We start from the raw sequence: 56,581 nt of genomic DNA on the forward strand, positions 1-56,581 counted from the left end.
ACCGGCCGCGGGAAAGAAGCTGCAGGGATGCGCGCGACGCGCCGCTCACATCCCGCCGAATTTCTCGTCGAGATAGTCCAGCAGCGGCCCCGCTGTCGGCTCTTCCCCGCCGCAGGCGCGCGCGATCACCTGCGCCGGGGCATACCGCCCGCCATGCCGCTGCACCTGCGTGCGCAACCACGCGGTCGCGCCGCCGGTCTCGCCGCGCGCAAGCTCCGCCTCCAGGTCCGGCACCGCCCCGCGCATCGCGCGGTAGAGGCACCCGGCATAAACATTGCCGAGGCTGTAGGTCGGAAAATAGCCGAACAGGCCCACCGACCAGTGCACATCCTGCAACACCCCGTTCGAGGCCCGATCCACCGCATAGCCGAAATCGGCGGCAAAGCGGTCGTTCCACGCGGCCTCGAGATCATCGGTGCCCAGATCGCCCGCGATCAACGCCTTTTCGAGGTCAAAGCGCAGCATGATATGAAGGTTGTACTGCACCTCGTCCGCCTCTGTGCGGATATAGCCGCGATGCACCCGGTTGACCGCGCGATAGAACGTCCCGGCATTGGCCACCCCGAAATCGCCGAACATCTCGCGCATCCGGTCATAGAGCCAGCCGGTATAGGCCCGGCTGCGCCCCAGCTGATTCTCATAAATCCGGCTCTGGCTTTCATGCACGCCCATCGACACGCCCTGCCCCAAGGGCGTCAGTCGATATTCCGGGTCGATCCCCTGCTCGTAACAGGCGTGACCGGTCTCGTGGATCGTCGAATAGAGGCAGTTGAACGGGTCATGCTCGCTCACCCGCGTGGTGATGCGCACATCGTCGCCCGAGCCGGACGAGAACGGATGCACCGCCATATCGAGCCGCCCGCGCGCGAAATCATAACCGAAATTGCGCGCCAGTTCGCGCGACAGGCGCAGTTGCGCCTGTTCGTCGAAATGCGCGTCCAGTGCGGGCCACTCCCGGTCGAGCGCGCGGGCACGCAGATCGACCAGCCGGGGCCGCATCTCGGCAAACATCTCGTCAAGCCGTGCCGCATTCATCTCCGGCTCGAAATCGTCGATCAGCGCATCATAGAGGTCGCGCCCCCGCGCCACCGCAGCCGCCTCCTCGCGCTTCAATCGCACCACCTCGGCCAGCACCGGCGCAAACACCGCGCAATCGTCGGCAGCGCGCGCCTCGGCCCATTGCCCCTGCGCCCGGCTCGTCAGCCGCGCCAGCGCCACCGCCAGGTCGCCCGGCACCAGCGTCGCGCGATCGTAATCGCGGCGGATATGGTGCAATTGCGCGCGCTCCACCTCATCCGTGGCCACGCTCTCCGCCTCGGCCAGCAAATCGCCGCGCCGCGCATCGGTACGCCGCGCATGCAACACCGCTTGCATCGCGCCACTCTCCTCGGCGCGCTGCTCGGCGGCGCCGCGCGGCATCATCGTCTCCTGATCCCAGCCGAGCCGCCCGGCGACCTGCGCCAGCGCCTGCGTTTCGCGCTCCAGCGCCATCAGATCGTCATATGCTGCCATCTCAGGTCCCCCTCAGCGACGTGGCACGCGGATACTGGCTCAGGAACCGTGCCCGCAGGATCAGCACCCATATCACCACCGCCACGAATTGGTGCGCGATAGCCAGTTGCCACGGCGCGATATAGAGCACCGTCATGATCCCCAGAACCATCTGCAAGGCCAGCACGCCGATCACTGCGGTGAATGCCCCCCGCGTCACCCCGTGCGCGCTGCGCCGTCCACGCAGCCAGACCACCACGCCAAAGGCCAACAACAGATAGCCGCTCACCCGGTGAATGAACTGAACGGTGCCGGGGTTTTCAAAGAAATTCCGCCACCACGGGCTCAGGTCCATCATGTCGGGCGGCAGGATACCCCCGGCCATCAGCGGCCAGTCGGTATAGGTGCGGCCTGCGTCGATCCCCGCCACCAGCGCACCCAGCAGGATTTGCAGAAAGGCGAAATGCATGAGGCCGGTGGAAAGACCGAATAGCCTGCCCTCGCGCCCGCGCCGGGCCTGCATCAGCTCGCGCTCCTCACGCCCCAGCGCCATCACGTACCACGCGATGAACCCGAGGATCACGAAGGCAAGGCCGAGATGCACGGCGAGCCGGTAGGACGCCACCGCGATCATCCCGTCGCCCAGGCCAGAGGACACCATCCACCAGCCAATCGCGCCCTGCGCGCCGCCCAGCGCACCGAGGCCAAGAAGCCGCCCGGTCCAGCCCTTGGGTATCTGCCGCGCCAGCAGGAAGCCAAAGAACCCCAGCGCCCAAACGAGGCCGATCACCCGGCCCAGTTGCCGGTGGCCCCACTCCCACCAGTAGATCGCCTTGAACTCGGCCAGGCTCATCCCCTTGTTGAGCAATTCGTATTGTGGAATCGCGCGATACTTGTCGAATTCCTGCTGCCAGACGGACTCGGACATCGGCGGCAGCGCGCCGGTCACCGGCTTCCACTCGGTGATCGACAGCCCGCTATCGGTGAGCCGGGTAAGCCCGCCGACGGCGATCATCACCACCACCAGCGCAAACAGCAGCATCAGCCACAGGCGAATCCCGCGCCGCGCGCCGCGCCGCCCGGCGTCGATGCCGCCCGCCTTCGGCTCGGCCTTGGGCTGATCCGCGCCCACCTCCTCGAAAATGCTGCGTTTCCCGGTCATGCCCCGCCCCTCGAATTGCCGATGCGGCAGAGATTAGGCCGCGCACCGCACGCCTTCAACCGCGCCCGCCCCAGCGGACCATCTGCCGCATGATCCCGTGCAGCATCCGCACATCGGCGCGCGTCAGCGGCATCCGGCTCCACATGTTTCGCAGGTTGCGCCGCATCCGCGCCGCCTTGTGCTCGGGAAAGAAGAACCCCGCCGTCTCCAGCCGTTCCTCGTAATGGTCGGCCAGACGCTCGATCTCGACCGCCTCGGCCCAGTCGGCACCGGCCATGTCCACGCGCTCGGCCACCACCTCGGCCGTGGCACGCCGCCACTCGTAGGCGCAGAGCAGTACGCATTGCGCAAGGTTCAGGCTGGGAAACTCGGGATTGACCGGCACGTTCACCAGCGCGTTGGCGCGCGCCACGTCGTCATTCTCCAGCCCCGCGCGCTCGGGACCGAACAGCATCGCCACCCGCTCTCCGGCAGCGATGCGGCGCGCAGCCTCCTGCATCGCGCGCTCGGGGCTCAGCACCGGCTTGGTCATCCCGCGCGCGCGCGCCGTCGTCGCCATCACGTACTGGCAATCGCCAATCGCACCCGCCACGTCGTCAAACAGCCCCGCCTCGTCCAGCAGCCGCCCCGCGCCGCTCGCCATCGCGCCTGCGGTGGGGTTGGGCCAGCCGTCGCGCGGCGCCACGAGGCGCATGCGGTCGAGGCCGAAATTCCACATCGCCCGCGCCGCGGCGCCGATATTCTCGCCCATCTGCGGGCGCACCAGCACGAAGGCAGGCTGAATTCTGTCGGTGTCGGGGATCGCCGGGCCGGTCATCGAGCGAGAGGATACGCCCCGCGCACCTATTCCGCAGCCTCTGACGGACCCGCGGACAGGTTCGGGTTGCCCTGACCGCCCTGCTCGCCAGAGCCGCCCTCGGTGCCGTTGCCGTTACCGTTGCCGTTTCCATTGCCATCATCACCGCCGGACTTGGCGGGCTTGCGGCTGCGCGGCTTGCGGGCGGGCTTGCGCGGTGCGTTACCGCCTTCACCCTTGTTTTCGCCCCGGTTTTCACCCTTGGCCTCGGGCGTCTCGACTAGGCCGCTGTCGCTCGACTCGGCGGGATCGATAATGTCGGGCTGCGGGCTGCGCGCCGGATCGCCGTTCTGACCCTCGCCCTGCCGGGCGTCGCGGTCGCGCGGGCCACCTTCACGCGGGCCACCCTCGCGCGGGCCACGGTCGCGGTCACGCTCGGTTTGGCGGTCGCGGTTCTGGCGCTCGTGCTCTTCGCGCCGCGCCTCCTGCTCGCGCTGCGCCTCGTTGAGCATGCGCTGGTAATGCTCGGCATGCTGCTGGAAATTCTCGAACGCCACCCGGTCGTTGCCGAGCTGCGCATCGCGGGCAAGCTGGGTGTACTTGTCGATGATCTGCTGCGGCGTGCCGCGCACCTTGCCCTCGGGGCCGGAGCTGTCAAAGACCCGGTTGACGACATTGCCGACGGACCGGTTGCGGTTCGACTTGTTCCGCGAACGTGACTTGGATGATCTCATATGCTTGCAGTCCAGCCTTGTGGTCTGAGTGCCGCTTGATCCGACCGGCGCGCCGCGCGCCTCACAATCCCGGATCGGACATGTCTTGGCTTGATATCGCCCGAGACACCCGAAGAGGGGTCCATCTGAGCGATACCCTGTCTAACCATGCCCGCCGGTGCCTTACAAGCGAAAACCACGGTATTTCGCATAGCATCCGCGTATTTTCCCGTGACTCACGCCGTTTCGGCGGGATGCCGCCCCGCCACCACCCGGTCGCGCCCGTCGAGATCGGGCAGGATTCGCACCTGCGCCAGCCCCGCGCGCGCAAACAGGTCGGCCACCTGCGCCCCCTGCGCCGCGCCGATCTCGACCAGCACACGCCCTCCGGGGGCGAGATGCGGCATCACGCCGCCCGCGATCGCACGATAGGCCCCCAGCCCATCGCCGCCATCGCTCAATGCGCCCTCGGGATCATGGAGCACCACCTCCGGCGCCAACCCCGCCATCTCGGCGGCGGCGATATAGGGCGGGTTCGACACCACGAGGTCGAACCGCCCGGCCACGCCTTCAAACCAATCGCTCTCCACCAGGTCGAGCCGCCCCGCCACCCCATACCGCGCCGCGTTCTCCGCCGCCACGGCCAGGGCGGCACCCGATATATCCGTGGCCACGCCCCGCGCGCCGGACCACTCGGCAAGAAGCGTCACCGCGATACATCCGCTCCCGGTGCCCAGATCAAGGAGTCGCGCTGGCACCGGTCCCGCCAGTGCCTCGGCGATCAGGCACTCGGTTTCGGGGCGCGGGTCGAGCACGTCCGCCGTCACCGCGAAATCCCGCCCCCAGAACACCCGCCGCCCTAGGATGCGCGCCACCGGCTCGTGCGCCACCCGCCGCGCCAGCATCGCGTCGAGCCGCGCCCGCGCGCCCGCGTCCAACTCATCCTCCAGGTGCAGCGTCAGCCGGTCGCGCGCCACCCCCGCGGCCTCGGCCACCAGCGCGCGCGCATCCCCCGCCGCGCCCTCGATCCCGGCCTCCGCCAGCGCCTTCTGCGCCATCGCCAGCGCCGCGCGCACGCTCATTCCACCTCGGCCAGCAGCCGCGCCTGCGCGTCCGAGATCAGCGCATCGGTCAGATCGTCCAGATCCCCCTGCATCACCTGGTCGAGCTTGTAGAGCGTCAGCCCGATCCGGTGATCGGTGACACGCCCCTGAGGGAAATTGTAGGTGCGGATGCGCTCGGACCGGTCGCCAGAGCCGACCTGCGCCGCCCGCTCCGCCGCGCGGTTGCCCTGCGCCTTCTGCCGTTCCATGTCAAAAAGCCGCGCGCGCAACACGTCCATCGCGATGTCGCGGTTGCGGTGCTGCGATTTCTGGCTGCTCGTGACCACCACGCCGGTGGGCAGGTGGGTGATCCGCACCGCCGAATCGGTGGTGTTGACATGCTGCCCGCCGGCGCCCGAAGACCGCATCGTGTCGATGCGCAGATCATTCGGGTCGATCGCCACGTCCACCGCCTCGGCCTCGGGCAGCACGGCGACCGTGGCTGCCGAGGTGTGGATGCGCCCGCCCGATTCCGTCTCGGGCACCCGCTGCACCCGGTGCACCCCGGATTCGAACTTGAGCCGCGCGAATACTCCCTCGCCCTTCACCCGCGCCACCAGCTCGCGCAGACCGCCCAATTCGCTCCACTGCTCCTCGATCACCTCGAAGGACCAGCCCCGCGCCTCGGCGTGGCGGGCGTACATGCGCATCAGATCGGCGGCAAAGAGCGCGGCCTCCTCGCCCCCCGTTCCGGGCCGGATTTCCAGGATCGCGGGCCGGGCATCGGCGGCGTCGCGCGGCAACAGCGCCAGCCGCAGCGCCTGCTCCATCTCCGGCAGCCGCGCCTCGATCCCGGCGATCTCGCCCTCGGCCAGCTCGCGCATCTCCGCGTCGTCGAGCATCCCGCGCGCCGCCTCGAGATCGTCCAGCGCCTGCCGGTACGTGCGGATTTCCTCCACCACGGGGCGCAACTCGGCATATTCGCGTCCCAGCCGCGCCAGATCGCCGCCGCCCTGCGCCATCTGCGCCTCGATATACTCGAAACGCTCCACGATCCGCTGCAATCTGTCCAAGGGCACCATGACCGCGATCCTCTGTCCCATCGTCCCGCCCCGGTCAAGAGCGCATCGCCGTTCCTCCCCACCGCGCCACCCCCCGCCCCGCGCTTCTTCTTGGCTCAAATACCCACTCCCCGGCCTCCCGCCCGTGCGACGCTCGGCCCCGCATCCGTGCCTTGGTGACCGGCGCAGGCCCGTGCTATACTCACTTCATGCGTTACCTCCTGCCCCTCATCCTCGCCGCCACACCGGCCCTTTCGGACGCCACCATCGGCGGCAAGACGGTGGAGTGCTACTGCACCGATGGCCAGGGCGAGCGGGTGGAAATGGGCGAGATGACCTGCCTGCGCGTGGATGGCCGGATGTTCATGGCGCGCTGTGCCATGTCGCTCAACGTGCCGATCTGGCGCAAGGTCAGCGACGGCTGCCTGTCATCGAGCCTCGGCCAGACTCCCGAGCCAGCCGTCGATGCGCCCGGCGTTCACACCCAGATCTGAGCGGCCAAAGCGCAACCGCCCGTAAATCTCCAGCATGTCCCCGTCCTGACGCACCGTCGTGTAATCGGGAAAGCCGAACACGCGCGAGCGCGTGACATAGGTCACCATGCCCTGCGCCACCGACCCCGCCAGCACCCGCGTGCGCGGCGTGTCGCGGATGATCGCATCCAGCGCGGCCAGGTCGCCCTCCGCGCGCCGCATCGCCCCGCCTTCGAGGTCGCGGTCGGTGATCGTCTCGGGCATCTGGTGCCAGCGCATCGGCTCGGACGGGGCCAGCCGGATAAAGGCCATCACGCCGATCACCGTGACCAGCAGCGCCAGCGCGACGAGCTTCAGCAGGGCATCAGCCACCGGCGCCAGGGGGATCAACGGTGTCGGCCAGCGCCTCGGCCCGGGCGGCGATCTCCGACAGCGTGTCCACCACCTCCTCGGGCACCACCGGCACCTCCACGCGCTCGGGTTCGGGCTTGGGGGTGGCGCGCAGGCTTTCCAGCTCGGCCTCCGCCGTGGCGAGCCGGTCCTGCAGCCCCGCGGTCTTGTCGGCCAGCATCAGCCCGGCCATCAACAGCATCCGCGCCTCGGGCACGCGGCCCACCTGTGCGCTCAGCACCGCGGCCTCCTCGTCAAGCAATTTCGCCGCGAAACGGAGATAGCTCTCCTCACCCTCCTGGCAGGCCACCTCGAAGGTCCGCCCGTCGATCTCGATGGTCACCTCGGGCATCACGCGTCCTCCGTCTGATCCGCTGCGCCGGGCGCGGCCCCGGCCACCGCACTGTCGATCTCGGCCAGCACGGCCGCGACCTCGTCGCGATCCGCGTCCCTTGCCACGCGCAGCGCGTCAAGCTCGGCCTGAAGTGAGGCGTTGATCGCGTCCGGGTCTGCCACACCCGCCGCGTGCGCCGTGCGCAGCGCCGCGTTGCTCTCACGCAGCTGCGCGTTGGCCGCGCGCAGCGATTGCAGGTCGGCATCGAGCCGCGTCATCGTCTCGGACTGCGCGCCCTGCCCGTCCTGCCCGTCCTGCGCGGCGGCGAGCGCCGCCTCCTTTTCCTCGAGCCGCTCATGCAGCACCCGGATACGCTCTTCCAGCTGCGCGGTCACGAGCCGCTCATCCTCCAGCTCCTGCCGAAGGGTGGCCAGCTCCGCGCCATCGGTCGCGTCATCGTCCTTTCGCACAGCCTCCGCCTCGGCGCGGGCCTCCACGCCCCGCTGGATGCGCTCCAGCGCCGCGGTGATCCGGGTCTGCAACTCCTCGATCTGGTTCATCTCCCCGATCCCTCGTTTCTTTCTGTCCTTGACCTCAACGAATCGCACGACTGGTAGGTGTCGATCAAGTCTAGACGCATCAGGGCGAAAATGCGCCCCCCAACGGCCACGCGCACCGCCGCCACGGGCCGCGCCGCGCTTGAATTCCCGGTGCGGGCTGGTATTGAGCGGTCAACCGCCACACCGCTCAAAGGACGCCCCCTTGGATATCGCAGCCCTGCGCGCAGCGCACCCCGACCATTGGACCAAAGCCGCGGCCATCCGCGCGCTGACCCTCGACGCCGTCGCCGCCGCCAAATCCGGCCATTCCGGCATGCCGATGGGCATGGCCGACGTGGCCACCGTGCTTTATGAAAAGCACCTCAAGTTCGATCCGCGCAATCCCGACTGGCCCGACCGCGACCGCTTCATCCTGTCGGCGGGGCACGGCTCGATGCTGCTCTATTCGCTGCTGCACCTGACCGGCTATGCCGACATGACGATCGGGGAAATCCGCAATTTCCGCCAATGGGGCGCGCGCACGGCGGGCCACCCGGAATACGGCCACGCCAGCGGCATCGAGACCACCACCGGCCCGCTCGGGCAGGGCATTTCCAACGCCGTCGGCTTCGCCATCGCCGAGGAATCCCTGCGCGCCCGCTTCGGGCCCAAGCTGATGGATCACCGCACCTACGTGATCGCCGGCGACGGCTGCCTGATGGAGGGCGTGAGCCAGGAGGCGATCACCCTCGCGGGGCGCCAGCGCCTGTCGCGACTCACCGTGCTGTGGGACAACAACAACATCACCATCGACGGCAGCGTGGACCTCGCCGATCGCACCGACCAGGTGGCGCGCTTCCGCGCCAGCGGCTGGGAAGTGATCGAGATCGACGGCCATGACCCCGACGCCATCGACGCCGCCCTTACCGCGGCCAAGGCATCCGATCTGCCCACGATGATCGCCTGCAAGACCCATATCGCGCTCGGCCACGCCGCGCAGGACACCTCCAAGGGCCACGGCGCACTCACCGACATGGACCAGCTCGCCGCGGCCAAGGCCGCCTATGGCTGGCCCCACGGCCCCTTCGAGATCCCGTCGGACGTCAAATCTGCCTGGGAAGAGATCGGCCGCCGCGGCGCGCCCGAGTTCGACGCCTGGGCCGCCCGGCTCGAATCCGCCTCGCCCACCCGGCAGGCCGAGATCACGCGCATCTTCGCCCGCGAGGTGCCCGCCAAGCTTACCTCCCGCATCCGCGCGCTGAAAAAGCAGATCAGCGAGGAAGCCCCCAAGGTGGCCACCCGCAAGTCGAGCGAGATGGTCCTCGAGGTGGTCAACCCGATCATGCCCGAGACCATCGGCGGCTCGGCCGACCTGTCCGGCTCGAACAACACCCGTTCGGGCGACATGACCGTGTTCGACACCGATAACCGCAAGGGCCGCTACATCCATTACGGCATCCGCGAGCACGGCATGGCCGCGGCGATGAACGGCATGGTGCTGCATGGCGGCATCCGCCCCTATGGCGGCACCTTCATGTGCTTTACCGATTACGCCCGCCCCGCCATGCGGCTGGCGGCGCTGATGAAGGTGCCGACCGTCTTCGTCATGACCCATGACAGCATCGGTCTGGGCGAGGACGGCCCCACCCACCAGCCGGTCGAGCATCTGGCGATTTCACGCGCCACGCCCAACACCCATGTCTTCCGCCCCTGCGACACGGTCGAGACCGCCGAGGCGTGGGAGCTGGCGCTGCAATCCAAGGACGCGCCCTCGGTGCTGTCGCTCACCCGCCAGGGCCTGCCGACGCTGCGCACCACGCACAAGACCAAGAACCTCAGCGCGCAGGGTGCCTACGTGCTGGCCGAGGCCGAGGGCAAGCGCCGCGCGATCATCCTCGCCACCGGCTCGGAGGTCGCAATCGCGATGCAGGCGCGCGATCTCCTGCAGGCCGAGGGCATCGGCACGCGGGTCGTCTCCATGCCCTGCTGGGAGCTATTCGAGGATCAGACCGAGGCTTACCGCCGCCGCGTCCTGCCCGCCGGGCCGGTGCGCGTCGCGGTCGAGGCCGGGGTCCGCTTCGGCTGGGATCGCTGGCTCTACGGCGAGCGCGGCCGCCGCGACAAGGGCGGCTTCGTCGGCATGCACGATTTCGGCGCCTCCGCACCCGCCGAGGTGCTCTACGAGCAGTTCGGCATCACCGCAGAGGCGGTGGCCACCGAGGTGAAATCGCTGCTCTGAGACGACACCGGGGGGGGGTGCGCCGACGCGCCCCCCACTGCTTCAGCCCCCGGTTGCGCATCGCAAGACACAGCAGGGCGGCACTTGGCCTTTAGCGAACCTTCACAGCTTGGTGCCAATGCGCGGAATCAAGGCGCGGAACGCGCCGCCGCGCAGCGCCCGACCGCCCCCTCGGGCGGGCGCTCTTGGTCGTTGCAAGTAGCTGTGATTGCAGAAGTATCTTGCACCATAAATCGCATAGCACAAACCGAACTGCGCCCACCCGGCGGTCGGGCGCTGCGCGGCTCCTCAACCGTTGTGCCCAACGACCGCTCAAGGCCATAACCTCCCTCTTGCATCCCCGCCCCGGCCACGGCACGCTTCCCCGCGACCCGCCAGCCCGGAGGCCCGCCCATGTCCCGCGATCCGCTCCTTCAGCCCTACACGCTGCGCCATCTCACGCTGAAGAACCGTATCATGACCACCAGCCACGAGCCCGCCTATGCCGAGGACGGGCTGCCCAAGGATCGCTACCGCGCCTACCATGTCGAACGCGCCAGGGGCGGCGTGGCACTGACGATGACCGCCGGATCGGCGGTGGTCAGCCGCGACAGCCCGCCCGCCTTCAACAACATCCTCGCATACCGCGATGAGGTGGTGCCGTGGCTGCGCAAGCTCGCCGATGAATGCCACGACTACGGCTGCGCGGTGATGATCCAACTGACCCACCTGGGCTGGCGCACCCGCTGGGACCGGGGCGACTGGCTGCCCTCGCTGGCGCCTTCGGCCCTGCGCGAACCCGCCCACCGCGCCTTTCCCAAGGTGATGGAGGATTGGGACATCGCGCGCATCATAACTGACTACGCCGATGCCGCCGAACGGATGCAGGACGCCGGGCTCGACGGGATCGAACTCGAAGCCTACGGCCACCTGATGGATGCCTTCTGGGCGCCGCGCCAGAACGCGCTCGACGCGCCCTGGAACGGCGATCTCGAGGCGCGGATGCGCTTCTCTCTCGACGTGCTGTCGGCCATCCGCGAGCGTGTCGGCCCGGATTTCATCGTCGGCGTGCGCTACACCGCCGACGATCTCGCCCCGCACGGCATCACGGCCCGTGACGGGCTCGCCATCGGCCACCGGCTAAAGGCGAGCGGCATGGTCGATTTTCTCAACGTGATCCGGGGCCGCGTCGATACCGACGCCAACCTCACCGACGTGATCCCGGTGCAGGGCATGAAATCAGCCCCGCATCTCGATTTCGCGGGCCGCGTGCGCGCCGAGATCGGCCTGCCCACCTTCCACGCCGCGCGCATCCCCGACGTGGCCACCGCGCGCCACGCGGTCGCCACCGGACAGCTCGACATGGTCGGCATGACCCGCGCCCACATGGCAGAGCCGCGCATCGTGGCCAAGATTGCCGAGGGGCGCGAGGACGATATCCGCCCCTGCGTCGGCGCCACCTATTGCCTCGATCGTATCTACCAGGGCGGCGAGGCGCTGTGCATCCACAACGCCGCCACGGGCCGTGAACTCGACCTGCCTCATGAAATCTTGCAAAGCGAGAGTCCCCGCCGCGTGGTGGTCGTGGGTGCGGGCCCCGGCGGGCTCGAGGCCGCGCGCGTCGCCGCCACACGCGGCCACCACGTCACCGTGTTCGAGGCCGCCGACCAGCCCGGCGGGCAGGTCCGGCTCGCCGCGCAATCACGCCGCCGGTCCGAGCTTATCGGCATCATCGACTGGCGCATGGCCCAATGCGCCGCGCGCGACGTGGACTTCCGCTTCAACGCGCTCGCCGAGGCCGAGGACATCACCGCGCTCGCCCCAGACGTCGTGATCGTCGCCACCGGCGGGCTGGCGCAGCAGGACATTCTCGAGGCGGGCAACGACCTGACGGTGACGGCGTGGGACATCCTCACCGGCGATGTGAGGCCGGGGCGCGAGGTTCTGCTGTTCGACGACGCGGGCGACCACGCGGCCCTTCAGGCAGCAGAGGTGATCGCGCAGGCGGGATCGACGGTCGAGGTGATGACCCCCGACCGCAGCTTCGCCCCAGAGGTGATGGGGATGAACCTGGTTCCTTACATGCGCAGCCTTCAGGACAAGCCCGTGACCATGACTGTCGCGCGCCGCCTCAAATCGGTCGCGCGCGCGGGCAACCGGCTGCGCGCCACCATCGGCACGGATTACTCCGATCACACCTTTGAGGCGGAATTCGACCAGGTGGTGGTCAATCACGGCACCCTGCCGCTCGACGACCTGTACCATGATCTCCGGCCCCTCTCGCGCAACGGCGGCGCGGTGGATCACGACGCGCTGATCGCCGGGCAGCCGCAAACCGTCGCCACCAATCCCGACGGCGCGTTTCAGCTCTTCCGCATTGGCGACGCGGTCAGCGCCCGCAACATCCACGCCGCCATCCACGACGCGCTGCGGCTGATGTGCGTGCAATAAGCGGCGGGGCGGGATTGGCCTGGAGCGAACGTTGCAGTGAGCCGCACCATCGCATGTCCGCGGGCAGGCGATCCAACGGTTTTTCAGAGCACTTTATCCCTCCATACCCGAAAAACATGCAATCGGCGCGCTAGCTTAGCCAAATCGCCTGTCCGGGGGGCGGACATGCGATGGCGCGGCGGCCTTCGGCCTTGATTCCGCGCCGGGACCAGATGGTCCAACGTCCGCTCAAGGCCAAAAGCCCCGCGCCTGCCGCCTTACACTCCGCCCGCGCCGGGTCCGGTTGGCCGGAACCACACGGCGAAGGTGCCGCCGAATTCGTCGTCCTCGACATGCACCACCTGCCGCGGGATGCCGATCTCCGCGCGGCGCGCGGCGTCACCCGGCTGCCAGGCCCGCGACGTCACGGCGCAATGCGCCTCCTGCCCACCATAATCGGCCATCGGCGGCACTTCCTTCATGAACCGCAGCCCCTGCAGGACGGTCTCGCCGCCCACGGCCACCGCGCCGGTATCGAGCACGCCCTTCGCCTTGTTGTTCGTCAGGATGGATTGCTGCCGGCTCTCGGCCCAAACCCCGCAGACCATCGTGCGCCCGTCCCGCTCGCGCAGGTCGATGGCCACGGTGATCCCGCCCCCGCTGTCATAGCTGCCGCCCGACAGCACCGGGTCGGCCCCCAGCCGGGCCACGGTCTGCGGCGCGGTCGCGGCAGTGCAGCCAGCCAGCAGGCCAGCCGCGGCGAACGTCATCGCGGATCGGATCATCGCAACCTCCTTGGTCGTCCCATTGTCTGCCCCGACATGGGGATCGCGCGCCGGAATGCCAATCCGGCCCTCACGCGGCGCCCGCGTATTCGGCGGTCTCCTCCAGCATCTCGGGATACCATTTTTCCAGCACCGGCATGAACGCCTCGCGGATGCGGCCCACCTGCGCGGGCGTCAGATCCTCGCGCCAGACCCCGGCCTGCCCACGCGCAAAGAACGACTGCATGTGCGGCGGGCGCTCGCGAAAGCCCGCCTCGCTCTCCTGCTTCTTCAGCGCATCGAAACTCGTCTCGCGCAGCGCGTAGGCAAGCTGCGCCTTGTCCACCTTGACGCGCAGGAATTTCTCCAGCAGGCGGGTCATCTCGCGCTCGCCCCGGCGCAGCATGTCCTCGTACCGGATGACATGACGCGGCAGGCCGGGCGCGGTCGTCCACGTCTGCACGTGATCGTCCCACCGTCCCAGCGCCTCGAAGATGCCGGTGTCGGTGCCGCTGCTCATGTCCGGGTCCATCATCCGGTCGATCGCGGTATCGAGATCGCAATCCTGGTGCCGCGCGAACGAGGGCGCGAGGTCGAACGGGTTGCGCATCATGTAGATCGCCGCCGCCGTCACCTCGGCAGGGATGACATCCTTGCCCAGGATGCGGATCGGCTGGCAATGGGTCTTGACGAAATGGTGGCTGGGCTTCGACGCCGCGATCATCCGAAGCGCGGTCGGCCGCACCGCCATCCAGTCCTCGTAGGTCTTGCCCCGATAGACGCGCCCCGCCGCCCGGTCAAAGAAATCCTGCCGTATGTCGCCGGTGGTGAACTGGCTGAGATGGTTGATGTCCGGCGCCTGCCCCTTGGGCATGAAGTAATGCGCCAGAAGCGACCGCATCCAGGTGTTGCCGGACTTGGGATAGCTCGCCAGCCAGATTATTCGCCGCAGATCGTTCATTCCAGGTACCCGAATTTAGTCATCACCTTGCGGTGCGCGTGCTTCATCTTCTTGACCAGCCGCGCGGGCAGGTCGGTCTTCCACTGGTCCTTCTGCCCCTTGGCAAAGAACCGCTCGCTCTGCTCGGATTTCTCGACGAAACCCTGCTTCTTCTCCTGCTCCGACAGCTCCTTGAAGCTGGAAAACAGGATCGCGCGGTCCAGTCGCTCGACATCGAGCGGCATCCCCAGATGCTGCACCAGCCGCGCGAAACAGGCGCGCGGCTCCGCCAGCATGTCCTCGTAGCGCAGCACCAGCACCGGATAGGCGGATTTGCCGGTCCAGCTTCGCACGTGATCGGACCAAGAGCCCATGAACTGCGTCACCGTCTCCTCGTCGGGCGGGTTGGCGTTGTCGGGGTGGCTGACCGTGCTGACCGCCTCTTCCGGCGTCATCCCGTAATGGCGCGCATAGGATAGCACCATGTCGAGCGGGTTGCGCAGGATATAGACCGCCGAGCGCGTGACGCTGTCGGGGATGAGCGGCACCCCGCGCGCGGTGACGCGGGCGTTATGCGTCTTGACGAGGTTGATATCGGCATTGTTCGCCACGATCCCGCGCAGCACCCGCGGGCGAAGCTGCAGGGTCTGGTCGATATTGGTCACGTCGAGCGGACCACCTGCCACCATCCGATAGGTCTTGGTGATCGAGTCGCCCATCGCCACAAGATGCGCGTTGTTGATCGGCACCGGCTCACGCGCGTTAGCGATGTAATTGGCCAGGAAAATCCGCGCCCACGTATTGCCCGACTTGGGGTAGGACGCCATCCAGACGATGCTTTTTTTCATGGTGCGGACCGTCCGTTTTCCGGGATGCGAAAATAACACCCGGACAAATAAAAGCGGCGGGGGGTAATGTCACCCCCCGCCGCCTTTTTTTCAGATCAACCGTATCAGAAGCTCAGGTTGATCGCGGTCGCCAGCAGGTTGCCGTCGATGCCCGGGTTTCCGGCCACGGCACCATTGTTGGTTTCCATGTAGGCGTAGTAGACGTCCCAGCTTACGCCGGCACCAAGGCTACGCGACGCACCAAGCAGGTAGGCCTCGTAGTCCGAGCTCGGGGCACCGCCACCGTTGCTCGTCTCACCCTGGTAGGTGCTCAGGCCAACGGTCCAGGGGCCTGCGATGTCGTAGGACGCGCCCACGCTCCAGCCTTCCTGGTCGCCAGCACCGCCGGCAAAGCCGTTGTCGTTCTCGGCATAGGTTGCACCGAAGGTGAAACCGCTGACGCCGATCGTGCCGCCGACACCCCAGGTGGTCGGATCCGACCGGCCGACGGTGTTCGTGTCACCCGTGCCCCAGCGGGCTGCGAGGCCAACGTCAACACCGTTGAACGACTGGCTGTACTTGGCGCCGATGTCGAAGATGTCGAACACGGGGCCAACCGCGTTGCGGTTCACACCGAAGTTGTTGGTGGTGTTGCCGGCGCTGGTCGCTGCGTAGGACGCACCAAGGGTCAGGCCGTTGAAGGACGGCGTGAAGTAGGTGATGCGCTGCACGTCGTTGTTGCCAGCGACCTCGGTCAGCGACGACAGGGCCGCCTGACGGAAGCCACCCGAACCGGTGACCGGGATGAAGGCCGACAGCGAACGCGAGTTGATCGCCATGGACGACACGCCGGGCGTGTAGACCGAGCCCATCAGCAGGTAGCCGGCCGAGTTCTCGGAGCCGAGGACGACCTTGCCGAGAGTATCGCTCTCGATGGTGACATAGGATTCGTCGATACCAACAGCGCCACCGCCGTTGTTCATGGCTTCCATCTGGACGCTGAAACCGAAGGTCATGCCGTTGTCGAGCGTGACGGACGGCGAGAAGATGATCTCCGAGTTGGTGTAGACGTCGACACCGTCGAAATCCGCACCGGTAACGCCGGTGCCGGAAACGTCAGTGATACCGACGTGGGTGTTGGCAAAACCGCCCCAATTCATGTTCCATTCCTGGGCCGAAGCCGGGGCAGCCATTGCGACGCCAAGTGCGATCGCGCTGGTGCTCAGAAGATGCTTTTTCAAGGGTGTCCCTCCTCATAAGCAGGTTTTCATTTCCGCCGCACCAGTCATTGACACGGCTTGGGCATTGGAATGCGCCAATCCCCCCCCGGGTGTCAACGAAGCCCCCCGGCCCCGCGCGCATCCCGCGGCAATTGTGGCTCAGATACCACACACCTTTCGGGCAGGGCGGCAGAGTCCGAGATATTATCAGGAAAATGTAGGTTCATCTTTGACCTTACGCGGGAAGCCGCGCATGGGCCGCCATCCGCGCGGCGGCCTCCATGAGTCGCGAGTCGTCCACCGTCAGCGCCACCCGCACCCACGATTCGAGCGTTTCGCCAAACGCCGCGCCGGGCATCACCGCGACGCCCCTCTCCGCCAGCAGATCGTCGGCCCAGGCCGCCCCGCTCATCCCCGTCGCCGACACATCGACCATCGCGAACATCCCCGCCTGCGGACGGTGCACCCGCAGCCCGCTGCCGGATTCGAGCGTGTTGGCCAGCGCCGCGGCGCGTGCGGCATAGCGCTGCCGCATTCCCGCCGCCACCTCCGATCCGCGCCGGATCGCCGCCTCTGTGGCATCGGCGATGAACGGCTGGTTGCCGAACAGCATCACCTCCGCCAGCGGCAACAGCGCCTCGATGAACGCCTGCGGGCCGATGCACCAGCCGCTGCGCAGCCCCGGCGCGGCGTGGCTTTTCGAAATCGACGACACCGCGATCACCCGGTCGGCCAGCGCCGGATCGGCGAGCGGCGAGACGAAACGCATCCCGTCGAACACCAGGTCCTCGTACACCTCGTCCACCACGATCCACAGGTCATGCGCCCGCGCCACCGCACCGATGGCCGCGATATCACCCTCGGTCAGCACCGCGCCGGTGGGGTTGTGCGGCGTGTTGAGCAGGATCGCCCGGCTGCGCGGGCCGACCCGCGCGGCCAGGTCGCCCGCGTCCATGCAAAAGCCCCGCGCGGAGTCCAGCGGCACCGGCACCATCCCGGCCCCGGTGGCGCGAATGACGCCCTCGTAGGTGGCATACATCGGGTCGCCCACCAGCACCTCGTCGCCCGCCTCCACCAGCGCCGCCATCACGGCGAATAGCGCGGTCTGCGTGCCGGGCAGGCAGATCACCTGTTCGGGGGTGAAATCGCGGCCCCGCCGCGCGGTGTAGAGCGCCGCCAGCGCCGCGCGCAGCCCCGCCTCGCCGCGCCCGTTGGAATAGGCCGTGCGCCCCGCCGCCAGCGCCGCTCCCGCATCGGCGATCAGCGCGGGCGGCGCGGCGATGTCGGGTTCGCCGATGGTCAGGCGGATGACGTCGCACCCCGCGCGCGCCATTTCGGCGGCGCGCTCGTGCACCCGCCACTTCGCCCCGCCCAGCCCGGCAAGCCGGTCCGTCACCGTCGAGAATTTCATTACCGCCTCCGCGACTGCGTCCTGTGCGCCGATCCATGCCGCGCACCTTGCCCCGCCGCAAGGCGAAAGCATGGTGTGAACCGTGCGGTTCGCCGCCCGAACCTGCAGGTTCGCCGCCGCGCCCGTCGCCGGATCGTGAGTGTGACGAGGCGCCATTGCGTGCTATCATGGTGTGGCAGAACGCCGCATCCGGCGTCGCGAAACAAGCGGGAGGACACCATGACCCGAACCATCGGAAACCCCCTGAGCTGGGCCGCCGAGGCCGCGTTCGGTGCCGGGCGCACCGCCGCCGAGGCGACCGAAGCCCTGCGCGGCCACGCCGACACCCCGCCCGAGGTGCGCCGCCTGACCAATGCCGACCTGCGCACCGCCCTGCGCCGCGGCATCGAGGATTTCGGCGCGCTGCGCAGCGACGTGATCTTTCTCATCCTGATCTACCCGATCATCGGCATCGCGCTCGCGCTCACCGCGTTTCACATGGCGCGCCTGCCGATGCTTTTCCCTTTGGCAGCAGGGTTTACGCTGCTCGGGCCGGTGGTCGCCACCGGTCTCTACGAGATGAGCCGCCAGCGCGAGGCGACCGGGCACGCGGGTTGGGGCGCGGCATTCTCGGTGATCCGCGCGCCGGTCATCGTGCCCGTCATCGTGCTGGGCGCGGTGCTGATGATACTGTTCCTCGCGTGGATGTTCGCCGCGAGCGTGATCTACAACGTCACCCTTGGCCCCGAGCCGCCGACCTCGGTCGCGGGCTTCCTCGGGGACGTGCTGACCACGGGGCCCGGCTGGGCAATGACCGTGCTGGGCGTGGGCGTGGGCGCGGTGTTCGCCGCGATGGTGCTGGCGCTCAGCCTCACCGCCTTTCCCATGCTGATCGACCGGCGCGCGGGCGTGACGGTGGCGGTGCTCACCTCGCTCAAGGTGGTGCGCGAAAACCCCCGCGTTTCAGCCACTTGGGGGCTGATCGTGGCTGTGGCGATGTTTCTCGGAACGCTGCCGCTGTTCCTTGGCCTGGTGATCGTCCTGCCGGTGCTGGGCCACGCCACCTGGCACCTCTACCGCGCGGCGGTGCCCGCCGAGGCGTGAGCCGACGCCCGCCTCACCCCGCCTCGGCGAGCCGGGCCACGTAGCGCGCCAGTGTGTCGATCTCCAGATTGACCATGTCGCCCACGGCCACGTCGCCCCATGTCGTCACCTGCCGCGTGTGGGGGATGAAGTTGATCCCGAAATCGCGGCCCTCGACCTCGTTGACGGTAAGCGAGGTGCCGTTGAGCGCCACCGACCCCTTGGGCGCGATGAACTGCGCCAGCCCCTCCGGCGCGCGCAGCGTGACGCGGGTGCTGTCGCCCTCCGCGGCCACCGACACCACCTCGGCCAGCCCGTCCACATGGCCCGAAACGATATGCCCGCCCAGCTCGTCACCCACCTTGAGCGACCTCTCGAGGTTGACGCGCCGCCCGTCCGTCCATGTCGAGAGGTTGGTGCGTGACTGCGTCTCGGCAGAGATATCGACATCGAACCAGTCGGGGCCGAGATCCACCACCGTCAGGCACACGCCGTCACAGGCGATGGAGGCGCCCATCTCGATGGTGCCGGTGTCATAGCCGGTCGCGATCCGCGCGCGCATGTCGCCGCGCTGCTCGACCGCGCGAACCTGGCCGATATCGGTGATGATGCCTGTGAACATGCGCGCCGTTCCCTTCGCTGGCCTGCCCCAACGGCCTAGCGCCCCGACCGGTCCAAGGCAAGCCAACCAGCGACACGCAGGCTTACTTTTGCCAGAATTTTCCGCTACGAGAACCCCGGAACGAGAGTGAGCGGGGACATGCAGGAATGCCAGGGCTGACCGGAATAGGGCGCTCTTTCCTCTTGCTGCAGGGGCCGCACGGGCCGTTCTTTTACCGGCTGGCTCAGATGCTGCGCCGGTCGGGGGCCGAGGTGCGGCGCGTGGGCTTCAACGCGGGCGATCGCGCCTTCTGGCCCGATGCCGGTCGCTACATCGCCTTTCGCGAGGCGCCTGACCGCTGGCCCGAAACCTTGCGCAGCCTGATCGAGGCGCATGGCGTGACCGATCTGGTGCTCTACGGCGACACGCGGCCCGTCCATGCCGAGGCGGTGGCCATCGCCCGCGCGGCAGGGATCACGGTGCATGTGTTCGAAGAGGGCTACATGCGCCCCTACTGGATCACCTACGAGCGCGGCGGCACGAACGGCCATTCGCGGCTGATGGATCTCGGTATCGACGAGATGCGCACGGCCCTCGCCGCCTCGGACATGGATACCGCCCTGCCGCCCGCAAGCTGGGGCGACATGCGCGAGCACATCTTCTATGGCGCGCTCTATCACGGCTGCGTACTGGCGCTGAACCGGGGCTATCGCCGGTTTCGTCCGCATCGCACGATCGGGGTGGGGGCTGAATTCGCGCTCTACCTGCGGCGCCTGCTGTTCATGCCCGCCCTCGCGCTGGAACGGCGCGTTGCGACACGGCGCATCCGCACCGGCGGCTTTCCCTATCACGTCGCGCTCTTGCAGCTCGAACACGACGCCTCGTTCCAGGCGCATTCGCCGTTCTCGTCGATGACCGAGTTTCTCGACGTTGTGATCAAGGGCTTTGCCGCGGGCGCACCGCCGCATCATCACCTCGTGGTCAAGGCGCACCCGCTCGAGGACGGTCGCGCCCCCATCCGCGCCACGCTGCGTCGGCTGGTGGATGAACATGGGCTCAGAGGCCGGGTGCATTTCCTGCGCGGCGGCAAGCTCGCGCCGCTTCTCGACGAGGCGCGCAGCGCCGTCACCGTCAACTCCACCGCCGGGCAGCAGGTGTTGTGGCGCGGCATTCCCCTGCGCACCTTCGGCGCGGCGGTCTATGCCAAGCCAGAATTCGTCTCGACCCTGCCACTGCCCGAGTTCTTTGCCCGGGCCGAGCGCCCCGACCGGCGCGCCTATGCCGATTACCGCCGCTACCTGCTGGAGACCAGCCAGCTTCCCGGCGGATTCTATTCGGCGCGCGGTCGGCGGCAGGTGCTGCGGCAAGTGGTGGACATGATGCTCGCACCCGACGATCCCTACGACGCGCTGAGCCTCGGCACCGCGGCACCAAGGCAACAGTTGCGCCTCGTTCCCTGAGGCAGCCCACAGGAAAAGCTGGATTTTTCAGGCCTCCTGCGATAGCGTTCCGTGAAAAATACCGAGGCAGAACAAGAACAGGTCGAGGAGACCGAGCAGTGACACCCCGACACTCCCGATGGGCGCGTCCCGTCGCCCTCTTGCTGGTGGCAAGCCTCGTAGCCGGGTGCGGCCTGCCACGACTGGGCCCCAACAAGCGCGAAATCTATGCCGGATCGGTGCAGCGTCAGGGCGACGCCTTCGTGGTGACGGTGAACGACCGCGTTACCCGCGCGACCGCCGTGCAGCCGGCGCTTGGCTTCACCGAGGATTTCCTCAATGCCGGGCTCCTCGGCTCGGACACGATCCGCGCTGGCGACAAACTCGGCCTCACCATCTGGGAAAATGTCGATGACGGGCTGATGACCGGGGCAACCGCAAACCAGACCGTCCTCGAAGAGGTGCAGGTCGATGGCCAGGGCTTCATCTTCGTGCCTTACGCCGGCCGCATCAGGGCGGCGGGCAACACGCCCGAGGGGGTGCGCCGCGCCATCACCGAGCGACTCGACCAGCAGACCCCCGATCCACAGGTCGAGGTGCGCCGCGTGGCCGGTGACGGCTCGACCGTATCGGTGAGCGGCGCGGTCGCCGGGCAGGGCGTCTACCCGATAGAGGCGCCGACGCGGCGGCTCTCGGCAATGATCGCGGCGGCGGGCGGCGTCGCCATCAAGCCCGAGGTCGCGCAGATCACCGTGATCCGCGGCGAGAAACGCGCCAAGGTCTGGTTCCAGGACCTGTTCAAGTATCCGCAATTCGACATCGCCCTGCGCGCCGGCGATCGCGTTCTTGTCGAGGCCGACACCCGCTCCTACACCGCGCTCGGGGCCACCGGCGCGCAGGCGCGCGTGACCTTCGAAACCCAGACGCTGAGCGCGCTCGAGGGGCTGGCACAGGTCGGCGGGTTGAGCGTGGCGTCCTCCGATCCCACCGGCGTATTCGTGCTGCGCAACGAACCGGCGGAGATCGCCAACCAGGTGCTGGGCCGCAACGATCTCGTGGGCGCGCAGCGCATGGTCTACGTGCTCGACCTCACGCAACCCAACGGCATGTTCATGGCCCGCGATTTCGCGATCCGCGACGACGATACGATCTACGTGACCGAGGCCCCCTTCGCGCAATGGAGCAAGGTCATCTCGGCGCTCACCGGCACGCTGGGCGCGGTCGGCTCGGTCTCGACCGCATCGAGCACGCTGCAAGGCGACGTATGACGCCAGAACAGGGCGACGCACCCGCCGGGGCCGATACGCCCCGGCGGGTTTTCCATTTCAACGGCGGGTTCCTGTGGCAGCGGCGGGTAAGGCGCATCCTGCACCTTGCCGGGTACAACCTGCGCCTCGGCTGGCCATCTGCCGGGGATCTCGTGGCGGTCTGGGGCAAGAGCCCGGTCGCCGCGCGCGGCGAGGCGGTGGCGGCGCGGACCGGTGCGGGGCTTCTGCGGGTCGAGGACGCATTCCTGCGCTCGGTCCTGCCGGGGCGCAGCGGCGCACCGCCGCTGGGGCTGCTGCTCGACCGGCAGGGCGTGCATTTCGATGCAAGCGTGCCCTCGGATATCGAGGAAACACTCGCGCGCCACCCGCTCGACGACACCCCGCTTCTGGACCGCGCGCGCGATGCCATGGCGCGGCTGCGCGCGGGCCACCTGACCAAGTATTCCGGCGTCGATCCCGCCCTGCCCTGCCCCGATCCGGGCTACGTTCTGGTGATCGACCAGACATATGGCGATGCCTCGGTCCGGCATGGCGGGGCGGATGCCAGCACCTTCCAAGAGATGCTGACCCTCGCGCAGGAAGAGCACCCCAACACGCCCATCCTGATCAAGACTCACCCCGAGACCGCCCAAGGCCACCGACGGGGCTATTTCTCGACGGCGGACGCCGTCGGACGGGTGCGCCTGATCACCGCGCCGCTCAGCCCCTGGCCGCTGCTCGAAGGGGCGCAGGCGGTCTATACCGTGTCGTCGCAGATGGGGTTCGAAGCGATCCTCGCGGGCCACCGCCCGCAGGTCTTCGGGCGGCCCTTCTACGCCGGGTGGGGCCTGACCGAGGACCGCCACGCCGCACCCTTCGCGCGGCGCACCCGCTCCCTCACCCGCGCACAGCTGTTCGCCGGCGCGATGATCCTCGCCCCCATTTGGTACGATCCCTGCCGCGACCGGCTCTGCGACCTGGAAACCGCGCTCGACCAGTTCGAGGCCGAAACCCGCGCCTGGCGCGACGATCACCGGGGCTGGACCGCGCATGGCATGCGGCTGTGGAAACGAGCACCGATCCAGCGCTTTTTCGGCAGCCAGCGGCGGGTGATCTTTGGGCGCGCGCGCAGCGACCGCCCGGCGATGGTATGGGCCTCGGCAAAGACGGACGCCCGCGAGGGCGCGCTGCACGTCGAGGACGGCTTCCTGCGCTCGCGCGGGCTCGGGGCCGATCTGGTGCCACCCCTGTCGCTGGTGCTCGACGATCTCGGCATCTACTACGATCCCACCCGCGAAAGCCGGCTTGAGCGGCTGATCGCTATGCGCGAGACGCTGCGCGCCGATCAGGCACAGCGCGCCCGCGCCCTCATCTCGACGCTGACGGATCACGGGCTGAGCAAGTACAACCTCGGCGCGCCCGCCCCCGCCCTGCCCGACGGCCATCGCATCCTCGTGCCGGGGCAGGTCGAGGATGACGCCTCGATCCGGCTCGGCGCGGGCGCGATTGCCACCAATCTCGACCTGCTGCGCCGCGCGCGTGCGGACAACCCCGACGCGGTGATCCTCTACAAGCCGCACCCCGACGTCGAGGCCGGGCTGCGCCCCGGTGCGGTGCCGCCCGGGGCGCTCGACGATCTCGCCGATCTGGTGGTCGCCGGCACCGATCCCGCCGCGCTGCTGACGCAGGTGGCCGAGGTCTGGACGATGACCTCGCTTCTGGGGTTCGAGGCACTGTTGCGCGGGGTGCGGGTGACCGCCACCGGCGTGCCCTTCTACTCGGGCTGGGGCCTCACCCGCGATCTCGGGCCGGTGCCCGCGCGGCGCCGCGCCCGGCCCGCGCTCGAGGGGCTGGTCCACGCCACACTGATCGACTACCCGCGCTACCGCGACCCGCTCACCGGCCTGCCCTGCCCGGTGGAGGTGGTGGCCGACCGGCTGACGCACGCAGAGGTGCCGCGCGCGGGGGCGGCGAACCGGCTGCTGGCCAAGGCGCAGGGCGCGCTGGCGGGCCACGCGTGGCTGTGGCGCTGAACCGGCGGGCCGGGCGCGGCGCCGTCGGCCCCAGGTTGCGCGGCTAGCCTTTGAGCGGGTAGCGGTCCGGCTCGGCGAACACGTCGATCACCCGCGTGCCTGCCTTGATCTTCGCGCCATGCTCGACGCCCGCGCCGATGGCATAGCTGTCGCCGGGTCCATAAACGCGCGTCTCGCCACCGATGGTGAACTCGATCTCGCCCTCCACCACCGTGCCCCATTGCGGGCCGTGGCTGTGCGGCGGCAGATCCATGTCCTGAAGAAAGGTAAAGAACACGCTTAGCCCGTGCTCCGAACGGACGGCGCGGCTCTGCACCACGTCCTCGGGAAAGGGCAGATCGAGGGACGGGAAATCCATGATGAAATCAGCAAAGGGCATCGGCATCTCCTCCTGGGGTCTCGCCCTTCGATCATGCGCCCCCGGCCCCGGCATGGCAACGCCTCAGGACAACGCGTCAGTGCAGCTTGCGGCGGATGCGCTGCACCATCCACCACACCGCGGCCACCACCGGCAGGGTGACGGCGGCGGTGATCATGCCCTTGCTTACCCCCATCACGCCGGCCACCGGATAGAGCAGGTAGCCCGCCAGCGACACCGCGTAATAGCTGATCGCCACCACGCTGAGCCCCTCGACCGTGCGTTGCAACCGCAGTTGCAGGTCGGCGCGGCGGTCCATGCTCTCCAGCAGGCTCTGGTTCTGCGCACTGCGTTCAACATCCACCCCGGTACGTAGCAGATCGCCCGCCCGCATCGCCCGGTCCGACATCGCCTTGAGCCGGTCCTTGGTCGCCGCCACGGTGCGCATCGCCGGATCGTATCGCCGCATCATGAACTCGTAGAAGGTCTGCCGCCCGTTGAACCGCTCTTCGCGCAGCGCCCCGATCCGCTGATGCACAATCTGCTCATAGGCCGCCGTCGCCCCGAACCGGAACGAGGATTGCGCCACCAGCGCCTCGAGCTCGGCCGACACCTCCAGCAGCCCGTCGAGCGTGTCCTCGGCGGGCTGGCTGCCGGCGGTCATGTCGCCCACCAGGCGGCTCAGGCGGCTGTCGGTCTCGCCCATCTGGCGGCTCATCTCGCGCACCCGGGCAAAGCCCAGCATCGACATTGTCTTGTAGGTCTCGATCTCGCACAGCCGCTGCACGATCCGCCCGATCCGCCGCTGCCCGGTCTCGGGGGCTACATGCAGCGAGAACCGCAAATGCCCCGCCGGGTCGATCCGGAAATCGCCGGCGATCACGCCGGCATCGTCGAGCACCCGCGCCACCGCCACGCTCTCCGGGACGAACCAGCGGTCGATATCCGTCCGCGCGCCCTCGCGGCTCTCCCACGGCACCACCCGGATCATCGCCGAGGTGATCCGCTGCCCCGGCGCCTCGGCCAGCCACTCGTCGGGGAACACGTCGAAATCCGCCGGGTCGAAGGGCCGCTCGCTCACCCCCTCGCTGAACACCGTGTAGGTCACCATCTCGGTATGGCTCTCCCACTTGAGCCGGTGCCGCCCGATCTCGCCGAAATAATGCGTCGCACCGGGCTGCGGGTGCTTGGCCCCGTACCGGTCGAGTAGTGACGTCAGATGCGCGAGATCGGCCGCGCGGTCGCGCTTGGCGGCGTCCTGCTCGCGCTTGACGGCGAGATAGATCGCCGTGCAGGGCGCGGCGAGGGTGGGAAAGGGCCGCGCGTGCAGCTCGTTGGTCAGCTCGTAGCGCAGCGGATGGTCGGCGATGGGGGGCATGGGCCGGTCTCCTGATCCTGTGCCGTTCCTTAGCGCGCCACGCATCCGCGCAAAAGAGGTTTTCCCTGAAAACCCAATGATTTAGCGGAACACAACCGTATACCGCACAGGCTTCGGGCTTCTTCTTGGTGAAAATACTCCAAAACCCGCGCCGCGCCAAAGGCGAATGCGTCATGCGCCGCGCACGCAAATCCGCAGGAAACGGGTCGTCAGCCCCGCTCCCTGTGGGGCACATCTGGCGTCATGAGCATTTCAGACACATCAGCACCGACCGCACCACCGTCACAGCGCCCCATGAGCGCGCTCGAATGGGGTATGCTTCTGGCACTTGCCACGGTCTGGGGCGGGTCCCTCTTCTTTAACGAGGTGGCGGTGCGCGATCTGCCGGTGCTGAGCGTCGTCGTGGGCCGCGTGGCCCTTGCCGCCCTCATCCTGATGGCAATTCTGCGACTGCGTGGCGAGCGCCTGCCGCGCAGGCGGCGCATCTGGATCGCCTTCGCCTGCATGGGACTGATGAACAACGCCTTGCCCTTTTCGCTGATCGTCTGGGGGCAGCAGCATATCGCCTCGGGCGTGGCCTCGATCCTGAATGCCGCGACGCCGCTCTTCACCGTGCTGCTGGCCCATGTCCTGACCCGCGACGAACGCATGACCGGCGGCAAGATCACCGGTGTGCTGATCGGCCTTGCGGGGGTGGCGGTGATGATCGGGGTGGGGGCACTGCGCGATCTGGGCGTGCACGTGGCCGCGCAACTCATGTGCCTGATGGCCGCCGTCTCCTACGCGCTGGCGGGGATATTCGGGCGGCGCTTTCGCGGCATGGGGGTCAGCCCGATGGCCACGGCGACCGGACAGGTCATCGCGTCGAGCCTGATCCTGCTGCCGCTCGCGCTGATCGTCGATCGCCCGTGGGGCCTTGCGCCCCCCGGCGTCGCAGCCATCGGCGCACTGATCGGGGTGGCCACCCTGTCGACCGCGCTGGCCTACACGCTCTACTTCCGCATCCTCGCGACGGCGGGGGCGACCAACCTGCTCCTGGTCACCTTCCTTGTCCCGGCCAGTGCCATCCTGCTGGGCACGCTCATCCTGGGTGAGGTGCTGCTCCTGCGGCACATGATGGGAATGGCGCTGATCGGTGCCGGACTTGCCGCAATCGACGGGCGGCCCTGGCGCATGCTCACGCGGGCCTTGCGCTGAGAGACCGCGCGCCATGAAAAGAGGCGCGACCCGCAGGCCGCGCCTCCGCTACCGCGGACCTGTAAAGATGCCTACTCGATCTTCGGCAGCAGGCTCGTCACGCTGGCCTTGGCATCGCCATAGAACATCCGCGTGTTCTCCTTGAAAAACAGCGGATTCTCGATGCCGGAATAGCCGGTGCCTTGCCCGCGCTTGGAGACGAACACCTGCTTGGCCTTCCACACCTCCAGCACCGGCATTCCGGCGATGGGGCTGTTGGGGTCGTCCTGCGCCGCCGGGTTGACGATATCGTTGGAGCCAATGACGATCGCCACATCCGTGTCGGGGAAGTCCTCGTTGATCTCGTCCATCTCCATGACGATGTCGTAGGGCACCTTCGCCTCGGCCAGCAGCACGTTCATGTGCCCTGGCAGGCGACCGGCCACCGGGTGGATGGCAAAGCGCACGGTCTTGCCCTTTGCCCGCAGCTTGGAGGTGAGGTCCGAAACTGCCCCCTGCGCCTGCGCCACCGCCATGCCATAGCCCGGCACGATGATCACGCTGTCGGCCTCGTTCAATGCCTGCGCCACGCCGTCGGCGTCGATGGCGACCTGTTCGCCCTCGATCTCGGCCGCAGGGCCCTGCGATCCGCCAAAGCCCCCGAGGATGACGCTGACAAACTGCCGGTTCATCGCCTTGCACATGATGTAGCTCAGGATCGCACCGGAAGAGCCGACCAGCGCGCCCACGACGATCAGCAGGTCATTGCCCAAGGAGAAGCCGATCGCCGCCGCCGCCCAGCCCGAATAGCTGTTGAGCATCGAGACGACCACCGGCATGTCGGCCCCGCCGATCCCCATGATCAGGTGATAGCCGATAAAGAACGCCAGGAGCGTCAGCAGCACCAGCGTCCACACGCCCGCGCCGCCGAGATACATCGCCGCGAACAGCAGCGACAGCGCCGCCGCACCGGCGTTGAGCACATGCCCGCCCGGCAGCTTCCTGGCCGCGCCGTCCACCTTGCCGGCGAGCTTGCCATAGGCAATCACCGAGCCGGTGAACGTGACCGCGCCGATCCAGATGCCGAGCATCAGCTCGACCTTGAGGATATTCACTTCCACCGCCGTCTTCTTGGCGAGGATGGCAGCAAAGCCGGTAAACTGCTTGGCGAATGCCGCGGCCTCCGCGCTGATCTCCTCGGGCCTGGGAAAGGCGAGCCCTTGGTCGGCAAACGCTTCCGCCACGCGCCCCAGCTCGAGATCGGCATTGAACCCCACGAACACCGCCGCAAGGCCCACGAGGCTGTGCATGATCGCCACCAGCTCGGGCATCTGCGTCATCTGAACCCGCGTGGCGAGCTGATACCCCACCGCCGCGCCACCGGCGATCAGCACCACCGACAAGAGCCACAGCCCCTGCCCCGGACCGGCCATCGTCGCCAGAACGGCGATGGTCATGCCCGCGATCCCGTACCAGATGGCGCGCTTGGCGCTTTCCTGTCCGCTCAACCCCCCAAGGCTGAGGATGAAGAGAACCGCCGCGACCGCATAGGCCGCTATCGTGAATCCGAAATCCATGATCCCCTCCGCCTTATGATTTCTGGAACATGGCGAGCATCCGCCGTGTCACGAGAAAGCCGCCGAAGATGTTGATCGCGGCCATGAACACCGCGAGCGCGGCGAGGATCGTGATGAAGATTGAGCTCGACCCGATCTGTATCAGCGCGCCGAGGATGATGATCGACGAAATCGCGTTCGTGACCGCCATCAGCGGCGTGTGCAGGCTGTGGCTGACATTCCAGATCACCTGGAAACCGACGAACACCGCCAGCAGGAACACGATGAAATGCTGCATGAAGCTCGCCGGCGCCACGAGCCCGACGCCAAGCACCAGCGCGCCCCCGATGGCCAGCAGCGTCACCTGCCTCTTGGTCTGCGCCTTGAACGCCGCGATCTCCTGCGCGCGTTTTTCTTCGGCGGTCAGTTCCTTTGGCTTTTCCTTCGCGGGCGCAGCGGCAATCGCGGCCACCTTGGGCGGTGGCGGCGGCCAGGTGATCTCGCCCTTGTGCGTCACGGTGGAGCCACGGATCACGTCATCCTCCATGTCATGCACGGCCTGCCCGTCCTTCTCGGGGGTCAGGTCGGTCATCATGTGGCGGATGTTGGTGGCATAGAGCGTGCTGGCCTGCGTCGCCATCCGGCTCGGGAAATCGGTATAACCGATGATGGTGACGCCGTTTTCCGTCACGATCTTGTCGTCGGCGACGGTGAGCTTGCAGTTGCCACCTTTCTCGGCGGCCAGATCGACGATCACCGAGCCACGCTTCATGGATTTCACCATGTCCTCGGTCCACAGCTCCGGCGCCTCGCGGTTGGGAATGAGCGCGGTGGTGATCACGATATCCACCTCCGGCGCCAACTCGCGGAACTTGGCAAGCTGCGCCTCGCGGAATTCCGGGCTCGACACCGAGGCATAGCCGCCCGAGGCCGATCCGTCCTGCTGTTCTTCCTCGAAATCGAGATAGACGAACTCGGCGCCCATCGATTCCACCTGCTCGGCCACTTCCGGCCGCACGTCGAACGCGTAGGTGATCGCGCCGAGGCTGGTGGCCGTGCCGATGGCGGCCAGCCCGGCGACGCCGGCGCCCACCACGAGCACCTTGGCCGGAGGCACCTTGCCCGCCGCCGTGATCTGCCCGGTGAAAAAGCGACCGAAATTATTGCCCGCCTCGATCACCGCGCGGTAGCCCGCGATATTGGCCATCGAGCTCAGCGCGTCCATCTTCTGCGCGCGGCTGATGCGCGGCACCATCTCCATCGCGATGACGGTGGCGCCCTTCTTGGCGGCGGTTTCCAGCCCGGCCTCGTTGCCGCCGGGGTTGAAGAACGAAATCAGGGTCTGCCCCTCGCGCAGCCGTTTCAGCTCGGTCTCGGTGGGCACGCGCACCTTGGCGACCACGTCGCTCGCCTTCCACAGCGCGGCGGCGGTCTTGATGATCTCGACCCCGGCCTCCTCGTAGGCCGCATCCGAGAAACCCGCGCGCTCGCCCGCGCCGGTCTCGATCGCGCAGTCATATCCCAGTTTCTGAAGCTGAAGCGCAGAGTCCGGCGTCATCGCGACGCGGTTCTCACCCTCCATCACCTCCTTTGGCGTTCCGATCTTCACGTTTCCTGTCCCCCTCTGGCAGATCCTGTCTGTCGATGGCCGCCGGTCATCCGGTGCCGGGTCGGTTTTCACGAAAGCGGTTATTTCACACTATTTTGCGACTTGCGATATCAAGTTTGCCGCAGGCGCTACAGCCAACGCCGGGTTTTTTCGCAATAGCGGGCGAAATCGGCCCGGAACGTGCGGCGCATCCGGTTCTCCTCGGGGATCACGAATCGTCGCTCGATCACCCAGACGAAAACCGGGATCAGCGGCAGCGCCAGCACCGCGTCCCAGCGCAGGATGAATCCTGCGAGGATCAGCGCGTCGCCCACGTAGATCGGGTTGCGTGATCGTTTGAATATGCCCGACTGTATCAGCCGCTCGGGTGTCTCGTGCGGCACGATGGTGGTCTTGTGCTTGCGGAACTCCATTGCCGCCAGCGCGATCAGCAGCACGCCGCCGCCCACCAGCACGCCGCCCGCGAAATCCACCCATCCGCCGCCGAGGCTCAGGCCCATCGGTGCCCACGTCGCCTGTGCCCACGCCAGCACGAGAAAGCCCACGAGCCAGACGGGGGGCATGTCGATCCATTTCAGCATTCGCGCGGTTCTCCGGGACAGGTGTCAATGGCACCATGCACGGGATGGCGGGGATGTCAAAAACCGCGTGACGCCCGGTGCCAGCGGGAGTGACGAGGGCGCTTTGGATCGCGGGCGCATCTGGCCTGTTGCCGCCATTCGCATTAGCCGCGCATTGACGGGCCGAGGCGCGGCGATCCCACGGTCGTTCTGCCGCACTTTATGGCAGCCAAATCCGAAAAAGGCCCAAGCGGCGCGCAGGTTGCAGCCTAATCGCCGGGCCGTCACGCCAAAGGCGTGCCGCCTGTATCGGCGCACCTCTGGTGCGACGGGGCGGCCCGGCGATGCGCGGCGGCGCGCGGGGCGCGCCTCCGCGCATGGTCACCAAGACCTCAACGATCACTACAGGCCATACCCGGCCCCCTCACCTTCCCCTTCCCCCCTCCCCGTGTGACCGCTACGCTGCCCGCAACCAAACCGGAGGCCCCATGACACTCGACGGCAAACACGCTCTCGTCACCGGCGGCGGCACAGGCATCGGCCTCGCCATCGCCCGCGCACTCGCCAATGCAGGGGCCGAGGTCACGATCACGGGCCGCCGCGCGGAGGTACTCGACGCCGTGGCCGGCCCGCGCCTCCATCCGCAGGTCATGGACGTGACGGACGAGGCGAGCGTCACCCAGGGCGTGGCCGCAGCGGTCGCGGCACGCGGCCCGGTGCAGGTCTGCATCCCCAACGCAGGCATCGCCGAGGGTCGCGCGCTCCACAAGACCGATACCGATTTCTGGCGGCGCATCATGGCCACCAATCTCGACGGGGCGTTCTGGACGATCCGCGAATGTCTGCACGACATGCGCCGCGCCGAGTGGGGCCGCGTCGTCGCCGTCTCCTCCATCGCCGGACTGCGGGGGCTCAAGGGCGCGTCGGCCTACACCGCGTCCAAGCACGGGCTGATCGGCCTCGTGCGCGCCCTTAGCGAGGATTACCTCGGCACGGCCCTCACCTTCAACGCGGTCTGCCCCGGCTATGTGGATACCGAGATCGTCAGCCGCAACGTGGCCTCGATCGCCGCGCGGGCGGGCGTGACCGAGGATGCCGCCCGCGCCACCATGATCGCCACCAATCGCCACAACCGCCTGATCGCCCCCGACGAGGTGGCGCAGGCCGTGCTATGGCTGTGCGGCCCGGGATCGAGCAGCGTCAACGGCCAGTGCATCGAGATCGCGGGCGGACAGGTCTAGGGGGCACGGGATGACCGATTTCGAGGCAACGCGCGCCATGTTCCACCTCCCCGAGGGGGTGATCTATCTCGACGGCAACTCGCTCGGCCCCCTGCCCCGCGCGGCCAGCGCCCGGATGGCACGGGCGATGCAGGACGAGTGGGGCGAGATGCTCATCACTGGCTGGAACCGCGCCGGATGGATGGCGCAACCGCGCGCCCTGGGCGACCGGATCGGGCGGCTGATCGGGGCGGAGGCGGGGTATGTGGTCCTCGGCGACACGCTGTCGATCAAGGTCTACCAGGCGCTCGCCGCCGCGCTCGACCTGCGCCCCGACCGTCGCGTGATCCTCTCCGACAGCGGCAATTTCCCTTCCGATCTCTACATGGCCGAGGGGCTGATCCGGGCGCTGGACCGCGGCCTTGAGCTGCGCGTCGTCGCCCCCGAAGAGGTGGCCGACGCCATCACCGAAGAGGTCGCCGTGACGCTGCTCACCGAGGTGGATTACCGCACCGGGCGGCTCCACGACATGGCCGACCTGACGGCGCGCGCCCACGCGGCAGGGGCGCTCACGGTCTGGGATCTGGCGCATAGCGCAGGCGCGCTGCCGGTGGACGTGGCAGGGACAGGCGCGGATTTCGCCGTCGGCTGCACCTACAAGTATCTAAACGGCGGCCCCGGCGCGCCCGCCTTCATCTACGTCGCCCCGCGCCATGCGGACACGGCCTTTCCGGCGCTCTCGGGCTGGCTGGGTCACGATGCGCCCTTTGACTTCGAGCCCGCCTACCGCCCGGGCGCGGGCATCGAGCGGATGCGCGTGGGCACGCCACCGGTGCTCGCCATGGCCGCGCTCGAAGCCGCGCTCGATGTCTGGGACAGGGTGGACATGGCGGATTTGCGCGCGCGCTCCATTGCGCTCAGCGAGATGTTCATCACCGGCGTCGAAGCCGCCTGCCCGATGCTCACGCTGGCCAGCCCGCGCGATCCGTCGCGGCGCGGCAGCCAGGTCTCGTTCCGATTCAAAGAGGGCTATGCCGCCATGCAGGCACTGATCGCGCGCGGCGTGATCGGCGATTTCCGCGCGCCCGACATCATGCGCTTCGGTTTCACGCCGCTCTATGTCGGCGAAGCGGAGGTGCGGGCAGCCACCCGCATCCTGACGGAGGTGATGCAGGGCCGCCTCTGGGACGATCCGGCCCATCGCAGACGCAACGCCGTGACCTGAGCGTCCGGCCCTCCGACTGACCCGAGATTCGACACAATACGCCCCAATTTGAACAGAATGTGCACCCATTGCGGCCGCACCGGCACTGTATCCGTTTTGGAAACAAGACGGGAAACAACGCAAATCCCGTCCAGCCAGTTGGCGCAGACCAGCGGCGATGAGGAAGGAACAGGCAGTGCCGACATACACGGTGAATATCTACAACAACGACCCGTTGTTCATCCTGTCCGGAACGGTCGGCAATACCGCGAGCTGGACCGGAGAGGCCAATCCGTCCGGCACCGCGACGATTACCGACAACGAGCCGGGCCTCGAAGGCCAGACCATCGACAGCAGCGGGTCGGGCGGCGAGAGCGCCACTGCAGACATCACGGTTGGCGGCGACACCTCGACTGGAGCGGGCATCTATGCCGAAGAAAGCTGGACCCTGCGCGATACGGTCACCGGCGATACGTTCAACGTCATAACGTTCCGAGTCACCAGCGGCAGCGCGACCGGCTATTATACCCTGTCAGAGACGCCGCTTGTCACCGGGCGCAGCTATGAGACGCTCGACCATGACACCGATCCCGATGTGACCGCGGGCAATCCGGCTTTCAGCATCGACGACTATGTGGAGGCCGGGTTCGAGGTCGACGGGACCACAGGCGATGACAATATCGACGCGAGCTACGTGGATGCCGACGGCGACTCCGTCGGCGGGGGCAATGACACTGTCCTGGCGGGGGCAGGCAATGACACCGTATTCGCGGGCGCAGGCGATGACACGGTGTCCGGCGGCACCGGCAACGATTCGATCCATGGCGGCGATGGCGATGACAGCCTTGTTGGCGCGGACGGCGATGACACGCTGATTGGCGGCGCGGGTGCGGATACGCTTAGTGGCGGTGCCGCGCTTGATATTGTCGATTATTCCGCCTCGGACGCGGCAGTGAATGTCGATCTCAGCACCGGCACCTATGGTGGCGGCGATGCGGAGGGCGATACCGGCTCTGGAATCGACGGAATCATCGGATCGGATTTCAACGACACGCTGACCGGCTTTGACGGCGTTTATGACGGCGGCAACACCACCAATTACATCGACGGCGGCGCGGGCAATGATTTCATCGACGGGCTTGACGGCGGCGATACGCTGATCGGCGGGGCGGATAATGACACCGTGCTTGGCGGTGGCGGCGACGACGAGCTCTACGGCGACGGCACCAGCGCCCGCTGGGCCTACGAGGTCTACACGCAGGATTTTTCCTCGGCCAACGGGCAGGCCTTCACCATCGAGAACGGCACGCTCGCAGGCTCTGGCACGCAGGACACGCTCGATATCGACGCGCTTGGTCAGGCGGCCACCGGGCAGGGCGATCCCAACGATTTCGGCGTCATCTTCACCTCGACGCTCTACGCGCCCGATGCGGGCACCTACCGGTTCACCACCACCTCCGACGACGGCTCAACCCTCCGCATCCTGGATTCGCAGGGCGACCCGCTCGACTTCACCAACCAGACCGGCAATGACGGCCCGTTCCTCGACAACGACTATCACCAGGCCCCCACCACGCGCTGGGGCGAGGTGACGCTGGAGGCGGGTCAGACCTACACGATCGAGGTGCGCGTCTGGGAGAACGCCGGGGGCGAGGTGTTGTCGGGCACGGTCACAGCACCGGGCGGCACCGAAACGAGCCTCGATGAAAGCCCGCTCATCCTCGGGGTCGAGACGACCGCGGGCGATGACAGCCTCGACGGTGGCGCGGGGGCCGACCTCCTGTTCGGCGGCGGCGGCGACGATACGCTCGTCGCGGGCGAAAACGACACGCTGGTGGGGGGCGACGGCGATGATCTGTTCATTCTCGGCAACCAGACGGAAACCGGCGACGGCACGATCTCGATCACCGGCGGCGAGGGCGGCGAGACGGGTGGCGACACGCTGCAACTGACCGCCGATGTCGGCCAGGACGACATCACCTTCACCAATACCGACGACGCGGCGGGCGGCCTGTCGGGCAATTTCACCCTGTCCGACGGCACGGCGGTCAGCTTCTCCGAGATCGAGAACATCATCTGCTTCACCCCGGGGGCCCGCATCCTCACCGAACAGGGCGAGCGCCCGGTCGAGGGCCTGCGCCCCGGCGACATGGTCATCACCCGCGATCACGGGGCGCAGCCGCTGCGCTGGGTCGGGCGACGCACGGTGCCGGGCACTGGCCGCTTCGCACCGGTCCACGTGGCCGCGCATGTGCTCGACGGGGCGTGCGCGCCGCTCACCGTGTCGCCACAGCACCGGTTCCTGTTCACCGGCTACAAGGCCGAGTTGCTCTTTGGCTGCGACGAGGTGCTGATCGCCGCCAAGCACCTGGTGGACGGACAGGCGGTGACGCAGACCGATCAGGCGGCGGTCACCTACATCCACCTGATGTTCGACCGCCACGAGGTGATCTATGCCGAGGGCGCCGCGACCGAGAGCTTTCATGTCGGCGATATCGGCCTCTCGGCCATCGCCGGGGGCGCGCGCGAAGAGCTCTTCGCGCTCTTTCCCGAATTACGCTCCCACCCAGAGAGCTATGGTCCCACCGCGCGCCCCTGCCTGCGCCGCCACGAGGCGCGGCTCTTGATGCCCGCCGCGTGACCGGGCGGCACGGATACCGACGCAATCCCGACAAGATGCCGACACGATATCCCTGCCCCGCCGTCGAATTGCCTCGACCGCGCCAAATGCAGGCCAAACGGAGGCATTAACCATCTGGAGTGAACCGGCGGTCTAGACTGCGCCGCCTCTCGGCGCGGCCGCGTTATCCGAGCTGGAAAGTGATGTCATGCCCATTGCAAGCGAGCTAAACGTCAACACCTCTGCCACCGCGATGGACATGGCCAACACCATGTTCGGTGACGGCGTCACCGTCGTCTCGGCAAGCTACAGCGGCGCCGGGGGGGCCTCGGGCACCTACTCGGGCGGCACCGGCACCCTGGGCGAGATCAGCCCCGGCGACGAGGGCGTGATCCTCTCGACCGGGCGCGTGACGGATTTCACCAACAGTCTCAGCCTACTGAACACCAACACCGCTCCCGACACCTCGACCGACTGGGGTAGCGATGGCGAAGACGACGGGGACGACGACGACGACGACGATGACCAGTACAGCGGCGGCGATGACCAGCTCGAAGCGATTTCGGGACAGCAGATATTCGACGCCGCCATCCTCGACGCCACCTTCGTGCCCGAGGGCGACACGCTGACCATGCAGCTCGTGTTCTCCTCCGAGGAATACCTGGAATACGTCAACTCGGGCTTCAACGACGCGGTGGGCGTCTGGGTCAACGGGGCCTATGTCCCGTTGGAGCTCGCACAAGGCGGCAGCACCGACATCACCATCGACACGATCAACGACACGTCCAACGCCAACCTCTACCGCGACAACGCCGGCGACCAGTTCAACACCGAGATGGACGGCACCACCGTGGTGCTGTCGCTGACCGCCCCGGTCAACCCGGGCGAGGAAAACGACATCCGCATCGCCATCGGCGATGGCGGCGACGGCGTGTATGATTCCAACCTGCTCATCATGGCCGACTCGGTTCAGACGATGAACATCGCCGAGCTTGACACGCTGGCGCAGGGCCCCAACACCACGCAGATCCACAACATTCTCGCCAACGACCAGGGCGACGGGCACACCATCACCCATATCGACAATACCGCCGTCAGTCCCGGCGATACCGTCACCCTCGCCACCGGCGAGCAGGTCACGCTCAACGCCGACGGCACCATCGCCATCACCACGGACGGCGATATCGGAACCAACACATTTACCTATTCCACGGTGGACGGGAACGGCACCCCCGCCACCGGCTTCGTCAGCATCGAAACCACGACCACGCCGCCCGATTTCATCGTCGAAGGCACCGGCGCGGGCGAGGTGATCGACACCGACTACACGGGCGATCCCGAGGGCGACATGATCGACGCCCTGGACCACTCCGACGCCTCCAACGACGATTCCGTTCAGGGCGGCGGCGGCGATGACACCATCCTGTCGGGCGCGGGCAACGATACCGTCGATGGCGGCGCGGGCGATGACGTGATCGACGGCGGGGCCGGGGCCGACACCCTCATCGGCGGCACGGGCAACGACAGCTTTCTCATCGCGCAGGGCGACAGCGCCGAGGGCGGCGAGGGCGACGACACCTTCACCCTCGCCGAGGTCGAGGGCGAGAGCGGGGCCATCGACATCACCGGCGGCGAGGGCGACGAGACCGACGGCGATACGCTGATCCTCACACCGGACGTGGGACAGGGCGACATCACCTTCACCAACGAAGACGATGACGCGGGCGGGCTGTCGGGCAATTTCACCCTGCCCGACGGCACGCTCGTGACGTTCTCCGAGATCGAGAACATCATCTGCTTCACCCCCGGCACGCGCATCCTCACCCCCCGCGGCGAGCGCCCGGTCGAGACGCTGCGACCGGGCGACATGGTCATCACCCGCGATCACGGGCCGCGGCCCGTGCGCTGGACCGGGCGGCGCACCGTGCCGGGACGCGGCGCGTTCGCACCCGTGCGCGTGGGTCCTGCGATCTTCGGCACCGGGACGGGCGGGTTACTGGTATCGCCGCAACACCGCCTGCTCGTCACCGGCTACCATGCCGAACTGCTGTTCGGCTGCGACGAGGTGCTGGTCGCCGCCAAGCATCTGTTGGGCGGCACCGATGCCTGCATCGCACCTTGCAAGGCAGTCACCTACATCCACCTGATGTTCGACCGCCACGAGGTGATCTATGCCGAGGGCTTCGCCACCGAGAGCTTCTTTGCCGGCGACGCGGCACTTTCGGCGGTGGACGTCGCCGCGCGCGAGGAACTGTTCGCGATCTTCCCGGAACTGCGCAGCACCGCGTCGCGCCACCGTGAAACCGCGCGCCCCTGCCTGCGCGCCCGCGAGGCGACCCTGCTGCGCGAACGCCTCGCGGACTGCGCCGCCTGACCGCGCGTCTGACGCTCAGGCCATCTGCCGCAGCGGCGTGCCCGCCTTCGCCGCCCAATCCCGCACCGCATCGCCGAAGGCGGTAAACAGCGGGCGGCTGACCGGGTCGTTGGCCGCATTCCACTCCGGGTGCCACTGCACCGACAGGGTAAAGCCCGGCGCACCGCGCACATAGAGCGCCTCGGGCGTGTCGTCATGCGCCCAGCCGTCGATCACGATATCGCGCCCGGCGGCGATCACACCCTGCCCGTGCAGCGTGTTGGTCATCACTTCCTCGGCCCCCATCAGCCGGTGAAACACGCCGCCGGGCTGAAACCGCACCTTGTGGCGCAGGGCGAACTGCTCTTCCATGGTGCCCTCGGGCGGCATGCGGTGATTGTCGCGCCCCGGCAGCTCGCGGATCTCGGGGTGCAGAGTGCCACCCATCGCGACGTTGACCTCCTGGAAACCGCGGCAAATGCCCAGGAACGGCTGCCCCCGCGCCACGCAGGCGCGCACCAGCGGCAGGCTGATCGCGTCGCGCGCGCGGTCGAACGCGCCATGCGCCTCGGTCGGTGTCTCGCCGTATTCCTCGGGATGGACGTTGGGCCGCCCGCCGGTCAGCAGGAACCCATCGCACACCTCCATCAGCTCGGCCACCGAGACGAAGCGCGGATCGCTCGGAATGATGAGCGGCACGCAATCGGCCACTTCCGCCACGGCGGCCGAGTTGATCGTGCCTCCGGCATGGGCCGGGTAGCGGTCGTTGATCTCGTAGCTGTTGCCGATGATGCCGACGACGGGGCGCGCCATGGTAGTCCTTCTTGGTGGCTCTGCTGCACGATATAAATCAAGGTATAGCGCGAAACGAAATAACGAAAGGGCACTCCGCGCACAGGTGCCCGTGCGATGACGCGGATTTGCGCAGGGTGGTTGACGGTTTGCTCATTTTTTCCCGCCATGATGCGCGCGTGGGTGGCGTGGCCGGACCCCCGCCATCCGCATCCCGGCGGGCCCCGGTCGCGTCGTCCACACCGCGCCCCGCTGCGCCGTCACCGCCCGCCCGCGCCGGGGGAACGCCCCGTTGCAGCCCCTCTCCGATCCGCCTAGGGTCGCGCCGACGCTTGCAGGAGAGACCGGATGAAGGACGCCGCACCCCAGCCCATCTATCTGAGGGATTACACGCCACCCGCCTATCTCGTGGACGCGGTGCACCTGACCTTTCACCTCGACCCGGAAAAAACCCGCGTTATCAGCAAGATAGCGTTTCACCCCAACCCTGACGCCGCATCGCGCACGTTCTTTCTGCATGGCGAGAACCTGCGCCTGATCGGCGCGCGCATCGACGGTACGACCATCTCGCCCGAGGTGACAGAAACAGGTCTCACCGCCGATGTCCCCGACGCGCCCTTCACCTTCGAGGCCGAGGTCGAAATCGACCCGGCGGCCAACACCGCGCTTGAGGGGCTGTATCTCTCGAACGGCATGTTCTGCACACAATGCGAGGCCGAGGGCTTTCGCAAGATCACCTACTACCCCGACCGCCCCGACGTGATGGGCGTCTTTACCGTGCGCATCGAGGGCGACATGCCGGTCATGCTGTCCAACGGCAACCCTGTGGCGCAAGGCGACGGCTGGGCGGAATGGCACGATCCGTGGCCGAAACCGGCCTATCTCTTCGCGCTGGTGGCGGGGGATCTCGTGGCGCATCCCGACCGCTTCACCACCCGCTCTGGCCGCGAGGTCGATCTCAACATCTGGGTGCGCCCCGGCGACGAGGACAAATGCGCCTTCGGCATGGAGGCGCTCAAGAAATCCATGACATGGGACGAGGAGGTCTATGGCCGCGAATACGATCTCGACCTGTTCAACATCGTCGCGGTGGACGATTTCAACATGGGCGCGATGGAGAACAAGGGGCTCAACATCTTCAACTCCTCCTGCGTGCTGGCCAGCCCCGAGACCGCCACGGATGCCAATTTCGAGCGGATCGAGGCAATCATCGCGCATGAGTATTTCCACAACTGGACGGGCAACCGCATCACCTGCCGCGACTGGTTTCAGCTTTGCCTCAAGGAGGGGCTGACCGTCTATCGCGACAGCCAGTTCACCGCCGACATGCGCTCGGCCCCGGTCAAGCGCATCTCCGACGTGATCGCGCTCCGCGCGCGCCAGTTCCGCGAGGATGCAGGCCCCCTCGCCCACCCCGTCCGACCCGAAAGCTTCATCGAGATCAACAACTTCTACACCGCGACCGTCTATGAGAAGGGGGCAGAGCTCATCGGTATGCTCAAGCGGCTTGTGGGCGACGAAGACTATTACAAGGCCCTCGATCTCTACTTCACCCGCCATGACGGTCAGGCCTGCACCATCGAGGATTGGCTTCAGGTGTTCGAGGATGCGACCGGCCGCGATCTCGCACAGTTCAAGCGCTGGTATGCGCAGGCGGGCACGCCGCGCCTGCGCGTCACCGACAGCTTCGAGAACGGCACCTATACCCTTCATTTTGAACAGGAAACACCGCCCACGCCGGGCCAGCCCGACAAATCCCCCCGCGTCATTCCCATCGCCGTCGGCCTGCTCGGCCCCAATGGCGACGAGGTGGTCCCCACCCGCGTCCTCGAGATGACCGAGGCGCAGCAGAGCTTTTCCTTCGACGGGCTCGCGGCCCGGCCCGTGCCCTCGATCCTGCGCGATTTCTCGGCCCCCGTGATCGTCGAGCGCGAGACCACCAATGCCGAACGCGCCTTCCTGCTCGCCCACGACACCGACCCCTTCAACAAGTGGGAGGCCGGGCGCGCACTGGCGCGCGAGACGCTGCTGGCCATGATCCGCGACGGCGCGGCCCCCGACCCGGCCTATCTCGACGCGGTGCACACCATGCTGCGCGACGAGGCGCTCGACCCGGCCTTCCGCGCCCTCGCCCTCGGCCTGCCGGGCGAGGACGAACTGGCGCAGGCTCTGTCCGAGGCGGGCGAGACGCCCGACCCGCAGGCCATCTGGGAGGCGCGCGAGGCGCTCGACATCACCCGCGCCGACGCCATGCAGGGCACGCTCGACGCGCTCTACACGGCCCATCAGGTCAGCGCCCCCTACCGCCCCGACCCCGATCAGGCCGGCGCGCGGGCGCTGGCCAACGCCGTGCTCGGCCTCATCACGCGGCGCGATGGGGGCGCGCGGGCGCTGGTGCAATACGACGCCGCGGACAACATGACCCAGCAACTCGCGGCGCTCGGCTGCCTGCTGCGCGCGGGCAAGGGCACAGAGGTGTCGGACGCCTTCTACCGGCAATGGCGGCACGACCGGCTGGTGCTCGACAAGTGGTTCGGGATGCAGATCCTCACCGCCGGTCCTGCCGAGGCCGCCGAGACCGCGGCGCGCCTCACCGAACATCCCGATTTCACCATCCGCAACCCCAACCGCTTTCGCGCGGTGCTGGGCGCGCTGGCCGGATTTCCCGCCGGGTTCCACCATGTTTCGGGGCGCGGCTACCGGCTGATGGCGGATATGCTCATCGCGCTTGACCCGCTCAATCCCCAGACAACGGCGCGCATGTGCGCGGCCTTTGAGACATGGCGGCGCTACGACGCGGAACGGCAGGACATGATTCTCGCGCAGATCGACCGCATCCTCGCCGCACCGGGGCTCAGCCGCGACACCGCCGAGATGCTGGGCCGCATACGCGAGGCCTGACCGGGCCCGGCGCGGGCCGCGTCGGCAATTCCCCGCCTTCACCCAAGGCGTGCCCAGATTTGGCCGAAAAGGCCCGGCAGGCTGTGCCCTATCCAGCTCGCCGGAGACGCCATGACATTCGACCCGATCGCCCCGTCTGAAAGCCCCCGGCGCACCGAGCGGCGCAAACCGGCACGGGCGCCCGTGTTCGCGCGGCTACTGCGGCGGCTCGGCCTCGCACGGCCGCGCGCCGATATCGACAGCCTCGCGCGGCGCATCCTGCTGCCCACGCTCCCAATCAGCGACGAGGAACACGCCCGCATTCACTTTCACGACGCGGGCCAGCGCCTTGCCCGCCAGGAGGACTGGGCGCGGCTTGCCGAGCGAATCGCAGAAGCGGACGCCGCGCGATTGCACACGCCGGGCGGCGAGGCGGCGGCGGGGCTGCTGGCCGAAGGCGCGCGCGCCGATGCGGTGGCCGCCGCCGGGGACGCGGTTCACGACGCGCGCACGCCCGACCCCGCCGGGCTCGACGCGCTCGAACAGGTCCGTGCCGATCATCCCGACAGCTATCCCATCGCACTCGTGATCGCGCTCACGCATATGGATATCGGCCGGGCGTGGCGCATGTGCACCGCGAAAGGCATCGCCAAGCCGGACCGAGAGGCACATTTCCTCGACCACTTCCGGCGCGCCGAGGACCTGCTCGGCCCCTTCGACGCCGAGACCCACGACGCCCCCTCGCTGGCGGCGGCGCAATGCGCCCTGCTCGCCGCGCGCCCGGCGCCCCGGCGACGGGTGGCAGACGATTATGCCCGGCTCATCGCGCTCGACCCGGGCAGCGCGCGGCACCTGCGCGCGCTTGGCGAGGCGCTGCTGCCCTCGCGCTTCGGCACCTTCGCCGAGCTTGAGCTGGAGGCAAGGCGCATGGCCGCGCAGACCGGCGCGCACCACGGGGCGGGGGCCTATACCTGGGTCTGGTTCGACGCGCTCGCCATCGAGCCCGACGGTCTCGGCACCGTCGACGCGGAGTTCTTCGTCGACGGGCTGCACGCCATCGCCGTGCAGGCCCCCGACCAGCACATCATCAACGAGATCGCCGCCTTCTGCGGCCTCACGATGGCCCCGCGCACCGGCACAGCGCGACTGCCCGCCGCGCAGGAGAAGGCGCGCGCCACGATCCATGCCTGCCTCGACTGGCTGGTCGCGCAGCACTTGCACGAGCTGCACCCGCTGATCTGGTCGCAGGCGTTGATCGGGCCGGGTCCCACCCCGTCGCTGCCACCGCGCCGCGCACTGGTGACCAGGGGGCGGCAGGCGGCACTGCGGGTGATCGCCGAGCGCTTTGCCGACGAGATCGCCGATGGTTGCGCGCTCGGCTTCTCGAGCGCGGGAATGTATCGGCTTCCCGCGCTCTGAACTGGCCGACCTTGCATCTTGTGGTTGATCGCGGCCTCGCGGTCCTGTTCGTGCACACATCCCGATGACGGAGGCTGACAAGCGCGTGAAGCCCGGGGTTGGCGCATTGTTTGCGCCATCTGGCGTGCCAATCTTGGACACGTGGGGAAAAGAAACCATTCGGAGGCCGCGCGCGATGCAATTTTCTCGAAAGATGATCCTTTTCGCCGCCCTGGGCTTCGCCCTGCCGGCCCATGCCGCCGATCCCGAACGCGGCGAGCGCCTGTTCCGGGCGTGCACCGCCTGTCATTCCGTCATCGACGAGACCGGCTCGGCGCTCGTGCGCGGCGGGCGCACCGGGCCCAATCTCTACGGCGTGATCGGGCGCCATGCGGGTAGCGTGCCGGGCTTTCACTATTCTCCCTCCATGACCGAGGCCGGGCAGCGCGGGCTGCGCTGGAACGAAGCCGATTTCGTGGTCTACGTGCACGACGCGACCGCCTTCCTGCGCGGCTATCTCGACGACCCCGAGGCGCGCGGCAAGATGGCCTACAAGCTGCGCGACGCGGACAAGGCGCGCGATGTCTGGGCCTATCTGGAACGCATCGCCGCCCCGTGAGCGCCCGCAGCCTGCCAAGCGCCGCCCACGTCCCCCGGGGCCACGCCGTCGCCACCGGACACCGCGTCCCGGGTATCCCCGGGCTGCGGTCCGGTATCGGCGTCTGGGCATATCCTGACCTTCCGATCCGCCCCGGCGGCGCGGGCGGTCCCGTCGCACTGGCCGCCGTCCACATCCCCGGCGTCTTGCAACCCTGGCGGCATCTGCCCACTGCCCGAGGGCGCCTCGTCCTGCGCGATGTGGAGCCTGTGACAGCCGCGCCCGGCAGCCTTTGCCGCGTATAGTGCGCGGTCGGCGTCATCCATGATTTCGCCGGGCGCGCGGCCCGGGTCATCACGGCTGAGCGTCGCGCCGATGCTGGCCGAGATACGACAGGTCAGCGTGCCGTCGCTCACCGGCTCCTCCAGCGCCGCGACGAGCCGCCGGGCGACGGTCTCGACCGCGCCGGTGGTGTCGATACCGGGCAGCAACAGCACGAACTCGTCGCCGCCCACGCGCGCGATCACGTCCCGGGCGCGCACTACCGACAGCATCCGCCGCGCCGCCACGCGCAGCACGAGGTCGCCCGCCGCATGGCCGTGGGTATCGTTGACCTGCTTGAAGAAATCGAGATCGAGATGCAGCAGCGCGAACGTTCCGCCCTCCTGGACCGCCTGTGCCAGCAGCGCATCGAAGGCGCGCCGGTTGCGCAATCCCGTGAGCGTGTCGGTCAGCGCCTCTTCCTGCGCCGCGCGCCGCGCCCCTTCGAGGCGGCGGTTGAGCCTGCGCGATTCCTCCATCGCCACGGTCTTGGCCTCGAGCAGGTAAAGCATCTCGGTCGCCAGATCGGTCACCGCGAAATCCGCGCCGCTGAGGCCGAAATCGCGCACCGCATCGACCACCGAGATGCCAAAGGCGAGGTTGACCACCATCGCGCCCCCGGCTCCGCCCGCATCCTCGGGCGCCAGCAGGCAAAGCTGCCCCTTGAGCGCATAGCGCGGGCGCGACCGCAGCCGCAGGCGCAGCCGCGCCCCGTCAAGCGCGCGCAGCGCGGCGACGCCCTGCACGGCCCTTGGCCGGGTCAGCTCGAACAACTCGAGAAACCGCCGGCCGATCATCGGCTCGGGCGCCACGATCTTGGTCAGCGTCGGCCCGCCGCCGATGACGTGCCCGGTTGGGCCGATGACCACGTGCATGGGACAGAACCGGTCGAGCATCGCCACCTGCGCCAAGGCTTGCATCTGCGCAGCCGCGCCGCTCATGGCGCGGCCCGTCCGCTGGCGAGGTCAAAGTCCCGCCCGTCGGCAAAGGCCACGTCGAGCAGGTGCACCTCGATGATCTCACGCGTGGCGTCGCAGCCGCGGTAATCGAGCAGCACCAGCGCCCCGTAATCGTCGGCCATCGCGCGCAGCATGCCCAGCAGAACCGGCCCGAATCGCAGCCCCGCGCCATCTGCGCGCGCCATCTCCACGCGAAACACCCCCGCGCCCTGCATGTAAAGGCTGATGGCGGGCAGGTCGAGCTCGGACATGGCGAGCCGCGCCCGGTCGGGCAGGTCCTCGAGCGATTCGAGGAACTCGGCGAAATCCACCCCGCCGAAGCGCAACAGCCGCCGGATCGCCTCGGACCGGGGCTGCGCCACGAGATAGGTGCCGAGATCCTCCAGCAGGTCGGCGGACGACCGTGAAAACCGTGCCGCGACCGCCTCGACCAGGCGCGCCGTCACCCCCGGATCGCACGGCATCAGCGGCTCGAACGCGGACTCGTTGATCCCGAGGCGCGCCATCACCTCTTCCCACACGGGAACGCCGTAGCTGTCCCTGACGAAACACGCGATCGCGCGGTTGATCAGCCCGTTCATGGCCCTCTCCTTGCCGGTGCGCGCAGTCTGGCAACCAGAGTTTAACATTCCCTGAACGCCCGCCGCTTGTCAGCGCACCGGGGGCCTGCTACCACCGCCGCCATCCGTTGGGGTGCCCTGCAGGGGGCTGAGAGGCCGCGCCAACCCATCGAACCTGACCCGGCTCGCACCGGCGGAGGGAACGGAGACGCGCGCAAGCGACCTGCCCTGTCCCCCGCCCAACCAAAGGACCGGCCATGCAAGCCGCCACGCCGCCCGCGCTCCTCATCGACGGCACCGCCACGATCGGCGGCGCGCCGCTCTTCGGCCCGCTCCGGCTCGAGGCGGCGGCGGGGCGGATCACCTGCCTTCTCGGCCCCTCCGGCATCGGCAAGACCACGCTCCTGCGGCTGGTGGCGGGGACCGACGAGGTGACGCGCTTCGACGGGACCATCACCGCCTCCGACGGCGCGCCGGTCACCGGGCGCGTGGCGCTCATGGCACAGGGGGCCGACCTGCTGCCCTGGCTCGACGTGACCGGCAATGTCACCCTCGGCGCGCGGCTGCGCGGCACGCGGGCCGATCCCGCCCGCACCCGCGACATCCTCGCCCGCACCGGGCTGTCAGAGCACGCGCACAAACGGCCCCACGCCCTCTCCGGCGGGCAGCGGCAGCGCGTGGCGCTCGCGCGCACGCTGATGGAGGACCGCCCCCTCGTGCTGCTCGACGAGCCGTTCTCGGCGCTCGACGCCGGCACCCGCGCGCAGATGCAGGAGCTGGGCGCGCAGCACCTTTCGGGGCGCACCGTGCTGATGGTCACCCATGATCCGGGCGAGGCCGCGCGCATGGGCCATGCCATCCACATCCTCGGGGCGGATGGGCTCGAGACCGTCGCGCCCCCCGCGGCCCCCGTGCCCCGGCCCGTGGACGATGCCGGGACGCTCGAAGTGCAGGGCCGCCTGCTCGCCCGGCTGCGCGCCACAGGGGCGGCGGCATGAGCCGGCTCATCCCCATCGCCGCCTCCACCGCGCTGGCGCTCGCGCTGTGGCAGGCGCTTGTCACGCTCACGGGCCTGCCGCCCTTCATCCTGCCGGGGCCGGGCCGCGTGGCCGAGGCGCTGTGGCACAGCCGCGCGCTGATCGCCGGGCACGCGGGTGTCACCATCGCCGAGGTGCTGATCGGGCTGGCACTGGGGGCGATACTGGGCGGGCTCTCGGCCATCGGCCTCGCCGCCTCGCCGCTGGCGCGCGGGCTGATCCGCCCGATGATGGTGTTCTCACAGGCGATCCCGGTCTTCGCCCTCGCCCCCATCCTGACGCTGTGGCTGGGCTACGGGCTGTGGTCCAAGATCGCCATGGCGCTGCTGATCATCTACTTCCCGGTCACCTCGTCGTTTTTCGACGCACTGATGCGCACCCCGCAGCCCTGGCTCGACCTCGGGCGCGTGATGGGGGGCTCGCCCGCGCGGCTGATGTGGCATATCCGCGTGCCCGCCGCCCTGCCCGGCTTTGCCTCGGGTCTGCGGCTGGCGGCGGTCTACGCCCCCATCGGCGCGATCATCGGCGAATGGGTGGGGGCCTCCAAGGGGCTTGGCTACCTCATGCTGCTGGCCAATGGCCGCGCGAAAATTGATCTGATGTTCGCCGCCCTCATCGTGCTGGCGGTGTTCACCCTTCTGCTGCACCGCGCCGTGGACGCGGCGTGCCGGAGGTGGCTGGATGGGACGGCGGCGGGGTGACCCCCGGCCCTGTGCGCATCATGGCGAAGCCATGAGGCCGAGGACGTCGAGGGCGGCCTAGGACCCATTTTGCCGGATGCTTCAACTTGCACCCACGGCAGCAATGCGTAGCAAGCTTAGAAACAATCGAACAAGCTGCTTCAGGCGGGAATTAGTAGATTCTTAAAACCTCAACAAATCAAGGTTGATCGGCCAGCAGATTGACTCTGGTCAAGTGTGATCACGACGGAAGCATGTATCCTGAATGTGCGCGGTTTCTTGCACCCCAAGGATGCTCGGAAAATGAAACACTTCAAAAAAATTGGTCTATCAGTCGGCGCTGTGTTTTGGGCAGTTTGCGTGAACGCCCAGCAGCTTGACCCGCATTTTGTATACGAACAGAACTGCGCAGCTTGTCACGCGCCGCATGCCGGAGAGTTTGTCGCTGAGAAGTTGGCCATAACTAATATCGGCCTTGTTGGAAAAATTTCGGGTCGCCTTGTCCGTGATTTTCTGGAGGCAGGTCACGGCAAGCTATCAGACGAAGAAATCGACGTTCTGATTGAGCAGTTCGAGTTTATTCACGATTCTGGCGCCCTGTTCAGAAACAAGTGCGTTATTTGCCATGACAATGCTGCCAAGTTTGCGCGCATCAAGTTGATTTTGCGTGACGATGTACTGACCGGTCGTTACTCGAATAGAGACGTCGCAGAGTTCCTACTGAATCACGGGCGACTTGATGAGTCTGAGGCTCAAAAGATGGTCGAGGTTCTTACGCGCCAGCTTTTGGTAAAGTAATCGAACTAGGAGCTTGCTTACGCATCGGTTCCGACGTTTTTGCGCTTTCTAATGATAGACCGCTACTCACAGCAGGACTTGCCCTCTTGGATCGGTGCGCGCGGAAAAGGTGCATAGAGTAAAGCGGCCCAAGTCTCCCGAAAAACCGTCAGGAGCCTCTCGCCGTCAGGGGCACGCCTTCCGGGGCGGTTGCCCCCTTTTTCACCGATCCGCACCGCGACAGGCAGACGCCCCGACCTGCCCCCGTTCTTCTTGGCCCAAATACCCATCCCCCGACCGGCCCCCACGCACCGCCGGAATACCGACGCAATACAGCCTCAGCTTTCACCCCCTCCTCAGAAATCCGTCGGTGCCCCGCCCTCGGCCTTGCGCCGCTCGACGAAGGCCGCCAGTTCCTCGCGGATACCCTCGTCGATCGGCGGCGCCTCGAAGTCCGCGATGATGTCCTGGAACACCTGGTGCGCGCGCGCGGTCGTCCACACGCCCCCCGCCGCCTCCCACGCCTCGTAATTGCGCCAGTCGCTCAGGAACGGCGCGTAGAACGCCGTGGTATAGCGGTCCTGCGTGTGCTGGATGCCAAAGAAGTGGCCCTGCCCGCCGACCTCGCGGATCGCGTCAATGGCGATCTCGTCCGGCCCCGTGGCGGTTAGCATCGGGTCCATATACCGCTGGATATGCTGCAAAATCTCGCAATCCATGACGAATTTCTCAGGGGACGCGATCAGCCCCCCCTCCAGCCATCCGGCCGCGTGATAGACCATGTTGGCCCCCGCCTGCACCGCCGACCACAGGCTGTTGGAGGTCTCCCATATCGCCTGCCCGTCGGGCACGTTGGCCGCGCAAACGCCCGAGGCCCGCATCGGCAGCTTGTAGAACCGCGCCAGTTGCCCGGTCATCTGCGTCGCGCGCATGTATTCCGGCGTCCCGAACGCGGGCGCGCCGGATTTCATGTCCACGTTGGAGGTGAACGTGCCAATCGCACAGGGCGCACCGGGCCGGATCACCTGCGCCAGAACCACCGCGCACAGCGCCTCCGCCAGCGATTGCGCCACCGCCCCCGCCATCGTCACCGGCGCCATCGCCCCGGCCAGGGTAAAGGGCGTCACCACCAGCCCCTGCCCGCGCCGCGCCAGCCGCATCCAGCCGTCGAGCATCGGGTAGTCGTGCTTCAACGGCGAGGTGGAGTTGATATTGGTATACATGCGCGGCGTGGCCTCGAATTCCTCGTGGCTGAGACCGCCCGCGATGCGCACCATCTCCATCACATCCTCGACCCGCTCTTTCCCGAGGCAATAGGCATGCGCCACCTTGTCGGTCAGCGTCAGCTTGTCATAAAGCACGTCGAGGTGCCGGACGCTCGCGTGGATGTCCTGCGGCTCCACCGGGTAGCCGCCGACGAAATGGATGCAGTTGAAATATTGGCTCAATTTCAACAGGTTCTGGCACATCTCGCGGGTGCCCGTCACCTTGCGCCCGATCTTCATGTCCCAGTAACTCGGCGGCGAGGAGACGTTGCCGAAGTTCAGGTGATTGCCACCGATGGTCAACCGCCGGTCGGGGTTTCGCGGCGTGATGGTCCAGCTCTCCGGCGCTTTCCCGATCATCTCCATCACGAAATCGCGGCCCATGCGGACGTTCTCGCCATTGATCTTGCAGCCACCCGAGGCGCGCAGGATCTTCACCGCCTCGGGGTTGAGAAACTCGATGCCGATCTCCTCGAGAATGCGCATCGCACCGTCGTGGATCGCCTTCACGCCCTCGGGTCCGAGCGGCTCGGTCGGCCGGTCGATGTTCAACGGCGGGTTCCACGGCATCTGCTCGATCACCGCGCCGCCGCGCCGCGCGGCATTGCCTGCGCGGCCGCCGCCGCGCTTCCTGCGTTTGAGATCCTCGGCCATCTTCGCGCTCTCCCGGTGCTCGTCTTCCATAACGAAACACCGCGCGCGCGCAGCCCACATGCCGCTTTGCGACGAAACCTGTCGTTTTCACTCTTTCAGGCGACGGCCATCCGTCGGCGGCCCGTGTGCCAGAGATAGACGGCGAGGCTCACCACCACCACCGCGCCCCCCGCCAGCATCATGGGCGTGGGCTCCTCCCCCACGCCCAGCCACACCCAGAGCGGGCCGAGCACCGTCTCCAGCAGCAGCAGAAGGCTCACGTTCGAGGCGTGGGTGTAGCGCGAGGCAAGCGAGAGCGAGAAGAACGACACCGGCAGGATCACCAGCCCGCAAACCGCGATCGCCCAGACCACACCGTCGGTCATCGCCACAGGCCCGGTGATCGCGGTGCCCGTCACGCCCGCGAGCGCCGCGCCCAGCCCGATCAACAGCGGGATCGGCAGGTCGGGGCGCGCCCGCAGAATCACGAAATTCAGCGCCAGCACCATCGCCACCCCGAGCCCCGCAATCGCCCCCAACAGCGCGTCGGAGGTCAGCGTCACCGCCCCCTCGCCGCCGAACACCGCCAGCGCGATGCCTCCCAGCACCACCACGATCGTCACCCATGTCGCGCGGCGCGTCGGCTCGCCGATGATGATCCGGGCGAACAACGCGGCAAAGACCGGCACCGTCGCCACCGCCAAGAGCATCACCGCAACCGGCGCGTGCGCGATGCCGAGGCTGAACAGCGTGGCGTTGACATACTGGCAGGCCACGATGGCAAGGCCGAAACCGGTCGCCACAAGCGCCAGGTCGCGGCCCCGGCGGCGCGACGTCAGCGCCCAGAGGGCCACCATCACCGCCCCCATCAATAGGCCGCGCCAGCCCACCATCTGATAGCCGCCCATGCCCGACAGCCGCATGAATAGCGCGTCGGGCGTGAGCACCAGCGCGCCGAAGGTGGCGAGAAACAGGCCAAACAGCGGGTGTCGCGTCATGCCAGAAGCCACTCCGGCAGGTGGCCGATATCTGGCAGCACCGCGTCGGCGAACGGGGCAAGGTCGGTCGCCACGGCCGTGCCGGTCAGCACGCCCACGCATACCATCCCCGCCGCGCGGCCCGCGATCAGGTCATGGGTGCTGTCGCCCACCATTACCACCCGGCCGGGCGCGACCGAGACTGCCCGCGCGAAGGCCAGGAGCGGCCCTGGCGCGGGCTTGGCCCCGTGACCGGAATCAAAGCCCGCGATGAAATCGAACCGCTCCAGCACCCCTACGGTGCCCAGATGCGCGCGCGCGCCGTACTCGGTATCGTTGGTCACCACGCCCAGCCGCAGCCCGCGGGCGCGCAACCCGTCGAGGTAAGGGGCCAGAGGCACGGCAGGGGCCAGCGGCGCCTCGGAGGCGCTCAGCATCAGGTGGATCTCGATCTCGTCCACGTCCCTGTCGTGCAGCGCCCCGGCCAGGCATTCGGCGGCCTCGCGGTTGGTACCTGCGATAATCGGGCTTGTCGGCAAGAACCGCGCCGCCGCCAGGTCGTAATGCGCGGCCTCGGCCAACCGCGCCATCGCCACTGCCTCGCCACCTGCAAGGTCGCGGATCACCTGCCCCGCCCACGTGCTCCACGTGGCGTGGAAATCGAAGAGCGTGCCGTCCTTGTCGAACAGGATTGCGTCGGCGCGGCTCATGTCCAGTTCATCTCCGCCCCGCCGGGCAGGGCCGCGCGCGCGCGCATCGGCACGTCATAACCCAAACCTTGCGCGTCACAGAACGCCGTGACCCATGCGTCGTCCATCGCCAGGAAATCGAGCACCGCGCCCAGGAACTCGGGATCGGCGGCACGCGCGCGCAAATCGTCCTCCGAGGCCCCCGTGGCCCCGAGGAAAACCGGCAACAGATCATCATGGCCCGCGAGCCAGCCCAAGGCCCCGAGCGCGACGGTCTCGGCGAAATCCTGCGTCATGTTCATTTGAGTTAATTCCCGGAAAGGTTTTCTTAACCACTCGGCGCGATAGTGGCCCAAAGGTAAACGCTCAGAGCGAAGGCGCAACCGCAATGTCGGGCACGGTTCTCATTGTTGACGATATGGCCACCAACAGGATCGTGTTGAAGGTCAAGCTCGCACCTACCCCCAACCGGGTCGTGCAGGCGGCCACCCCGCGCGAGGCGCTGCGCATCGCAGCAAAGGACGCGCCGGACCTGATCCTCGCCAATACCCACCTCGACGGGCAGAGTGCCGAGCCGTTCCTGCGCGCGCTGCGCCGCGTCGAAAGGCTGGCGCATGTGCCGGTGCTGATGGTTCAGGACACCGAATGCGCCGCCGAGCGGCAGGCCATGCTTCGCGCGGGCGCCGACGACATCCTCGCCAAGCCGGTCCCCGAGGCGCTGCTGCTCGCGAGGCTGCGTAACCTGTTGCGCAGCCACCACGCCGAAACCGAGATCGCCGCGCAGGCGGGCGATGCCACCGGGTTCGCCGAAGCGCGGGCCGAAATTGTCCTGCCCGGGCGCGTCGCCATCTGCGGCGCGGATCGCGCCGCGACCCGCGCGCTGCGCAGCCTGCTGGCCGATTGCACGCCGCATCGCCTGACCTGCGTAGCCCCCGAGAGCACCACCCCACCGGGACCGCAGGACATACTTCTCCTGCGCATCGCCAACGGTCAGGCCGAGGCCGGACTGCGCCTGCTGGCGGATCTCAAGGCCGCGCGCGACACCTGCCGGTGCCCCGTCCTCGTCCTGCTCGACCGCGCGGCGGCCCCGCTCGCCGTAACACTGCTCGACATGGGGGCCGACGACGTCCTGCTTGCCCCCGCCGACGGCGGGGAACTGGCGCTGCGCATCGCCCGCCAGATCGACCGCAAGCGCCGGATCGAGGTGCTGCGCGGCAAGCTGCGCTCCGGCATGGCCGCAGCGGTCCGCGATCCGCTCACCGGCGCCTACAATCGCCGCCATGCCTTGCCCTGGCTCGAACGCCAGCTCGTGCAGACCACGATCGGGCGCAAGAGCCTCGCGGTGATGCTGGCCGATCTCGATTTCTTCAAGCGGGTCAACGACCGCCACGGCCATGCCGCGGGCGACGCGGTGCTCTGCGCCGTGACCGAGCGGCTCGGCGCGCATCTACGCGAGGGTGATCTGCTGGCGCGCATCGGCGGCGAGGAATTCCTGATCGCGCTGCCGGACGTCACGCCCGGACTCGCCCGCCGCGTAGCCGAGCGCCTATGTGACGCGGTCCGTGCCACGCCCATTGCCGTACCGGGCCAGCCCGCGCCGATCCCGGTCACGCTCAGCATCGGCGTCACCCTCGTGCAAAGCGGTCCCGGCAATCCTGCTCCCGACATGCAGACCGTCCTGGAAGAGGCCGACCGCGCGCTCTACGCCGCCAAGGCGCAGGGCCGCAATCAGGCCAGCTTCTGCGCCCGCTCGGCGGCCTGACCGGGGCGCCTGCGAAATGCGCGCGGCGTCTCGCCCCACATTGCCACGAACGCGCGAGTAAAGGCGCTGCGGCTCTGAAACCCCACCGCGCGCGCCACCTGTTCCACCGGTGCGCGCCGCTCGGTCAGCATCTGCGCCGCCCGCGCCAGCCGCAGGTCGCGCAACAGCGTCATCGCCCCCTGCCCATAGGCCGCCCGGAACCGCGCGGCAAAGCGCGACCGGCTCATCCCCGCCACCCCCGCGAGACTGTCGAGCGTGTGGGGCGCGCCGGGCTCGTCGAGCATCGCGCGCAAGCCGCGCCACAGCCCCGGATCGGCCAGCGCCGCGAGCCAGGTGACTGCCGGATCGCCCGCCTCCAGCCGCACGCGCAGCATCTCGATCAGGCATTGCAGCAACAGCGCGCGCACCATCGCCCGCTGCCCGGGCCGGACGCTCCCCATTTCGGCCACCAGCGCCGCCATCGCCTGCGACGCCACCGGGCTCGCCGTCACATCGAGATCGAGCGGCGCGCGCAACAGGTCGATCAACCCGTGCGTGCCGCGCAGCCCCACCGAGATCGTGGAGCAAAGCACCACCATCACCCCCGCCCCCTCGCCGCGCGCGACATGCGCCTCGAGGTCGAGCCCCGCGGGGTGGCAGGCGGGCAGCCCCACCTGACCGCCGCCGCGATGGGCGAGCGAATGGGTGCGGCTCGCCGGCACCAGCACCAGCCGCCCGGGCGCCAGGTCGAGCGGCGCGCCACCCTGCACCGACAGCACGCCCCGCCCGCCCAGCACGTAGTGCAGCGTGGCGCGCGGGGTGCGGCCCAGCCCCATGCTGCACGCGCCCTCCAGCGCGCAGATGGCAAAGGGCTCGGCGCTGATCTCCAGCGCGTCGAGAATCCGGTCGTGGGGGTGCTCCGTCATGGGGCCGATCCTGCCGCAGCGGGACGAGAAAGGCACGAAAAATCGTCCATATGCCACCGATTCAGGACGCAAAGGCACATCACCTCCGGCAGACTACGTCATGTCAAAACCAAGGGAGAGACCCGATGTGCACCTGTCACGATCACGACCATGACCCGAAATTCACCCGCCGCGCCGCGCTCACCGGCACGGCCGCGCTGGCCGCTGCCGCCACCGGGCTCGCCGCCTCTGGCGCGCAGGCGCAGGAGGCCAACCCCTACGCACCGCCCGCCGAGCCGTTCCTGCCGCCCAGCGACATGGAACTCGACCTTTCGCGCGCCGCCCTCGTCGTCACAGACCCGCAGGTCGATTTCCTGTCGCCCGACGGTGTCGCCTGGGGCGCGGTGGGCAAGTCGGTCGAGATGAACAACACCGTCGACAACATCGAGCGGTTGTTCAAGGCGGCCAAGGGCGCGGATATCACCGTCGCCGTCTCGCCGCACTACTACTACCCCACCGATCACGGCTGGAAATTCGAGGGCGCGCTGGAAAAGCTCATGCACAAGATCAGCATGTTCGACCGCAAGAGCCCGCTTAGCCTCGACGGGTTCGAAGGCTCGGGCGCCGACTACATGCCGCAATACAAGCCCTATATCGAGGACGGCAAGACCATCCAGTGCTCGCCGCACAAGGTCTACGGACCGGAAACCAACGATCTCGCACTGCAACTGCGCAAGATGGGCGTGGACCAGGTGATCCTAGCGGGCATGTCGGCCAACCTGTGCACCGAGAGCCACATGCGCGAACTGCTCGAACAGGGCTTCGAGGTGGCCGTAGTCTCCGACGGCACGGCGGCGGCGATGCTGCCCGAAGGCGACGGCTATCTCGCCGCGCTGACCAACTTCCGCTTCATGGCCAACGCGCTGTGGACCACCGACGAGGTCGTGGCGATGCTCGGCTGAGCGCGCCACCGGCCCGCGCCCCCGGGGATGAGGCGGGGCCGCCCGCGCGGGATCACACCCCGCGCGGGCATTTCCTTTTTCAGCGAACCGGCCTATCCCTGCCTCTGACCAGATGGAGGCAAGGCGATGGCAGAAACCATGATCGGGGTGATCGGCGGCTCGGGGCTCTACGAGATCGACGGGCTGGGCGACGCCCGCTGGCAAGAGGTCGAAACCCCGTGGGGCACCCCTTCGGACGCGATCCTCACCGGCACGCTCGACGGGGTGGCGATGGCCTTCCTGCCCCGCCACGGACGGGGTCATGTCCACAGCCCCTCGACGGTGCCCTACCGTGCCAATATCGACGCGTTGAAGCGGCTCGGCGTCACCGACGTGATCTCGGTCTCGGCCTGCGGCTCGTTCCGCGAGGAGATGGCACCGGGCGATTTCGTCCTCCTCGACCAGTATATCGACCGCACCGTCGCGCGCGACGCCTCGTTTTTCGGCACGGGATGCGTCGGCCATGTGAGCCTCGCCCACCCCACCTGCCCACGCCTATCAGAGGCTTGCGAGACCGCCGCGCGCGACGCAGGCATCACCGTACACTCGGGCGGCACATACCTGGCAATGGAAGGCCCGCAATTCTCGACCATGGCGGAATCGAAGATGTATCGCGAGGCCTGGGGCGCGGACGTGATCGGCATGACCGGCATGCCCGAGGCGCGGCTCGCCCGCGAGGCCGAGCTTTGCTACGCCGCCGTCGCCATGATCACCGATTACGACAGCTGGCACCCCGATCACGGCACGGTCGACATCTCCGACATCATCGCCACGCTCGGGGCCAATGCCGACAAGGGCCGCGACCTTGTCCGCCGCTTGCCCGCGCTCTTGGGCGCGGACCGCACGCCCTGCCCCCACGGTTGCGACCGCGCGCTCGATTTCGCCATCCTCACCGCACCCGACAAACGCGATCCGGCCCTCGTCGCGCGGCTCGACGCAGTGGCGGGGCGGGTGCTCGACTGATCGCGGCCTGCTCAACTCTTCGCGCGCAGCGTGTCACATCACTGGACGCCTGCGCGCCCCGCCCCCACTACAGTCCCATGTCCCGGCTCATCGACAAGCTCACCGACCAGGCATGGCGCCACGACATGGGCCGCCGGTTCGAGGCGCTCGCGGACGAGATTTTCCAAGTGATCCGCT

The 56,581-nt window shown here is 68.0% G+C and carries 51 protein-coding genes and 1 riboswitch (2 of these 52 only partly in view); of the genes, 23 read left to right on the top strand and 28 right to left on the bottom strand.

What is annotated here, in order from left to right; genetic code table 11:
- Position 1, top strand: partial view of a sensor histidine kinase gene (locus tag AC13D8_RS10150; protein ID WP_482968727.1) — a 1-nt sliver only. It extends 1,961 nt beyond the left edge of the window; just 1 of its 1,962 coding nucleotides falls inside the window; its start codon lies off the left edge, out of view; the stop codon is cut by the window's left edge — 1 of its three bases falls inside, at position 1.
- 44 nt (positions 2-45) lie between these two features.
- On the opposite strand, the gene AC13D8_RS10155 is transcribed toward AC13D8_RS10150, so the two are convergent.
- From AC13D8_RS10155 to prfA, 6 genes are all read right to left on the bottom strand, one after another.
- Positions 46-1,512 carry a carboxypeptidase M32 gene (locus AC13D8_RS10155; RefSeq protein WP_482968728.1) on the bottom strand — a complete coding sequence of 489 codons (1,467 nt, stop codon included), beginning with the start codon at positions 1,510-1,512 and terminating at the stop codon, positions 46-48.
- Between the two features lies 1 nt (position 1,513).
- Entirely contained in the window at positions 1,514-2,653 is a 1,140-nt protein-coding gene (ctaA, locus tag AC13D8_RS10160; RefSeq protein ID WP_482968729.1) for a heme A synthase, read from the bottom strand.
- 55 nt (positions 2,654-2,708) lie between these two features.
- Entirely contained in the window at positions 2,709-3,470 is a 762-nt protein-coding gene (locus tag AC13D8_RS10165; RefSeq protein WP_482968730.1) for an RNA methyltransferase, read from the bottom strand.
- A gap of 26 nt (positions 3,471-3,496) precedes the next feature.
- The gene (locus AC13D8_RS10170) at positions 3,497-4,183 is read right to left on the bottom strand and encodes a DUF4167 domain-containing protein (RefSeq protein WP_482968731.1); all 687 of its coding nucleotides are present in this window, start codon (positions 4,181-4,183) and stop codon (positions 3,497-3,499) included.
- Positions 4,184-4,398: 215 nt separating this feature from the next.
- Positions 4,399-5,244 carry a peptide chain release factor N(5)-glutamine methyltransferase gene (gene prmC / locus AC13D8_RS10175; protein ID WP_482968732.1) on the bottom strand — a complete coding sequence of 282 codons (846 nt, stop codon included), beginning with the start codon at positions 5,242-5,244 and terminating at the stop codon, positions 4,399-4,401.
- Entirely contained in the window at positions 5,241-6,287 is a 1,047-nt protein-coding gene (gene prfA, locus AC13D8_RS10180) for a peptide chain release factor 1 (RefSeq protein ID WP_482968784.1), read from the bottom strand. The genes prmC and prfA overlap by 4 nt, the downstream gene beginning before the upstream one ends.
- A 188-nt stretch (positions 6,288-6,475) precedes the next feature.
- Here prfA and AC13D8_RS10185 point away from each other — a divergent pair, with 188 nt between their 5' ends.
- Entirely contained in the window at positions 6,476-6,760 is a 285-nt protein-coding gene (locus AC13D8_RS10185; protein WP_482968733.1) for a hypothetical protein, read from the top strand.
- Here AC13D8_RS10185 and AC13D8_RS10190 read toward each other — a convergent pair.
- Genes AC13D8_RS10190 through AC13D8_RS10200 form a run of 3 tightly spaced genes read right to left on the bottom strand, consistent with a single transcriptional unit; the run spans position 6,695 to position 8,023 of the window.
- On the bottom strand, positions 6,695-7,051 hold the full coding sequence (locus AC13D8_RS10190; protein ID WP_482968785.1) for a DUF1499 domain-containing protein: 357 nt from the start codon (positions 7,049-7,051) through the stop codon (positions 6,695-6,697). The two genes, AC13D8_RS10185 and AC13D8_RS10190, sit on opposite strands and share 66 nt — an antisense overlap.
- Positions 7,052-7,103: 52 nt before the next feature.
- On the bottom strand, positions 7,104-7,481 hold the full coding sequence (locus tag AC13D8_RS10195) for a cell division protein ZapA (protein WP_104018873.1): 378 nt from the start codon (positions 7,479-7,481) through the stop codon (positions 7,104-7,106).
- Positions 7,481-8,023, bottom strand: coding sequence for a hypothetical protein (locus AC13D8_RS10200; RefSeq protein WP_482968734.1), 543 nt, complete (start codon positions 8,021-8,023; stop codon positions 7,481-7,483). Before AC13D8_RS10200 ends, AC13D8_RS10195 begins: the two co-directional genes overlap by 1 nt.
- 202 nt (positions 8,024-8,225) lie before the next feature.
- On the opposite strand from AC13D8_RS10200, the gene tkt reads away from it, so the two are divergent.
- On the top strand, positions 8,226-10,241 hold the full coding sequence (tkt, locus tag AC13D8_RS10205) for a transketolase (RefSeq protein WP_482968735.1): 2,016 nt from the start codon (positions 8,226-8,228) through the stop codon (positions 10,239-10,241).
- Positions 10,242-10,634: 393 nt separating this feature from the next.
- Positions 10,635-12,671: an oxidoreductase gene (locus AC13D8_RS10210; protein ID WP_482968736.1), complete on the top strand. Its 2,037-nt coding sequence runs from the start codon at positions 10,635-10,637 to the stop codon at positions 12,669-12,671.
- Positions 12,672-12,928: 257 nt separating this feature from the next.
- Here AC13D8_RS10210 and AC13D8_RS10215 read toward each other — a convergent pair whose 3' ends face one another.
- From AC13D8_RS10215 to AC13D8_RS10235, 5 genes are all read right to left on the bottom strand, one after another.
- Positions 12,929-13,435: a hypothetical protein gene (locus AC13D8_RS10215; RefSeq protein ID WP_482968737.1), complete on the bottom strand. Its 507-nt coding sequence runs from the start codon at positions 13,433-13,435 to the stop codon at positions 12,929-12,931.
- Positions 13,436-13,505: 70 nt separating this feature from the next.
- The gene (locus AC13D8_RS10220) at positions 13,506-14,375 is read right to left on the bottom strand and encodes a sulfotransferase domain-containing protein (RefSeq protein WP_129432893.1); all 870 of its coding nucleotides are present in this window, start codon (positions 14,373-14,375) and stop codon (positions 13,506-13,508) included.
- Complete coding sequence (locus tag AC13D8_RS10225; protein ID WP_129432894.1) at positions 14,372-15,202, bottom strand: sulfotransferase domain-containing protein; 831 nt, start codon at positions 15,200-15,202, stop codon at positions 14,372-14,374. Before AC13D8_RS10225 ends, AC13D8_RS10220 begins: the two co-directional genes overlap by 4 nt.
- 104 nt (positions 15,203-15,306) lie before the next feature.
- The gene (locus AC13D8_RS10230; RefSeq protein ID WP_482968738.1) at positions 15,307-16,422 is read right to left on the bottom strand and encodes a porin; all 1,116 of its coding nucleotides are present in this window, start codon (positions 16,420-16,422) and stop codon (positions 15,307-15,309) included.
- A gap of 214 nt (positions 16,423-16,636) precedes the next feature.
- On the bottom strand, positions 16,637-17,812 hold the full coding sequence (locus AC13D8_RS10235) for a pyridoxal phosphate-dependent aminotransferase (RefSeq protein WP_482968739.1): 1,176 nt from the start codon (positions 17,810-17,812) through the stop codon (positions 16,637-16,639).
- 219 nt (positions 17,813-18,031) lie between these two features.
- Here AC13D8_RS10235 and AC13D8_RS10240 point away from each other — a divergent pair, with 219 nt between their 5' ends.
- Positions 18,032-18,895, top strand: a complete 864-nt coding sequence (locus AC13D8_RS10240) for a DUF2189 domain-containing protein (RefSeq protein WP_482968740.1) — start codon at positions 18,032-18,034, stop codon at positions 18,893-18,895.
- Between the two features lie 13 nt (positions 18,896-18,908).
- On the opposite strand, the gene AC13D8_RS10245 is transcribed toward AC13D8_RS10240, so the two are convergent.
- A complete protein-coding gene (locus tag AC13D8_RS10245; RefSeq protein WP_482968741.1) occupies positions 18,909-19,496 on the bottom strand; it encodes a riboflavin synthase in 588 nt (195 codons plus the stop codon).
- 146 nt (positions 19,497-19,642) lie between these two features.
- On the opposite strand from AC13D8_RS10245, the gene AC13D8_RS10250 reads away from it, so the two are divergent.
- From AC13D8_RS10250 to AC13D8_RS10260, 3 genes are all read left to right on the top strand, one after another.
- On the top strand, positions 19,643-20,935 hold the full coding sequence (locus AC13D8_RS10250; RefSeq protein WP_482968742.1) for a capsule biosynthesis protein: 1,293 nt from the start codon (positions 19,643-19,645) through the stop codon (positions 20,933-20,935).
- A 98-nt stretch (positions 20,936-21,033) separates the two neighbouring features.
- A complete protein-coding gene (locus AC13D8_RS10255) occupies positions 21,034-22,182 on the top strand; it encodes a polysaccharide biosynthesis/export family protein (RefSeq protein WP_482968743.1) in 1,149 nt (382 codons plus the stop codon).
- Positions 22,179-24,194, top strand: a complete 2,016-nt coding sequence (locus tag AC13D8_RS10260; protein WP_482968744.1) for a capsular polysaccharide biosynthesis protein — start codon at positions 22,179-22,181, stop codon at positions 24,192-24,194. The genes AC13D8_RS10255 and AC13D8_RS10260 overlap by 4 nt, the downstream gene beginning before the upstream one ends.
- Before the next feature lie 43 nt (positions 24,195-24,237).
- Here the strand turns inward: AC13D8_RS10260 and AC13D8_RS10265 are convergent, their stop codons facing one another.
- Complete coding sequence (locus tag AC13D8_RS10265; protein ID WP_482968745.1) at positions 24,238-24,573, bottom strand: cupin domain-containing protein; 336 nt, start codon at positions 24,571-24,573, stop codon at positions 24,238-24,240.
- A 76-nt stretch (positions 24,574-24,649) separates the two neighbouring features.
- Positions 24,650-25,930, bottom strand: coding sequence for a DUF3422 family protein (locus tag AC13D8_RS10270; RefSeq protein ID WP_482968746.1), 1,281 nt, complete (start codon positions 25,928-25,930; stop codon positions 24,650-24,652).
- A 294-nt stretch (positions 25,931-26,224) separates the two neighbouring features.
- On the opposite strand from AC13D8_RS10270, the gene AC13D8_RS10275 reads away from it, so the two are divergent.
- On the top strand, positions 26,225-27,127 hold the full coding sequence (locus AC13D8_RS10275) for a DMT family transporter (protein WP_482968747.1): 903 nt from the start codon (positions 26,225-26,227) through the stop codon (positions 27,125-27,127).
- A gap of 71 nt (positions 27,128-27,198) precedes the next feature.
- On the opposite strand, the gene AC13D8_RS10280 is transcribed toward AC13D8_RS10275, so the two are convergent.
- From AC13D8_RS10280 to AC13D8_RS10290, 3 genes are all read right to left on the bottom strand, one after another.
- The gene (locus tag AC13D8_RS10280; protein ID WP_104018859.1) at positions 27,199-28,683 is read right to left on the bottom strand and encodes an NAD(P)(+) transhydrogenase (Re/Si-specific) subunit beta; all 1,485 of its coding nucleotides are present in this window, start codon (positions 28,681-28,683) and stop codon (positions 27,199-27,201) included.
- 13 nt (positions 28,684-28,696) lie between these two features.
- Positions 28,697-30,271: a Re/Si-specific NAD(P)(+) transhydrogenase subunit alpha gene (locus tag AC13D8_RS10285; protein WP_482968748.1), complete on the bottom strand. Its 1,575-nt coding sequence runs from the start codon at positions 30,269-30,271 to the stop codon at positions 28,697-28,699.
- 128 nt (positions 30,272-30,399) lie between these two features.
- Positions 30,400-30,852, bottom strand: a complete 453-nt coding sequence (locus AC13D8_RS10290; protein WP_482968749.1) for a methyltransferase family protein — start codon at positions 30,850-30,852, stop codon at positions 30,400-30,402.
- Between the two features lie 467 nt (positions 30,853-31,319).
- On the opposite strand from AC13D8_RS10290, the gene AC13D8_RS10295 reads away from it, so the two are divergent.
- The 4 genes from AC13D8_RS10295 (at position 31,320) to AC13D8_RS10310 (ending at position 38,249) form a co-directional block, all read left to right on the top strand.
- Entirely contained in the window at positions 31,320-32,072 is a 753-nt protein-coding gene (locus AC13D8_RS10295) for an SDR family NAD(P)-dependent oxidoreductase (protein WP_482968750.1), read from the top strand.
- A gap of 10 nt (positions 32,073-32,082) precedes the next feature.
- Positions 32,083-33,276: a kynureninase gene (gene kynU / locus AC13D8_RS10300; RefSeq protein WP_482968751.1), complete on the top strand. Its 1,194-nt coding sequence runs from the start codon at positions 32,083-32,085 to the stop codon at positions 33,274-33,276.
- Between the two features lie 175 nt (positions 33,277-33,451).
- Entirely contained in the window at positions 33,452-35,896 is a 2,445-nt protein-coding gene (locus AC13D8_RS10305) for a Hint domain-containing protein (protein ID WP_482968752.1), read from the top strand.
- 187 nt (positions 35,897-36,083) lie between these two features.
- Complete coding sequence (locus AC13D8_RS10310; protein WP_482968753.1) at positions 36,084-38,249, top strand: Hint domain-containing protein; 2,166 nt, start codon at positions 36,084-36,086, stop codon at positions 38,247-38,249.
- A gap of 15 nt (positions 38,250-38,264) precedes the next feature.
- Here AC13D8_RS10310 and AC13D8_RS10315 read toward each other — a convergent pair whose 3' ends face one another.
- Positions 38,265-39,041, bottom strand: coding sequence for a gamma-glutamyl-gamma-aminobutyrate hydrolase family protein (locus tag AC13D8_RS10315; RefSeq protein WP_482968754.1), 777 nt, complete (start codon positions 39,039-39,041; stop codon positions 38,265-38,267).
- A gap of 327 nt (positions 39,042-39,368) precedes the next feature.
- Between AC13D8_RS10315 and pepN the strand changes: the two genes are divergently transcribed.
- From pepN to AC13D8_RS10330, 3 genes are all read left to right on the top strand, one after another.
- Positions 39,369-41,921: an aminopeptidase N gene (gene pepN / locus AC13D8_RS10320; RefSeq protein ID WP_482968755.1), complete on the top strand. Its 2,553-nt coding sequence runs from the start codon at positions 39,369-39,371 to the stop codon at positions 41,919-41,921.
- 111 nt (positions 41,922-42,032) lie between these two features.
- Complete coding sequence (locus AC13D8_RS10325; protein ID WP_482968756.1) at positions 42,033-43,319, top strand: hypothetical protein; 1,287 nt, start codon at positions 42,033-42,035, stop codon at positions 43,317-43,319.
- 193 nt (positions 43,320-43,512) lie between these two features.
- Positions 43,513-43,917 carry a c-type cytochrome gene (locus tag AC13D8_RS10330; protein ID WP_482968757.1) on the top strand — a complete coding sequence of 135 codons (405 nt, stop codon included), beginning with the start codon at positions 43,513-43,515 and terminating at the stop codon, positions 43,915-43,917.
- Here AC13D8_RS10330 and AC13D8_RS10335 read toward each other — a convergent pair.
- Complete coding sequence (locus AC13D8_RS10335) at positions 43,890-45,158, bottom strand: diguanylate cyclase domain-containing protein (protein WP_482968758.1); 1,269 nt, start codon at positions 45,156-45,158, stop codon at positions 43,890-43,892. The two genes, AC13D8_RS10330 and AC13D8_RS10335, sit on opposite strands and share 28 nt — an antisense overlap.
- Positions 45,155-45,757 (bottom strand): heme NO-binding domain-containing protein, encoded by a 603-nt coding sequence (locus AC13D8_RS10340; RefSeq protein ID WP_482968759.1) that lies wholly within the window; start codon positions 45,755-45,757, stop codon positions 45,155-45,157. The genes AC13D8_RS10335 and AC13D8_RS10340 overlap by 4 nt, the downstream gene beginning before the upstream one ends.
- Before the next feature lie 98 nt (positions 45,758-45,855).
- Positions 45,856-45,955: riboswitch (TPP riboswitch) on the top strand.
- Between the two features lie 38 nt (positions 45,956-45,993).
- Here AC13D8_RS10340 and AC13D8_RS10345 point away from each other — a divergent pair.
- The 3 genes from AC13D8_RS10345 to AC13D8_RS10355 all read left to right on the top strand — a co-directional run bounded on the left by AC13D8_RS10345 (position 45,994) and on the right by AC13D8_RS10355 (position 48,251).
- Complete coding sequence (locus AC13D8_RS10345; protein WP_104018848.1) at positions 45,994-46,734, top strand: ABC transporter ATP-binding protein; 741 nt, start codon at positions 45,994-45,996, stop codon at positions 46,732-46,734.
- A complete protein-coding gene (locus tag AC13D8_RS10350; RefSeq protein ID WP_129432915.1) occupies positions 46,731-47,474 on the top strand; it encodes an ABC transporter permease in 744 nt (247 codons plus the stop codon). The genes AC13D8_RS10345 and AC13D8_RS10350 overlap by 4 nt, the downstream gene beginning before the upstream one ends.
- A 282-nt stretch (positions 47,475-47,756) precedes the next feature.
- A complete protein-coding gene (locus AC13D8_RS10355; protein WP_482968760.1) occupies positions 47,757-48,251 on the top strand; it encodes a c-type cytochrome in 495 nt (164 codons plus the stop codon).
- 335 nt (positions 48,252-48,586) lie between these two features.
- On the opposite strand, the gene AC13D8_RS10360 is transcribed toward AC13D8_RS10355, so the two are convergent.
- The 4 genes from AC13D8_RS10360 to AC13D8_RS10375 all read right to left on the bottom strand — a co-directional run bounded on the left by AC13D8_RS10360 (position 48,587) and on the right by AC13D8_RS10375 (position 52,096).
- Positions 48,587-50,149, bottom strand: coding sequence for a trimethylamine methyltransferase family protein (locus AC13D8_RS10360; RefSeq protein WP_482968761.1), 1,563 nt, complete (start codon positions 50,147-50,149; stop codon positions 48,587-48,589).
- 95 nt (positions 50,150-50,244) lie between these two features.
- Positions 50,245-51,126: a DMT family transporter gene (locus AC13D8_RS10365; RefSeq protein WP_129432918.1), complete on the bottom strand. Its 882-nt coding sequence runs from the start codon at positions 51,124-51,126 to the stop codon at positions 50,245-50,247.
- Complete coding sequence (locus AC13D8_RS10370; protein ID WP_482968762.1) at positions 51,123-51,815, bottom strand: HAD family hydrolase; 693 nt, start codon at positions 51,813-51,815, stop codon at positions 51,123-51,125. The genes AC13D8_RS10365 and AC13D8_RS10370 overlap by 4 nt, the downstream gene beginning before the upstream one ends.
- Complete coding sequence (locus AC13D8_RS10375; RefSeq protein WP_129432920.1) at positions 51,812-52,096, bottom strand: DUF3572 domain-containing protein; 285 nt, start codon at positions 52,094-52,096, stop codon at positions 51,812-51,814. The genes AC13D8_RS10370 and AC13D8_RS10375 overlap by 4 nt, the downstream gene beginning before the upstream one ends.
- Positions 52,097-52,182: 86 nt before the next feature.
- Between AC13D8_RS10375 and AC13D8_RS10380 the strand changes: the two genes are divergently transcribed.
- Positions 52,183-53,556 (top strand): diguanylate cyclase domain-containing protein, encoded by a 1,374-nt coding sequence (locus AC13D8_RS10380; protein ID WP_482968763.1) that lies wholly within the window; start codon positions 52,183-52,185, stop codon positions 53,554-53,556.
- On the opposite strand, the gene AC13D8_RS10385 is transcribed toward AC13D8_RS10380, so the two are convergent.
- Positions 53,523-54,461, bottom strand: coding sequence for an AraC family transcriptional regulator (locus AC13D8_RS10385; protein WP_482968764.1), 939 nt, complete (start codon positions 54,459-54,461; stop codon positions 53,523-53,525). The genes AC13D8_RS10380 and AC13D8_RS10385 overlap by 34 nt on opposite strands.
- 125 nt (positions 54,462-54,586) lie before the next feature.
- Here AC13D8_RS10385 and AC13D8_RS10390 point away from each other — a divergent pair, with 125 nt between their 5' ends.
- The 3 genes from AC13D8_RS10390 to AC13D8_RS10400 all read left to right on the top strand — a co-directional run.
- Positions 54,587-55,402, top strand: coding sequence for a cysteine hydrolase family protein (locus AC13D8_RS10390; RefSeq protein ID WP_482968765.1), 816 nt, complete (start codon positions 54,587-54,589; stop codon positions 55,400-55,402).
- Positions 55,403-55,528: 126 nt separating this feature from the next.
- Complete coding sequence (locus tag AC13D8_RS10395) at positions 55,529-56,404, top strand: S-methyl-5'-thioadenosine phosphorylase (RefSeq protein WP_482968766.1); 876 nt, start codon at positions 55,529-55,531, stop codon at positions 56,402-56,404.
- Between the two features lie 77 nt (positions 56,405-56,481).
- Positions 56,482-56,581 carry the 5' portion of a hypothetical protein gene (locus AC13D8_RS10400; RefSeq protein ID WP_482968767.1) on the top strand. It continues 281 nt past the right edge of the window, so the window shows 100 of its 381 coding nt (coding positions 1-100); its start codon is at positions 56,482-56,484; its stop codon lies off the right edge, out of view.

The organism is Roseovarius sp. B-10 (assembly GCF_056859295.1).

Coding starts and splice junctions, on each gene's coding strand:
- AC13D8_RS10155 (WP_482968728.1), bottom strand. CDS start 1,512: ATGGCAGCATATGACGATCTGATGGCGCTGGAGCGCGAAACGCAGGCG.
- ctaA (WP_482968729.1), bottom strand. CDS start 2,653: ATGACCGGGAAACGCAGCATTTTCGAGGAGGTGGGCGCGGATCAGCCC.
- AC13D8_RS10165 (WP_482968730.1), bottom strand. CDS start 3,470: ATGACCGGCCCGGCGATCCCCGACACCGACAGAATTCAGCCTGCCTTC.
- AC13D8_RS10170 (WP_482968731.1), bottom strand. CDS start 4,183: ATGAGATCATCCAAGTCACGTTCGCGGAACAAGTCGAACCGCAACCGG.
- prmC (WP_482968732.1), bottom strand. CDS start 5,244: ATGAGCGTGCGCGCGGCGCTGGCGATGGCGCAGAAGGCGCTGGCGGAG.
- prfA (WP_482968784.1), bottom strand. CDS start 6,287: ATGGTGCCCTTGGACAGATTGCAGCGGATCGTGGAGCGTTTCGAGTAT.
- AC13D8_RS10185 (WP_482968733.1), top strand. CDS start 6,476: ATGCGTTACCTCCTGCCCCTCATCCTCGCCGCCACACCGGCCCTTTCG.
- AC13D8_RS10190 (WP_482968785.1), bottom strand. CDS start 7,051: ATGGCCTTTATCCGGCTGGCCCCGTCCGAGCCGATGCGCTGGCACCAG.
- AC13D8_RS10195 (WP_104018873.1), bottom strand. CDS start 7,481: ATGCCCGAGGTGACCATCGAGATCGACGGGCGGACCTTCGAGGTGGCC.
- AC13D8_RS10200 (WP_482968734.1), bottom strand. CDS start 8,023: ATGAACCAGATCGAGGAGTTGCAGACCCGGATCACCGCGGCGCTGGAG.
- AC13D8_RS10210 (WP_482968736.1), top strand. CDS start 10,635: ATGTCCCGCGATCCGCTCCTTCAGCCCTACACGCTGCGCCATCTCACG.
- AC13D8_RS10215 (WP_482968737.1), bottom strand. CDS start 13,435: ATGATCCGATCCGCGATGACGTTCGCCGCGGCTGGCCTGCTGGCTGGC.
- AC13D8_RS10220 (WP_129432893.1), bottom strand. CDS start 14,375: ATGAACGATCTGCGGCGAATAATCTGGCTGGCGAGCTATCCCAAGTCC.
- AC13D8_RS10225 (WP_129432894.1), bottom strand. CDS start 15,202: ATGAAAAAAAGCATCGTCTGGATGGCGTCCTACCCCAAGTCGGGCAAT.
- AC13D8_RS10235 (WP_482968739.1), bottom strand. CDS start 17,812: ATGAAATTCTCGACGGTGACGGACCGGCTTGCCGGGCTGGGCGGGGCG.
- AC13D8_RS10240 (WP_482968740.1), top strand. CDS start 18,032: ATGACCCGAACCATCGGAAACCCCCTGAGCTGGGCCGCCGAGGCCGCG.
- AC13D8_RS10245 (WP_482968741.1), bottom strand. CDS start 19,496: ATGTTCACAGGCATCATCACCGATATCGGCCAGGTTCGCGCGGTCGAG.
- AC13D8_RS10250 (WP_482968742.1), top strand. CDS start 19,643: ATGCCAGGGCTGACCGGAATAGGGCGCTCTTTCCTCTTGCTGCAGGGG.
- AC13D8_RS10260 (WP_482968744.1), top strand. CDS start 22,179: ATGACGCCAGAACAGGGCGACGCACCCGCCGGGGCCGATACGCCCCGG.
- AC13D8_RS10265 (WP_482968745.1), bottom strand. CDS start 24,573: ATGCCCTTTGCTGATTTCATCATGGATTTCCCGTCCCTCGATCTGCCC.
- AC13D8_RS10270 (WP_482968746.1), bottom strand. CDS start 25,930: ATGCCCCCCATCGCCGACCATCCGCTGCGCTACGAGCTGACCAACGAG.
- AC13D8_RS10275 (WP_482968747.1), top strand. CDS start 26,225: ATGAGCGCGCTCGAATGGGGTATGCTTCTGGCACTTGCCACGGTCTGG.
- AC13D8_RS10280 (WP_104018859.1), bottom strand. CDS start 28,683: ATGGATTTCGGATTCACGATAGCGGCCTATGCGGTCGCGGCGGTTCTC.
- AC13D8_RS10290 (WP_482968749.1), bottom strand. CDS start 30,852: ATGCTGAAATGGATCGACATGCCCCCCGTCTGGCTCGTGGGCTTTCTC.
- AC13D8_RS10295 (WP_482968750.1), top strand. CDS start 31,320: ATGACACTCGACGGCAAACACGCTCTCGTCACCGGCGGCGGCACAGGC.
- kynU (WP_482968751.1), top strand. CDS start 32,083: ATGACCGATTTCGAGGCAACGCGCGCCATGTTCCACCTCCCCGAGGGG.
- AC13D8_RS10310 (WP_482968753.1), top strand. CDS start 36,084: ATGCCCATTGCAAGCGAGCTAAACGTCAACACCTCTGCCACCGCGATG.
- AC13D8_RS10315 (WP_482968754.1), bottom strand. CDS start 39,041: ATGGCGCGCCCCGTCGTCGGCATCATCGGCAACAGCTACGAGATCAAC.
- pepN (WP_482968755.1), top strand. CDS start 39,369: ATGAAGGACGCCGCACCCCAGCCCATCTATCTGAGGGATTACACGCCA.
- AC13D8_RS10325 (WP_482968756.1), top strand. CDS start 42,033: ATGACATTCGACCCGATCGCCCCGTCTGAAAGCCCCCGGCGCACCGAG.
- AC13D8_RS10330 (WP_482968757.1), top strand. CDS start 43,513: ATGATCCTTTTCGCCGCCCTGGGCTTCGCCCTGCCGGCCCATGCCGCC.
- AC13D8_RS10335 (WP_482968758.1), bottom strand. CDS start 45,158: ATGAGCGGCGCGGCTGCGCAGATGCAAGCCTTGGCGCAGGTGGCGATG.
- AC13D8_RS10340 (WP_482968759.1), bottom strand. CDS start 45,757: ATGAACGGGCTGATCAACCGCGCGATCGCGTGTTTCGTCAGGGACAGC.
- AC13D8_RS10345 (WP_104018848.1), top strand. CDS start 45,994: ATGCAAGCCGCCACGCCGCCCGCGCTCCTCATCGACGGCACCGCCACG.
- AC13D8_RS10350 (WP_129432915.1), top strand. CDS start 46,731: ATGAGCCGGCTCATCCCCATCGCCGCCTCCACCGCGCTGGCGCTCGCG.
- AC13D8_RS10355 (WP_482968760.1), top strand. CDS start 47,757: ATGAAACACTTCAAAAAAATTGGTCTATCAGTCGGCGCTGTGTTTTGG.
- AC13D8_RS10360 (WP_482968761.1), bottom strand. CDS start 50,149: ATGGCCGAGGATCTCAAACGCAGGAAGCGCGGCGGCGGCCGCGCAGGC.
- AC13D8_RS10365 (WP_129432918.1), bottom strand. CDS start 51,126: ATGACGCGACACCCGCTGTTTGGCCTGTTTCTCGCCACCTTCGGCGCG.
- AC13D8_RS10370 (WP_482968762.1), bottom strand. CDS start 51,815: ATGAGCCGCGCCGACGCAATCCTGTTCGACAAGGACGGCACGCTCTTC.
- AC13D8_RS10375 (WP_129432920.1), bottom strand. CDS start 52,096: ATGAACATGACGCAGGATTTCGCCGAGACCGTCGCGCTCGGGGCCTTG.
- AC13D8_RS10380 (WP_482968763.1), top strand. CDS start 52,183: ATGTCGGGCACGGTTCTCATTGTTGACGATATGGCCACCAACAGGATC.
- AC13D8_RS10385 (WP_482968764.1), bottom strand. CDS start 54,461: ATGACGGAGCACCCCCACGACCGGATTCTCGACGCGCTGGAGATCAGC.
- AC13D8_RS10390 (WP_482968765.1), top strand. CDS start 54,587: ATGTGCACCTGTCACGATCACGACCATGACCCGAAATTCACCCGCCGC.
- AC13D8_RS10395 (WP_482968766.1), top strand. CDS start 55,529: ATGGCAGAAACCATGATCGGGGTGATCGGCGGCTCGGGGCTCTACGAG.